This is a genomic window from Streptomyces sp. NPDC007164 (assembly GCF_040634135.1).
Lineage (GTDB): Bacteria > Actinomycetota > Actinomycetes > Streptomycetales > Streptomycetaceae > Streptomyces > Streptomyces sanglieri.
The window spans coordinates 1-57671 of record NZ_JBEYFB010000044.1 but is presented as its reverse complement, the minus strand read 5'-3'; the positions used below and the strand labels follow the sequence as shown (position 1 = coordinate 57671).

Here is a 57671-nt window from a genome sequence, read left to right as displayed (position 1 = left end):
GCCATCCGGGACAGGGCCGCCATCGGCTCGCCCTGGGATCCGGTGCAGACCAGCACGACCTCGTCGTCCGGCAGGTCGTCGAGGGTCTTGACGTCGACAACCAGGCCCGCGGGAACCCGCAGGTAGCCGAGGTCACGGGCGATGCCCATGTTGCGGACCATCGAGCGGCCGACGAAGGCGACCCTGCGGCCGTACTCGTGTGCCGCGTCGAGGATCTGCTGGATGCGGTGCACATGGCTGGCGAAGCTCGCCACGATGATGCGCTTCTGGGCGTTGGCGAAGACCGTGCGCAGGACGTTGGAGATGTCCCGCTCGGGCGGCACGAAGCCGGGGACCTCGGCGTTCGTCGAGTCGGAGAGGAGGAGGTCGATGCCTTCCTCGCTCAGCCGGGCGAAGGCGTGCAGGTCGGTGAGCCGGCCGTCCAGCGGGAGCTGGTCCATCTTGAAGTCGCCGGTCGCGACGGCCATGCCCGCGGGGGTGCGGATGGCGACCGCGAGGGCGTCCGGGATGGAGTGGTTGACCGCGATGAACTCGCAGTCGAACACGCCGATGCGCTCGCGCTGCCCCTCCGCCACTTCCAGGGTGTACGGACGGATGCGGTGCTCCTGGAGCTTCGCCTCGATCAGCGCGAGGGTGAGCTTGGAGCCGATGAGGGGGATGTCCGGCTTCAGGCGCAGCAGATACGGGACACCACCGATGTGGTCCTCGTGTCCGTGCGTGAGGACGATGCCCTCGATGTCGTCGAGACGGTCCCGGATCGTGGTGAAGTCCGGCAGGATCAGGTCGATCCCGGGCTGCTCCTCCTCGGGAAAGAGGACTCCGCAGTCGACGATGAGCAGGCGGCCGCCGTACTCGAATACCGTCATGTTGCGGCCGATTTCGCCGAGGCCGCCGAGCGGGGTGACCCGGAGGCCGCCCTTCGGGAGCTTCGGCGGGGTGCCGAGTTCGGGATGCGGATGACTCAAAAGACTCTCCTTACCACGCACGCCACGTACCGCTTGGGCACGTGGCGCGCATGTCATTCGTGCACTTGCTGTTGTCTGTTTTTTCGCTCTTGCGAGTGTTCTTCGCGTATTCAGTTGTGAAGTCTGTGATTACAGCTCTACCCCGCCGGCGGCGAGATCGATCTTGAGCTGGGCCGTTTCCTGCTCGGTGAGCTCGACCAGCGGGAGGCGCAGCGGGCCTGCGGGCAGCCCCTGGAGGGCCAGGGCGGCCTTGGTGGTGATCACACCCTGGGTGCGGAACATGCCGGTGAATACCGGCAGGAGCTTCTGGTGGATCTCCGTGGCCTTCTGGACGTCGCCGCCGGCATGCGCCTCGACGAGGGCGCGCAGGTCGGGGGTGACGACATGGCCGACGACGGAGACGAATCCGATGGCGCCGACCGAGAGCAGCGGCAGGTTGAGCATGTCGTCGCCGGAGTACCAGGCGAGGCCGGAGCGGGCGATGGCCCAGCTGGCGCGGCCGAGGTCGCCCTTGGCGTCCTTGTTGGCGACGATGCGCGGGTGCTCGGCAAGCCGTACCAGCGTCTCCGTGTCGATCGGCACACCGCTGCGGCCGGGGATGTCGTAGAGCATCACCGGCAGACCGGTGGCGTCCGCGATGGCCGTGAAGTGGCGGAAGAGGCCTTCCTGCGGCGGCTTGTTGTAGTACGGCGTCACCGCGAGGAGCCCGTGGGCGCCGGAGCGTTCGGCCGTACGGGCGAGCTCGATGCTGTGGCGGGTGTCATTGGTGCCGATGCCGGCCACGACGTGGGCCCGGTCTCCCACGGCTTCCAGTACCGCCCTCACGAGCTGGTCTTTCTCCGCGTCGCTGGTGGTCGGGGACTCGCCGGTGGTGCCGTTGACGACCAGGCCGTCATTGCCTGCGTCCACCAGGTGGGCGGCGAGCCGCTGGGCACCGTCGAGGTCGAGTGCGCCGTCCGCCGTGAAGGGCGTGACCATAGCGGTGAGGACCCGCCCGAAGGGGGTCTGCGGAGTGGAGATCGGAGCCATGGGTAACACGCTACTCGCTGCTCAGGACCCAATGCCCCCTCGGGGGGACAAGCGATAGGAGCCCGGCACTGCCTGCTCGGGGGTTCAAGCAGTGCCGGGTCCGTTTGATCAGCCTAGATGAACTTCACGAAACGCCGCAATACGGACACCGCTTACGGGGCTACTCGTCCGTTTTTGTTGAAGGCTGCATGGGTGAGCGGCATGAGGCGCGCCCAGTGCTCCTCCATCTGCTGGCCGACCATCTCGATCTCGCGCTGCGGGAAGGACGGCACCTTCGCCAGCTCGTGCTGGGTGCGCAGGCCGAGGAAGTGCATCAGCGAGCGGGCGTTGCACGTGGCGTACATCGAGGAGAAGAGGCCGACGGGGAGCACGGCGCGGGCGACCTCGCGGGCCACTCCGGCGGCGAGCATCTCCTGGTAGGCCTCGTACGCCTGGCGGTAGGAGTCCTCCATGACGCGGCCGGTGAGCTCCTGCTGGGCCTGGGTGCCCTCGACGAACTCGTACTTGCCGGGGCGGCCCTGCTGGACGAGCTTGCGGGAGGCGTCCGGGACATAGAAGACCGGCTCCAGCTCCCGGTAGCGGCCCGATTCCTCGTTGTACGACCAGCCGACGCGGTGGCGCATGAACTCGCGGAACACGAAGATCGGGGCGCTGATGAAGAAGGTCATCGAGTTGTGCTCGAACGGGCTGCCGTGGCGGTCACGCATCAGGTAGTTGATGAGTCCCTTGGAGCGCTCGGGGTCCTTGGTGACCTCCTCCAGGGACTGTTCGCCGGCCGTGGAGACGCGGGCCGCGAACAGGACGTCGGAGTCGCCCGCGGCGTGTTTCACCAGCTCAACGGTCACATCGCTGCGGAAGCTGGGCTTTGCGGGCTCGGGGGTCTCGGTCACCGGCGGGGTCCTTCCAGTTGCGTCGCTCGGGCGGCGCCCACTCTACGGGCCGCCACTGACAACCGGGCCGGAAGGGCCGTCCAGGGATTTCTTCGACGAATTCGGCGATTCGGGGCACCGATCAGGCCCGCCGTGCGTCTGACTCAATAGCAGCATCCGTAACAGAGTTCAAGGAGACCTTCCTCATGTTCCGCCGGCGTGAATCCGTCCCGTTCTCGTTCGTGGCCGAGAGCGACCGATTCCGCAGTAACGTCACACCCCCGCCCCGGCAGCGCGCCACCGTCTCCCAGCTGGCCGGCCGTTCCCTCGTCGGGCTGACCATGGTCGCCGGTCTCGTCGGGGCGCTGATCCTCGGTCTGCCCGCGCTGAGCCCCGCGCAGAGCCCCTCGCACGCCGAACAGACCGAGGCCGCCCACGGGCACTGACTCGTACGGGCCCCCTGGGGTGGTCGGGTCGGTGATCTCCTCGGTAGCCTCACCGGGCACAGCAATCGAGCGTGTTTGTGAGTGAGGATCATTCGTGCCCCTGCCCTTCCTGACGGCCGACCGCGCATTTGATGCGAGCGCCGAGGACATCGCGCTGCCGTTCGACGACCACGACAGCTGGCGGCGCCCGTACCGTCCCGGCCCCTGGCGGGTCGCGGCGGCGGCCTTCCTGCTGCTGCTCGCGTCCTTCGTGCTGCTCGCGGGAATGATCATCGCGTTCGCCGGGGCGGTGCCGGGTTCGGCCGTGTGTCTGGGCCTCGCCCTCGCGGTCATCCTCTGCGCGCTGCGGCTGCTGCGGGTCGGTGCCTGGGTCAGCCGGCACGGCGTGCGCCGGGTGAGCTTCTTCACCAGCGTCACCGTGCCGTGGAACCGGGTCGCCGACATCCGCACGGTGCAGCAGCCGGTGAAGTGGCTCGGGTTCCCCCGCACCGTCCAGGGGCAGGCGCTGATCCTGGTACGCCAGGGGGGCGAGCCGGTTCCGCCGCTGCTCACCGACAGCAACGCCGACTTCCTGACCCGGAGCGAGGCGTTCGACCGCGCCGCCGACACGGTGGAGGCGTGGGGGGACGAGTACCGGCGGGTCTGAGCCCCCGACAGCCGGCAGGACGCCCGGCCCGGCCCCTTCAGGGGGTGCTGGGCCGGGCGTCCTTCGTTCGTAGGGCGATCGCGCGCTGCATGGCCTTGCGGGCCCGCGGGGTGTCCCTGGCGTCCTGGTAGGCGACGGCGAGGCGGAACCAGCAGCGCCAGTCGTCCGGGGTGTCCTCGGTCTCCTCGCGGCGCCGGGCGAACACGGCGTCGGCCGAGTCGCGGTCGATCCGGCCGGACGGGGTGCGGACCAGTTCGTCGACCGGCAGGCCGCCCTCCGCGTCGAGCTCCGCGGCCAGCGCGTTCGCCCGCGACACGAACTGGGTGTTCTTCCAGAGGAACCAGATGCCGATCACCGGCAGGATCAGCACCGCGACCCCGAAGGTGACCGTCAGCAGCGTGCCGTGCCGGATGAGCAGTACGCCACGGCTGCCGACCAGGGCGAAGTAGAAGACCAGGACGGCAGCGGTGACGAAGTAGGTGATCTTTGCGCGCATGGCAGGCTCAGTCAGTTCAGGTCGAGGAAGTGTTCCAGGCCGAACGTGAGGCCGGGAGTGGTCACCACGCGGCGTACGCCGAGCAGGATGCCCGGCATGAAGCTGCTGTGGTGCAGGGAGTCGTGGCGGATGGTGAGCGTCTCGCCCTCGCCGCCGAGCAGCACTTCCTGGTGCGCGAGGAGACCGCGGAGCCGGATCGCGTGGACGGGGACTCCGTCCACGTCCGCGCCGCGGGCACCGTCCAGGGCCGTGGCGGTGGCGTCGGGCTGCGGGGCGCAGCCCGCCTTCCGGCGGGCGTCGGCGATCAGCTGGGCGGTGCGGGTGGCGGTGCCCGAGGGGGCGTCGACCTTGTTGGGGTGGTGCAGTTCGACGACCTCGACCGACTCGAAGTAGCGGGCTGCCTGCTCCGCGAACTTCATCGTGAGGACGGCGCCGATGGAGAAGTTGGGCGCGATGAGCACACCGGTCTCCGGGGAGCCGGAGAGCCAGGTGTTGAGCTGCGCGAGCCGTTCGTCGGACCAGCCCGTCGTACCGACGACGGCGTGGATGCCGTGCCGGACGCAGAAGTCCAGGTTGTCCATCACCGACGCGGGGGTGGTGAGCTCGACGACGGCCTGGGCGCCGGATTCCGTGAGGGTCTCCAGCCTGTCGCCGCGGCCCAGTGCGGCCACCAGCTCCATGTCGTCGGCGGCCTCGACGGCTCGTACCGCCTCGGATCCGATCCGGCCCTTGGCGCCGAGAACGGCCACGCGCAGCTTGCTCATTGCTCTGGTTCCTTAACGGTGGAGTTAGGAGACCGCTTCTTCGAGGCGGTCGGCCTGCTTGTCCTTGAGCGGGCCGATGACGGAGAGGGAGGGGCGGTGTCCGAGGACCTCGGCCGCGACCTCGCGCACGTCGTCGGGGGTGACCTGTGCCATCCGGGCGAGCATGTCATCGACCGACATCTGGTCGCCCCAGCACAGCTCGCTCTTGCCGATGCGGTTCATCAGCGCGCCGGTGTCCTCCAGGCCGAGGACGGTGGAGCCGGAGAGCTGCCCGATGGCGCGGCCGATCTCCTCGTCGGTCAGTCCTTCGGACGCCACCCGGTCGATCTCGTCCCGGCAGATCTTGAGGACGTCGTGGACCTGGCTGGGCCGGCAGCCCGCGTACACCCCGAAGAGTCCGCAGTCGGCGAAGCCCGAGGTGTACGAGTACACGCTGTAGGCGAGGCCGCGCTTCTCCCGTACCTCCTGGAAGAGGCGTGAGCTCATGCCGCCGCCGAGGGCGGTGCTGAGCACGCCCAGTGCCCAGCGGCGGTCGTCGGTGCGGGCCAGGCCGGGTACGCCGAGGACGACGTGGGCCTGCTCGGTCTTGCGGTTCAGCAGCTCGACCCGGCCCGCGGTGCGCAGGGTGCGCGATCCCTCGCGCGGGGCGACCGGGACGGCGTCGGTGCGGGACAGGGCGCCCGCCCGCTCGAACGCCCGGCGGACCTGGCGTACGACCGTGGCGTGGTCGATGTTGCCCGCGGCGGCGACGACCAGGTGCGTGGGGTCGTAGTGCTTCTTGTAGAAGCGGGTGATCCGGCCGCGGTCGAGCGCGTTGATGGTGTCGACGGTGCCGAGGACCGGGCGGCCGAGGGGGGTGTCGCCGAGCATGGTGTGCGCGAACAGGTCGTGCACGCAGTCGCCCGGGTCGTCCTCGGTCATCGCGATCTCTTCGAGGATGACGCCGCGCTCGGCGTCGACGTCCTCGGCGGTGATCAGCGAGCCGGTCAGCATGTCGCAGACGATGTCGATGGCCAGCGGCAGGTCGGTGTCGAGGACCCGCGCGTAGTAGCAGGTGTACTCCTTCGCCGTGAAGGCGTTCATCTCGCCGCCGACCGCGTCGATCGCGGCGGAGATGTCCAGGGCGCTGCGCTTGGCGGTGCCCTTGAAGAGGAGGTGTTCGAGGTAGTGCGTCGCGCCGTTCAGCGTGGGGGTCTCGTCGCGTGATCCGACGTTGGCCCAGATGCCGAAGGTGGCGGAGCGTACGGAGGGCAGGGTCTCGGTGACCACCCGGAGACCGCCGGGCAGGACGGTGCGGCGGACCGTACCGATGCCGTTGGTGCCCTTGAGAAGCGTTTGGGTACGGGCGACGGCCCGCGCCTTCGAGGAGGCGCGGGCCGTCGTCACGGAACTACGGGACGTCACTTGGCGGCGTCGTCCTTCTTCTCGTCCTCTTCACCCTCGATGACCGGGATCAGGGAGAGCTTGCCGCGGGAGTCGATCTCGGCGATCTCGACCTGCACCTTGGCACCCACACCGAGCACGTCCTCGACGTTCTCCACGCGCTTGCCACCGGCGAGCTTGCGGATCTGCGAGATGTGCAGCAGGCCGTCCTTGCCGGGCATCAGGGAGACGAAGGCACCGAAGGTGGTGGTCTTGACGACCGTACCCAGGTAGCGCTCGCCGACCTCCGGCATGGTCGGGTTGGCGATCGAGTTGATCGTGGCGCGGGCGGCCTCGGCGGCCGGTCCGTCGGCGGCACCGATGTAGATGGTGCCGTCGTCCTCGATCGTGATGTCGGCGCCGGTGTCCTCCTGGATCTGGTTGATCATCTTGCCCTTGGGGCCGATGACCTCACCGATCTTGTCCACCGGGATCTTGACGGTGATGATCCGCGGGGCGTTCGGGGACATCTCGTCCGGGACGTCGATGGCCTCGTTCATCACATCGAGGATGTGGAGGCGGGCGTCGCGGGCCTGCTTCAGCGCGGCGGCCAGGACCGAGGCGGGGATGCCGTCGAGCTTGGTGTCGAGCTGGAGCGCGGTGACGAACTGCTTCGTGCCGGCGACCTTGAAGTCCATGTCACCGAAGGCGTCCTCCGCACCGAGGATGTCGGTGAGGGCGACGTAGTGGGTCTTGCCGTCGATCTCCTGGGAGATCAGACCCATGGCGATGCCGGCGACGGCGGCCTTGAGGGGCACACCGGCGTTCAGCAGCGACATGGTGGAGGCGCAGACCGAGCCCATGGACGTCGAGCCGTTGGAGCCCAGCGCCTCGGAGACCTGGCGGATCGCGTAGGGGAACTCCTCGCGCGTCGGCAGCACCGGCACGATGGCGCGCTCGGCGAGCGCGCCGTGGCCGATCTCGCGGCGCTTGGGCGAGCCCACGCGGCCGGTCTCACCGACGGAGTACGGCGGGAAGTTGTAGTTGTGCATGTAGCGCTTGCGGGTCACCGGGGAGAGGGTGTCCAGCTGCTGCTCCATGCGGAGCATGTTGAGGGTGGTGACGCCCAGGATCTGGGTCTCGCCACGCTCGAACAGCGCGGAGCCGTGCACCCGTGGGATGGCCTCGACCTCGGCGGCGAGCGTACGGATGTCCGTGACGCCGCGGCCGTCGATGCGGACCTTGTCCTTGATGACGCGCTCGCGGACCAGCTTCTTGGTCAGCGCGCGGTACGCGGCGGAGATCTCCTTCTCGCGGCCTTCGAAGGCCGGGAGGAGCTTCTCGGCGGCGATCTCCTTGACGCGGTCCAGCTCGGCCTCGCGGTCCTGCTTGCCCGCGATGGTGAGCGCCTGGGCCAGCTCGGACGTCACGGCGGCGGCGAGCGCCTCGAAGACGTCGTCCTGGTAGTCCAGGAAGACCGGGAAGTCGCCGGTGGGCTTGGCGGCCTTGGCGGCGAGGTCCGACTGGGCCTTGCAGAGCGCCTTGATGAAGGGCTTCGCGGCTTCCAGACCGGCGGCGACGACCTCCTCGGTCGGGGCCTCGGCGCCGTCCTTGACGAGCTGGATGGTCTTCTCGGTGGCCTCGGCCTCGACCATCATGATCGCGACGTCGCCGTCCTCCAGGACGCGACCGGCGACGACCATGTCGAAGACGGCGTCCTCAAGCTCGGTGTGCGTCGGGAAGGCGACCCACTGGCCCTTGATCAGCGCGACACGGGTGCCGCCGACCGGGCCGGAGAAGGGCAGGCCGGCCAGCTGCGTGGAGCAGGAGGCGGCGTTGATCGCGACCACGTCGTACAGGTGGTCGGGGTTGAGCGCCATGATCGTCTCGACGATCTGGATCTCGTTGCGCAGGCCCTTCTTGAAGGAGGGGCGCAGCGGGCGGTCGATCAGGCGGCAGGTGAGGATCGCGTCCTCGGAGGGCCGGCCCTCACGACGGAAGAAGGAGCCGGGGATCTTGCCGGCGGCGTACTGCCGCTCCTCGACGTCCACCGTGAGGGGGAAGAAGTCGAGCTGGTCCTTGGGCTTCTTGGAAGCGGTGGTGGCCGACAGCACCATGGTGTCGTCGTCCAGGTACGCCACGGCGGAGCCGGCGGCCTGCTTGGCCAGGCGGCCCGTCTCGAAGCGGATGGTGCGGGTGCCGAAGGTTCCGTTGTCGATAACGGCCTCGGCGTAGTGGGTCTCGTTCTCCACTAGCGTTTTCTCCGATACATATCGTCTTCTCGCCCCCACGCCCGTGTGGCGGGGGACGTAGCGGAGAAGCCCTCCATCGGCGGGCCGGTCTTCGATCGAAGCACCCGGGTCGATGAGTCCGGGGGCCACTACCGAGGACCGGCGGCGGGGAGGTCTGCTTCTCGCTCGTCTGTCGGTCGTTCTCCGACCAGGTTACTGAGATTCGGTTCTGCTTGGCATTTCCGGCCGTACGGGCGGACCCGTCACGTCCGGTTCCTGCCGGCGCACGCACAATCGTACGTACAGCAAAGGGAGCGGCCCCCCTCAGTGGTGGGAACCGCTCCCTTCACGGCGAACTACTTGGCGCCGCCGGCCGCACCGCGGCGGATGCCGAGGCGGTCGACCAGGGCACGGAAGCGCTGGATGTCCTTCTTGGCCAGGTACTGAAGGAGGCGGCGACGCTGGCCGACCAGGATCAGCAGACCACGACGGGAGTGGTGGTCGTGCTTGTGCGTCTTGAGGTGCTCCGTCAGGTCCGAGATCCGGCGGGAGAGCATGGCGACCTGGACCTCGGGGGATCCGGTGTCACCCTCCTTCTGGGCGAACTCGGACATGATCTGCTTCTTCGTAGCGGCGTCGAGCGGCACGCGTACTCCTCTTGATGTTCGATGCGCCCACGAGTGCCCCTGGTCTTGATCGCAGGGGAGCTTCCATGACTCGGAGGCGAAGGTCCGATGAGCGCAGATCCCAGGATGATCCGGGAGCGCGTACACAAACGGCCGTCACACAGCGTACCAGTCCTGCGCAGCCGGTTCGGCCGGGCGGGTGCGCGGGGTCAGCTGGTGAGAGCGCGGATCGATCGGTAGAGGTCGAAGACGGCGAGGCACAGGGGGATCAGCGTCAGGAGCACACACGCTTCGGCGATCTCCAGGAAGCGCCCCCAGAACGGGGTCACCCCCTTGCGCGGCACGATCAGCCCGATGGCGGTGATCAGGGCGGCGGCGCCCGCGACGGCCGCGGCGAGCCAGATCGTACGGATGTCGAGCGCGGTGCTGTCCCCCATGGCGGCGTCGCGCAGCATGCCGACCGGCGGGTTGAGGGAGAGGCCGAGGCCCAGGAGCACGAGTGCGCCGAGCCCGGCCGCGAGCGCGCAGCCGACCTGGGCCGTGTAACGGAACAGGTGGGAGCGCATCAGCATGGCCACCCCGGTGGCGAGCGCCAGCAGCTGGCCCCAGATGTTGTCCGAGAACCCCAGGACGGCCGCGGCACCCACGGCCACCAGCGCGCATCCGCCGACCAGGCCGACGAGCAGTTCATGGCCGCGCCGCGCCTGGGCGGCGATGCGGTCGGCGTCGACCGGGCCCTGCGGGTCCGGCTCGGACGTCCCGTAGTCACCGGCGGTGGTACGGGGCGGCTCGAAGCCGATGGGGAGGCGGGCGAAACGGGTGGAGAGACCGGGCAGGAAGGCGAGGACGCCGACGGAGAGCGGCGCGCACACCGCGGCGGTCTCGGTGGGCTCCAGACCGGCGATGATCGCGACGAAGGTCACCAGTACGCCGACGGCGGCGGCGAACACGAACGCGACGAAGAGGCCGTCCCCGCCGGGGGCGGCGATCATGAGGATCACCGCGACCACCAGCACGGCGGCGCAGGCGAGCAGGAACTGGAGCCTGCCGATGCCCTGCCCCTCGGCGAGCAACAGCAGTCCGGCGCCGGAGACCGCGGCGTTCGCGAGCGCGCCGATCCCCAGGGCGGTGCACGATCCCCGGTCGTCGTACACACGGGCGCGTACGCAGGCGAGCGCGAGAGCGAGTACGGCGACGATCGCGGCGAGGGCGCCCGGCAGCCCGTGCATGTCGTGCCGGGGGCCGGAGTTCCACAGCACGAAGCCGAGCAGGACCAGCAGGAGCGACCCCGCGAAGAGCCCGGCACCGCGCATGAGGCTGTCGCCCCAGAGGGTGCGGTCGCGGGCGACGGCGGTGGCGACCGCGTCGGATACGTCGTCGAAGACCGCGGGCGGCAGCGACTCGGAGAAGGGGCGCAGGGACAGCAGCTCGCCGTCGAGGATGCGCTGGCCGGCCAGGGTGCGCCCGCTGTCGAGGACGGTGCCGTCGCGGCGTACCAGGTGATAGCCGACCGGTGCGCCCTGGGCCGGGCTCTGTCCCGACAGCCGGAGGATCTCCGGGTACAGGTCGGCGACGGGAATGTCCTCCGGCAGCGCCACGTCGACGCGGCTGTCGGGCGCGACGACCGTGACCCGGCAGAAGCCGGTTCCGTTGCCGGCCGGAACTCCGGGACCGGGCCGGCCTTGTCCGGTGGCCGCCGTTTGGGCCGTCATAGTCACCTGCTGCTCCCCCTCATCGTTCGCCTGAAACGACCGGGGATCGCGGACCTCACTGAAGGGCCGTCCCGTGCATCCCCGGCGGGCGCGGGACGACAACCACGGCGCCTCGCCGCGTTGCCGGAACGCCCGGTCGCATCCGCTGCTCGGGGCGTCCCCCCGCCTTGCGATGCACCGCATCCGAGGACGCACGCCGATCCACCGGGGCCACGGGACCGCCTTCGCGCCCCGAACGGCCGTTTCCTTGCGGTAGTTAGCGAATGCTTACACGCGTTGCGACACCCTACCGCTCTCGATGTCATTCCATACGCCAGTAGGATCCTCCCGCGGATGGAGCCCGTCGCCACGGGGGCGCCGATACGAACAGTTCTGTCCGGCAAGGGAATTGGTGAGCTGTGAGCCAGATTGTCGTCAAGCGCCCACCGCGGGCCCTGCCCTCCGAAGTGCCGGACGAGCAGGTGCAGTTGCAACCACCGCCCGAACTGCCCCGCGGTCAGCAGGAGGGGGTGATGATGCAGCTGCTGCCGATGCTCGGCATGGGTGGTTCGGTGGTCTTCTTCTTCATGACCCCGAACCCGATCATGCGGATCATGGGCATGATCATGATCGCCTCGACGGTCGCCATGGCCGTCGCGATGATGGTCCGCTTCCGGCGGGGGACCCAGGGACAGCTCGCCGACATGCGACGGGACTACCTGAAGTACCTGACGCAGACCAGACGTGCCGTGCTGAGTACGGCCCGGAAGCAGCGCGACGCGCAGTTCTATCTGCACCCGTCCCCGGACCAGCTGTGGGCGCTCGTCGCCGAGGGCAGCCGGGTCTGGGAGCGCCGCGTCGGTGACGCCGACTTCGCGCAGGTACGCATCGGCCTGGGCAGTCAGGAACTCGCCACTCCGCTCATCGCCCCCGACACCGCGCCGGTGGACGAGCTGGAGCCGCTGACCGCGGGGGCGATGCAGCAGTTCCTGACGACCCACAGCACGCTCGACGGCCTGCCCATGGCGGTCTCGCTGCGCGCCTTCTACCACCTGACGATCAGTGGCGAGGCGGAGTCCGTCCGTTCCACGGCCCGCGCCATGGTCGGTGCGCTCGCCTCGCTGCACTCCCCCGAGGACCTGGTCGTCGCCGTCGCGACGGACCGGGACGCCGCCCCGCGCTGGGAATGGGCGAAGTGGCTTCCGCACGTCCAGGCCCCGGACCTCGTCGACGGGGCCGGCGTCCGCCGGCTGATCACCACGAGCGTCGGGGAGCTGGAGGAGATGCTCGCGCCCCGGCTCGACGGCCGGCCGCGCTTCCAGCCCGACGGCCAGCCGCTCATGGACCAGCCCCATGTCGTCGTCGTGCTCGACGGTCAGTCCGTATCGCCGGTGTCCGCGCTCGCCGCGGCCGAGGGTCTTCAGGGCGTGACGGTCATCGAGGTCGTACCGGGCGAGGTCAACGGGGCACGCGGCGGCCTGTCCGTCGTGGTGCAGCCCCATCTGCTCCAGCTGGAGTCCGGGCACGGACTGGTCTACGACGGCGTTCCCGACCTGCTCGGTCATGAGGCCGCCGAAGCGCTGGCCCGGCAACTGGCGCCGCTCCACGTGGCCTCGGGCGGGGACGACGACGAACCACTTCTCGCCAATCTCGAATTCACCGATCTGCTGAACCTCGGTGACGCGGCCTCGATCGATGTCGCCCGGACCTGGCGGGCCCGCTCCCAGGCGGAGCGGCTGCGCGTCCCGATCGGGGTCGGCGAGGACGGCAGCCCCGTGATGCTGGACCTCAAGGAAGCGGCGCAGGAGGGGATGGGGCCGCACGGGCTGTGTGTCGGCGCCACCGGTTCCGGAAAGTCCGAGCTGCTGCGCACGCTCGTGCTCGGCCTTGCCGTCACCCACACCTCGGAGACGCTCAACTTCGTCCTGGCGGACTTCAAGGGCGGTGCCACCTTCGCCGGCATGGCGCAGATGCCCCATGTCGCGGCGGTGATCACCAACCTCGCGGACGATCTGACGCTGGTCGACCGCATGGGTGACTCCATCAGTGGTGAGCTCAACCGCCGGCAGGAGATGCTGCGCGACGCGGGCAACTACGCCAACATCCACGACTACGAGAAGGCGCGTGCCGCGGGCGCCCCGCTGCAGCCCATCCCCTCGCTCGTCCTGGTCATCGACGAGTTCAGCGAACTGCTCACCGCCAAGCCCGACTTCATCGAGATGTTCGTGCAGATCGGACGCATCGGCCGTTCGCTGGGCGTCCATCTGCTGCTGGCCTCGCAGCGCCTCGAAGAGGGGCGGCTGCGTGGTCTGGAGACCTATCTGTCGTACCGGATCGGCCTGCGCACGTTCTCGGCCGGCGAGTCCCGGGCGGCGCTGGGTGTGCCCGATGCCTACCACCTGCCCAACGTCCCCGGCTCCGGGTATCTGAAGTACGGCACGGACGAGATGGTGCGCTTCAAGGCGGCGTACGTCTCCGGGGTGTACCGCTCGGGCACCCAGTCGGCGGTACCCTCCGGCCCCTTGCCGATGGACCGCAGGCCGGTGGTGTTCACGGCGGCTCCGGTGCCGGTCCGGTACGTACAGCCGAGCCCGCAGACCGGTGCTTCCGTACCCGACGCGCGTACGTCGGAGGACGACGCCCTGGCCGACACGGTGCTCGATGTGATCGTGCGCCGGCTGGAGGGCCGGGGTGCATCCGCGCACCAGGTGTGGCTTCCTCCGCTGGACAACCCGCCGTCGCTGGACGAGCTCCTGCCGGGGCTCTCCGCAGTCGAGGGCCGTGGGCTGACCCAGCCCGGATTCGAGGGCGCGGGCCGCCTCGTCGTACCACTGGGTGTGGTCGACAAGCCGTACGAGCAGCGGCGCGACACCCTCTACCGGGACTTCTCCGGCGCGGCGGGCCACATGCAGATCACCGGTGGTCCGCAGTCCGGCAAGTCGACGCTGCTCCGCACACTCATCGCGGGCTTCGCGCTCACCCACACACCCCACGAGGTCCAGTTCTACGGACTCGACTTCGGTGGCGGCGGCATGGCCTCGGTCTCCGGTCTGCCGCACGTCGGCGGGATCGCCTCCCGGCTCGACCCCGAGCGGGTGCGGCGTACCGTCTCCGAGGTGTACGGAATCATGGCCCGGCGCGAGGAGTACTTCCGCAGCGCGGGTATCGACTCCATCGCCACCTTCCGCAGGCTGCGGGCGCGAGGCGACATCTCGGTCACGGACCAGCCGTGGGGCGACGTCTTCCTGATCATCGACGGCTGGGGCAACTTCCGTACGGACTACGAGGGTCTGGAGGCGGCAGCGGTGGACATCGCGGCGCGCGGCCTCGGGTACGGCATCCACCTGATCGTCACGGCGTCGCGTTCCATGGAGGTCCGGTCCAACCTCAAGGACCACCTGATGAACCGGCTCGAACTGCGGCTCGGCGACGTCATGGACTCCGAACTGGACCGCAAGGCCGCGGTCAACGTACCCGCCGGCGTGCCCGGCCGTGGTCTCACGCCGGAGAAGCTGCACTTCATGGCGGCGGTACCGCGGATCGACGGCATCAACTCCGACAGCGACCTCTCCGAGGCGACCGCGGCCATGAACCAGGAGGTCGCCCGGCACTGGACCGCGGCGCCCGCCCCGGCGGTCCGGCTGCTGCCCCGCGAACTCCCGGTGCGCGAACTGCCCCCGGGCCACGCGCATCCGGAGCGGGGCGTCGCGTTCGGCATCGACGAGAACAACCTGGCGCCGGTCTTCCTCGACTTCGAGCGCGACCCGTTCTTCCTGGTGTTCGGCGAGAGCGAGTCCGGCAAGTCGAACCTGCTGCGGCTGCTCATCAAGCAGCTGAGTGAGAGGTACGAGGGGAACACCTGCAAGTTCTTCGTCATCGACAACCGGCGAGCGCTCCTGGACGTCACCCCCGCGACGCACCTGGCGGAGTACGTGCCCATGTCCAACAACATGGAGCACCATGTGGACGCGCTGTACGACCTGATGAAGCGTCGTACGCCGTCGCCCGACGTCACGGCGCAGGAACTGCGCGAACGCAGCTGGTGGAGCGGCCCGACGGTGTACGTGGTCGTCGACGACTACGACCTGGTCTCCACCTCCAGCGGAAACCCACTGGCCAAGCTCACGGAGATGCTGCCGTTCTCCCGTGACGTCGGCGTCCGGTTCATCATCGCCCGCAGCACGGCGGGGGCCGGACGGGCCCTGTACGAGCCGTTCATGCAACGCATCCTGGAACTGGGCGCACAGGGCCTGATGCTCTCGGGCGACCCCATCGAGGGGGACATCCTCGGCAACGTCCGACCGCGGCCGATGCCTCCGGGGCGCGGGGTCTTCGCCACGCGGCGGCGGGGGAATCCGCTGGTGCAGACGGGGGTCATGGACGGGGAGCGGTAGGGGCGCCGCGGGCAGGGAACGCGGGGCGGGGCGGGGCGGCTCGTCCCGCCCCCTCATGCTCTCCGCGCTCTCCCCGTCGGGAACTGGGCGTGGCCTCGCGCGGCTGCCCCCTGGGCTGCGGTGATTCACCGGTCCGGCGTTCCCGCCATGCGGGAGGCGCAGTCCGACGACCGCACCATCGGTCGGCGGGACCAGCAGGATCGTCACGTCATGGTGACTGAGCGGCTGACGGGCGGACGTTAAGCTTCCGCCAAGTTCGATTGTCAGATCGATCTTCAAGTGAAAAATCGAATCCTCTCATCCAGCTCGGCGGAACAGGCAGCACGGGGGAAGGGGTCAGATGACCTGGGACGAATGGGAGCAGCTCAAGACAGCGGCTACCGAGAAGGGGTCCGCAGCGATGCAGCTGAATCGTGTGCCGGACGAAATCGGCGGCTCACCCGCCCCTGGAGGCGACCTGAAGGTCAATCAGCAGGACCTCGCGGCCGTCGGTGACGCCGCTTTCAAGCTCTTTGACAATCTGGGCAAATACGGCCGTGATGCCTGGTCCATCAGTCAGACGGCCGCAAAGGATCTGAGCACCCAGGGCTTCGCACTGGGAGGCGCGCTCGACCACGTACAGGAGCGCTGGGAGGAGCAGCTCAAGACCCTGCTGGACGCCTGCGCGCACATTTCCAACCACATGGATTTCACCAAGGGGGCACACGCGGGTGACGAGTACTACATCTACGGCGTCGTGAGCAGCATTTCGACGCTGGACGACGGTTTCACGGAGAGGACGCAGCGCTGATGGACTTCGAAGCGCTGCTCCATGGCAGCTTCAGCCAGCTCGGCCAGGCCATCACGGCCTGGAACGGGGTGGTCGGCAAACTCGAAACGCTGAAATCGGACGCACGGGACGATCTGAAGGCGAAGGCGGACAAAGCCAACTGGGCCGGTCTGAATGCCACGGTCTCTCGTGAATTCATCACCAAGACAGCGGGTGAATTCTCTGACGCCCACACTCAGGCGAAGACCATCCACGACATCCTCAAGGACACCTACGGCGAGCTGGTGAGCTACAAGGAGCAGCTGGATCAGGCCTTGGAGCGGGGTCGCAAGAGGAATCTCACGGTGACCCAGACCGGCGGTGGCGGCTTCACCGTGACGATGCTCATCCACCCGGACCGCGCCGCCAAGGGCCACGACGTTCCGGACCACTCCCCGCAGGACGCGGAGCAGCTGCGGGACGATGTGCAGCGCATCCTGAACCGGGCGACGGAAAGCGACACAACCGCTGCGACCGTCCTGCGCGCCATCGTCGACCAGGCCGAGGTCGGCTTCTCCGGCGCCTCGTACAGTGACCGTGACACCGCGATCGAAGCCGTGCGCAAGGCGGAGGAAGCAGCCAAGCTGATCAAGGAGAAGGGCGACGAGATGTCGCCGGAGGAGTTCCAGAAGCTGAACGGTCTGCTCAGCTCGTTCAAGAACGACCCGTTGTTCCAAGAGGAGTTCGCCACCCAGCTGGGCCCGAAGGCGACGTTGGAGTTCTGGGCGGACCTTTCAAGCCCGGACAGCCCCAATGACCTGACCCGCACGCAGCTCAACCAGCTCGGTGACTTCCAGAAGAACCTGGGCGATGTCCTGGGTGGCGCCACCCAGTCGGACAGCCCTGCCATGCGGCAGTGGGAGAGCAACATGGTGAAGCTCGCGGGCGAGCGGTACTCCACCCGCCAGGGTGACGTCTGGGGCTTCCAGATCATGAGCAACCTCATGCGAACGGGCGACTACGACGATCAGTTCCTCAACAAGTACGGCGACTCACTGGTCGCCAAGGAGAAGGAGATGAGGCTGCCGGACCACTACTGGAACCAGCCTCCGAAGCCGAAGCTGAACTTCATCGGTGACGAGGAGTTCGGCCGGGATCCGATGACGGGCTTCCTCACGGCACTCTCCAACAGCCCGGACGCCTCGACGGACTTCTTCAACTCGAAGGAGCCGCAGGACAACGCGCAGTGGGTACTGAAGGACCGCCCGTACTTCGACGATTCACCGCTGCACGACGGTCAGAACGAGGGCAAGAACGCGGCCGGCAAGGCCATGTTCGCGGCGGTGTCGGGCGTGTCCGACCCGAAGGCCCCCGCTGCGGAGTTCCTGGCGCACTCGCCGGAGCAGCGGGAGGCCATGAAGCGCACCCTCGGAATCCTCTCCAGCATGGGCAACGACTTCCCGTCCGAGCTGCGCAACGACATGGCGCTGGCCATGGGCAACCACGGCGACTGGGTGCACCAGTCGATGAGCGATCCCGTGTCACGGCACGAGCTCGACTCTGGACAGCTGATGGAGGTCAGCAAGCAAATCTCGCGGAACAGGGACGCTTACGGGGAGCTCGCCAGGCAGATGCATGGAGCGGTCCTGGCCGACATCTACACGGAGAAGGCGCATCCGGAAGACAGCCTGGACCGCGCCGGCCGCACCGTCGGCTTCCTGGAGGAGGCCCGCTACCAGGCCACCAACGACGAGAAGGGCGAGAAGCTCGCCGACGCCTCGTGGAAGAAAGCTGGGAGGTATCACGTCATCGGCGGCCTCGTCACACCGTTGCATCCGGCCGGTGATGCCGCCCAACGCATTGTGGACATAGTCACGTCAAAGATGCTCGAGGACGAGCAGAACAAGATCAGCAGTCAAGCGACCGCAGACCACCAGGAGACGTACACCCGGCGCACCACGGAGCTCCAGAGGGTCGCGGACATCTGGTATGAGGAGAACGCGGAGTGGGCCGAGGATCCGGCCCACGAGGGCTACTCGAAAGACCACGGCATCTACAAACAGATCGGGGAAGCCGCCAACGACGGCAACAAGAAGGCGGAAGGAGTGGCGGGCATCCAATGACTGGGAAGACATCACGGCGCCTCACCTCCTCAGCTCTGGCCTGCTGCCTCGCGCTGTCACTCGGCGCGTGCAGCGGGGGACGCGAGTACACCGTTCCGAAGGAGGCGTGCGGCGTCCCAGTCAGCGAAAAGGCGCTCGACCCGTTCCTCGTGGACGGGAAGGAGCTCAAGGTCCTGGGCACGCCCGTGGCCACGGGCGTGGGCAACTGCGCCATCTGGGTTGACGAATGGCTCGTGGTCAACCTCCGGCTCGAGAAGGTCGACAAGCTCTACGACCCGATGGACGAGTCGGAGGAGTTTCGCTTCGAGAACCGGGCGAAGATGGTAGACCTGCCGTTCAACGGGCTGGGCGCGGTGGGTGACTTCAACGCCATGGTCAGCACGCAGTGCGCGGCCCCCGATGCCAAGTACGCCATCGTGTATGTCGAGGTCAGTCTCAAGTCCACCGGCGATGTCACCCAGCGGCGCGATCACATCGAGTCCTTCGCCGTCGATGTCGTGCCGAAGGTGAAGAAAGCGCTCGGCTGCACGGTCTGACACCCACGGCCCACGGCCCGCTCCCCAGCGCGGCGACGACGAGCTCGGCCGCGGTGTCCCCGGCCAAAGTCTGGCCGGGGCGCTCGGCGGCGAGGTCGCGGCCTGCCTGATCCGGGAGACATCCCAGTATCAACCTGTCCAGATCAGAGAACTTCGACTTTCCCCCTGCGCTAGGCGCTGGCTACCCGGTCAGCTTTGATCAACGCGAGCAGCGCGGACAGGCCGACGCTGCCGGTGGCGAGTATGACGTTTGGCTCGTCACTCTCTCGCAGCCGGAACGTGCCATCAGACGCTCTGGCGACATTGATGCAGTTCGCGCCCTCGGTGCTGTATGAGGACTTCTGCCAGTTGTACTCGGACATGAAAAGGCCTCTCAGAGACTTCTCGCAATTTTATGGACGAAGTCACGGCTCTGCGCAGGGCTGAGCGCGCAGCTCTCCATGCGGTCCAGGACAGATCTGTAGCGCGCAAGCTGCGCCTCAGCTTCGAGGAAATCACAGCCGTGATCGGAATCCAGCACAACGGTGTCCAGCTGTGGCACCTGCCCCGCGACGTAGGTGATCGGCTGCCCAGCAGCAGGGAAATCCTGGCGCTCGAAGGGAATCACTCGGACTGTCACGTTGTCCTGCTCCATCATCGCGGTCATGTGAAGCAACTGCGCCCGAGTGATCTCATCTCCACCAAAGCGCATACGTAGCGCTGCTTCATGAACGACGGCGGTGTAGGGCAGTGCGACCTCCCGGAAGAGCACCGCTTGGCGCTTGACTCGGAAAGAAGCGCGATGCTCGATCTCATCGGGTCGCAACTGCGGAACGCTCTGCCTGAATACTGCTCGAGCGTGCTCCAGCGTCTGCACCAGTCCTGGCATGGAGACGACTACCCCCACACGCATCGAGGTCGCCCAGTGCTCACACTCGGCTACCTCGATCAGTCCCGCAGGCAACAGCTCGCGGTACTCGTCCCACCAGCCGCGCTCTCGGCCGCCTGTCATCTCTGCCATGGCATCCACCAGAGCGACGTCATCGCATGAGTAGCTGTTCGCCATGGCACGCACTCGCTCAGCGCTCACCGCATAACGCCCGGCTTCGATCATGCTCATTCTCGCCTGTTGCACACCGACGCGGGCCGCAGCCATCGTCGATGTGAGACCAGCCCGCTCTCGCAGCTTGCGCAGTTCGGCTGCCAGGCGCCGCTGTCGGAGCGTCGGAGGCATCACCCGAGCCACCCGAACCCACCTCCATTCACACTGGCGTTCCATCCGTCACTCACACGACGGGACATCTAAACTCTCCCTCCAAAAGGGATATATCTATCCCCGCGCGAGCTACGTTATCAATGCACCTCAACTCCTCTCGTCGACAGGAGACTTCACATGACTAACGTATCTCTGCCTTCCTCTCCCACTGACCCGCCCGACCGCTTCGCCCACGAGATCCGCGCCCTCGTCGAAGCCACCGCACCCCGCCTCTTCGCCGTGGTCGAGCAGTTCGAAACCGACGGCGGCGAGCCTGACGCCCGGGTCGCTGCGTGGGGGCTCGCGCACGACGACGGAAGCGCCCAGGTCACCGCTGTGGACGGCGGGTTCCGGATGTCGCTGCGTACACCCGACCGTGCGACCCAGCTGATTTCCCTGCGCCCGGGAAGCATCGGATGCCTGGTGTGGCCGGAGCCAACTAGCCGGACTACGCCTGCGAGTTGACGTAGATCAACTCTCCCACCCCGTACCTGCTGGGCCCCCGGAACGGGGATGGCTCTGCTCTAGGGTGCAACGACGGCGCCCCTGCCTCGCGGCAGAGGCGCTGTGGTGTGCTCGGCTTGGTGGACGGGACATAGATCAGGGTGGGCACCTCCCGTGCGTGCCCACCCTGATCTGTGATCTGCCGAGTTCTACTCGAAGTTGGCTCGCGCCCGCTTGTCGCCTGCGTGGTAGGAACCACCGGCCTCACGCACCTTGCGCGAGATCTCGCTCAGGGCATTGTGAATTCCCCTGGCGTCGTCGTCCCAGCCTTTCTGAGCGGTGTCGTAGGCGCTCTTGGCCTCGCCCACCCAGAGCTCGGACACGTTGGCGATCATCCGCTTGATGGCCGCCAGGTCCTCCTGGAGCTGCTTGCTCTGCCGGTCGATGGCGCCGGCTGCGAGATCCAGGCTCGCGTAAGTGACAACCATCGTGCCGTCGTTGTTGCCCGACATGCGGTCCTCCCGTGTTATCTAGGTTTGGTATTAAGGCCTCGTACGTGGAACGTGCGCGGGTCAGAAGTTGTTGAGGTTCGAGGTCCTGGCCTCTGCGCCGGCGTCGCCCGAGTAACCGCCGACGACGTCGACGCCCTGGAGAGCCTGCCTGATCTCGTCCTCGGTGTTGTCCTTGATGGTGCGCGCCGCCTTGATGGCCTCCTGGAAGTTGAGCAACCGATGGGCAATGCTGACCATCTTCCGGTTGACCTCCTCCTGCTTCGTGTTGAAGGCGCCGGCGCCGATGCCCTTCCAGTGACCTTCCAGGCTGTCGATCGTCCCCTGGAGCACCTTCAGCTGGCCCTTCACCGAGTCGAATCGCGTGGAGAGCTCGCCCTCCAGCTTGAGGAGTGCGGCATCTGAGAGCTTCTGATCAGCCATGATCTCGGCTTCCTTCCTGATGTTCTTGTTCGTCCCGGCTTTGCTCGCCGGTGGGTACGGGTGCAGAACGTACGGTTGGTCAGGTCGTGCGGCGCTTACGAATGAGCGCGAAGGCTCCGCCGCCCAGCACGACGACCGCGGCCGCTCCGCCGATGATCAGTCCGAGCGAACTGCCGTCGTCCTTCTCATTGCTGGAGCCTGCCACGACGGCGCCATCAGCCGTTTCCTTCTTCTGGGGCTGTGACGAGCCTGGTGCGGAGGCGGCTGGGGAGGCCGAGGAGCCGGACGTCTTTTCCTTGGTGAGGGGGCTGATGTCCGGGGCGCCGGGGTTTCCCTTGCCCTTGAGGATGTTGACGGCCGGACGGATAATGCCGTGGCCGAGGTAGTTGCTGAGAGTGCCCTTCTTCCAGTCGCCTCGTCCAGCCGTATCGAAGAGGACGTTGAGCACCTGGTTGGCCGTCCAGTCGGGGTGGGCGGACCAGATCAGGGCGGCGGAGGCTGATGCGATGGCGGTGGCTGCGCTGGTGCCGCCGTTGCCATCGCAGTAGCCTCGGAAGTTTTCGTCACACCAATACGGGATGTCATCTGCGGGAGCGGCGATATCTACGCTACTCCCGTGCTGAGAGTACGCGGAGGCCTTGCCAGCGCTGTCAGTTGCGGCGACGCCAACCACCTGCGGATACGAGGCGGGAAATTGCTCCTTGTTGCCCTTCTCAGCGTTGTTTCCAACTCCTGCGAAGAATAGCTTTCCCTTGCTTTCCGCGTATTTAACTGCTACTCGCTCTTCCCGCCCCGGGAAATCGCTCGCAAAAGACATGCTGATGATCTGCGCATCACTGTCCGCTGCGGCCCGGATGGCGTCTGCAGTGTCGTGAGCGTTCACCGATTTCTTATTCTGGAGATCTGTATTGGTGATTCGCATCGGGATGATCTTCGCACCCGGAGCGAGGCCTTTCAGGCCCCCGCCCTTACCCGTTCCGGCGATCAACTCAGCCATGGTGGTGCCATGCCCGTTGTAGTCGTCGTACTCGTCACCGTCGGTACCTGTAGCGTCCAATCCCTTCAGAACCTGGCCCTTCAGGGACGGAGTCGATGGGTTGACCCCGGTGTCGATGACAGCAACCTTGATGCCTTCGCCCGTGGTGACCTTCCACATCTCCTCCGCACGCATGGCGCTGAGGTACCACTGCTTCGATTGCACGTCTGCGGCCGCCGCAGAGGGGGTAACCCCCGCAAATCCCACGCTCCAAGCACCAACCACGGCCATCGTGCCGAGCAGACGTCCTCGCAATCCGACAGACATACGGCGCTTCCGGGTCTGGCTCATTCCTGCTGCCATCCTGACTTCCGAACCTTCCCTGTACCTACTCGATCACCGGGGGTGCAGCTCCACGCCGTCCGGCCTCCCACGTCTCTCTGTCTTCCACCAGGTAGTCCGGGCGCGGGGCGCCGCCGTCCCGGTCCTCGTCGTCGGAGTCCCGTCGCCCAGCGGGACCACGTACGAGGCCCGCGCCTCCAGCCGTGAAGCCCCTCGAACCCGAGCCGGATCCGGCAGCGCTACGAGGCGTACCCACAACGCCCTTCGAGCTGGGAGTCCCACGCCCGCCAGGTCGAGTCGCAGCGTTGGTTCCGCCGGCTCCGATCACCGTTCCGCGCGGAGCACCGCGAGTGCCGCCAGCCGAGTCTGTGCCCGGAGCGGTGCGTTGTGGGGTCCCACCCACGATGGCCCTGGCGCGCCCAGTACGCGGGCCAGGGGACTTGGAGGTATTTGCAGGACCACCTGCCATGGGCCTGCCTCCAGTCACGCTGGTCCGACCAGCAGCGGGCGGCTGACTCCCGCCTCCACCAGGGCGTCCAGACGTGCCTGAGCCCGGGCCACCGCCAATGGGAGCCGGACGCCCGACCGGAACTCCAGTGCGCCCAGTCGCCGTAGGCCCGCTGCTCGTGGGTCCGCTCCTTCCGGGCTGCCCAATTGTTCTGGGCAGCCCGGTTGGTGGCGTGGAACGTCGCGAGCCACCTGCCACAGGGTTCACAAACTCATTCACCACGGGCGGATTCGGGCCTGTACTCGGGCCCGTAGGATTTGCGGTCGGCGGCGCGGGGGACGTGTCGGGAACTGTCACGGGGGCCGGTGGCGCCTTCACACTGTCGATCTCCGTCGAAGTGCTTGTGTCGGGCGCGGGTGCAGTTCCGAGTGACTCGATTGCCGCTCGATTGCTTGTGACGCCTGAGGTGCCGCCATCAGCCGTGGCAGTACGCTCTGAGTGGCCCTGTGTCGTACTGACACCCATTCGCTCGGAACCTGCCGATGAGCCCGCCGAGTTGGAATTTTCCCGGACGTCGCCCTGCGGCTTCGGCATCGCGACATCAAGCTTCTTTTCGAACCGCGGCGGCGCCTGCGCCGCCAGCGTCTCCTCCGACACCGCGTAGTACGAAGCCAGCCGGTTCGCCTGGTTGATGGCCTCTTGGCGGTCCTTCTCGACCTTCAGCGCCGCGGCGTACTCCGGATTGCCCTCGACCCGCTTCGGAGTCTCGATCTCGTCGACTGGCTTGCGTACCAAGCGGCTGTCGCGCGGCGGCAAGGACTTGCGCACCGAGGCGAGGCCGGTGCCCGCGACCGTGATCTGGATTCCGGTGGTCTCCGCGAAATCGCCCAGCTTCAGGGCGTGGGCGACCAGACCCGTACCCCAGTCGCGGAAGGCAGTTCCGGACTCGCCCTCCCAGTCGACGTCCTTGATGAAATCGCCCAGTTCGTTCGCGGCCTTGGCGATGGCTCTCCTCGCCGTCAGGAGTGCCTCACCCGCGTGTTCGAGGTGCTCCGGATTGGAGTTCTCGATCAGGTCGATCATCGCGTTGAGGTCGAAGCCCTCGAACGAAGTCCGTCCCGAGTTGCCCGAACCCCCGAAGGGGAACAGGTCCATGACGTCCTGGACCTGCCGGTTGACGTCAGTGACGATCAACTGGTTCTGGACACGCTGCTGATCCTGGGCCCGCTGTTCCTTGGGGGTCAGTTCCGGCTGCTTGTCGTCGCTCATCAGCTGTCCCCCAGGTCGTCGTAGGCCGAGCCGGTCCTGCTGTCGGAGCGCGGCTGCTCAGGCTTCTCGGTCTTCTCCGCCTGCGCCTTCTCCTGCTCCTTGTCCAAGCGCGCCTGGATCTCGTAGAACCGGCGCCGCACGTCGTCGTCCACGTTCTCGAAGCCGACGGCCGCCGCGTGCACGCCCAGGCTCAAGTACTCGATCTGGTCTCCGAGCGACTTGGAGAGCGAGACGAGCGCCTCGTGGACGCGGTTGTACTGCGTGTACAGCCCGTCCGCCTCCGCGAAGCACGCGTTCTGGCCGCTCAGTGCGGCGCGTGACACCGTCTGCGCCGCGATCTTCGATTTGCCGGCGGCCGACCCTTCAAGGTCGGCGAGCAACGCGTTGACACGACTTTGGAACTTCTCCAGCGCGCCAACACCACGCCGGAGGTCGCCTGGACCGGCCACGATCCTGCCCTCCCCGTTTCCCCGATTCCCCGTTTGCTCGGACTGTCACTCGTTGCTTTCGCACTCACGTGAACAAGTCCGAGCTCATTCCAAACCCTAGTCACTGGCTACGACAGGGCCAACCTTCTTATCCATCACGTGACTTCCGCGGATCGATTCCCGGCCGAGAACCGCCTGGACCGCCTGGACCGCCGACGGGCATCGCGCACGGCCACGGCGACGCCCGCTATCGCGGCGACCAGCACCGCCCCGCCCACCACCACATAGGTCGCCAGGCGTGCGTTGCGTTCGTCCGCCGTTTCGCCCAAGTGAAGTTCGGCCGGCGTCGGCGCTTCGCCCTTGCTCACGCCCTCGTGCGCCGCCGGGCGCTCGATGGGCTTGTCGTCCTCCGTCAGGGCACGCACCGGGTCGACGACGCCCCAGCCCACCAGGTGGTCGTGGCCCGCCACCGAGCGTTCCGCCGTCTGCTCGATCTGGGCGACGATCTGTTCCTGCGTCCAGTCCTGGTGCTTCGCCTTGATGAGGGCGGCGACTCCCGCTACGTAGGGGGCCGAGAAGCTGGTGCCGTTGTCGGCGCAGTGTCCGCCGTCGGGGACCGTCGAGATCATGTCCACGCCGGGGGCGGCCACGCCCACGAAATCGCCGGACTGGGAGAAGGCCGCCCGCTCGTTGTTGCGGTCCGACGCGGCCACGGCCAGGACACCGTCGAACGAGGCCGGGTAGGTCTTCTTGACGTTGCCGCCGAGCCCGTCGTTGCCTGCGGAGGCGACGATCACGATGTCCTTGGCCAGGGCGGCGTCCACGGCCTTCTGCAGAATGCTCTCGGGCCTCACCGCGTTGGCCGTGTCCTGGGAGATGTTGATGACGTCCGCGCGGGCGGTGCCGACTGCGTAGTTGATGGCGTCGGCCAGCGTTTCGGCTGTTCCGTGGCCCTCGGCGTCGTTCTGCTGGAGCGGGATGATCGTCGCGTCGGGAGCCAGACCGGTGAAGCCGGTGCCCTTCACCTCCCGTGCGGCGATGATTCCGGCGACCTTGGTGCCGTGCCCGACTCTGTCGGTGGTGCCGTTCTCGTTGCCGCGCTCGATCTTGTTGCCGTTGTCGTCCTTGATGTCCTTCTTCAGGAAATTGCGGCCGCTCTTGGTGTCCACGGCCCCCTTGAGCTGAGGGTTCTTGATGTCCACGCCCGTGTCGATGACCGCCACCCGTACCCCCTTGCCGGTGGACTGCTTCCACAACTCGTCCATCAGGACGCGCTGCAACGACCAGGGGCGGCCCGCGTACATCTTCGAGGGGAAGGTGCACTGGGTGGAGTCGTCCGCCGCCGCGGGCAGCACCGGCAGTGTGACGATGAGGACGGCGGTGGCGGCTGCGGCCGCCAGCGGACGTCGGTACGGACGCGAAGAGGGGTGAGTCGTCATGTGGATACGCCCCTCAGGAACCCTGCGGCTGGCGGGCCGCGCCCGTCGACAGGCGTGGTCCCGTGGGCAGGAACGAGGACCAGGCGGCCGGGACGGGAGCGGGCACGACGTCCTTGTATCCGAGCCGGTTCTGCGCCTGTTGTGCCTCCTGCTGCCGCTGCGCCCGCTCCTCCTTCGTGCCCGATTCACCGATGCCGGAGTCGCCCTGCTCGCTGTCGCCGTTGGACTGCATGGCATAGCGCAGACCGGTGTCGGTGACCAGGAAGAGCGGGCCGGAGTCGGCGCTGGACCCCTTGAACTGCCGGAAGAGCTGCCCGGATCCGGGGGTGACGTAGGCGCTGCTGGAGCCGGTGGGGAGCGTTGCGGGGAAGCTCGTGCCGACCCATGTGCTGAGCGTGGTGGCGCCGTTCTTCGTGTCGACACCGCGCAGGACGTTGCACACGGTGTTGCGGCGGCCGGCCTTGGGGCTCGCGAAGTTGACGGGCTTCGGCTCGCTCCTGGGCCAGTCGAAGTTCTGCCCGAACCCCTTGCCGGGCACGAACGCTCCCGCGCTGACGGACCTCGCCTTGCCGTCCTGGCCGAGCTTGACCAGATCCCGCCTGCTGAGCAGGAGCTTCGCGACGAAGTCCGACACGGGGGCGACCCGGCCGGGCAGCACCACGTACTTCTGGGTCCGGGTGCCGGAGGTCGCCGCGAGAACCATGCCCACCTTGTTCGCCTCGTGCGGCAGCTCCCCCTGGATGCCCGCGTCGGCGCCGGGGACTCCGCTGAGGGGCGGGAAGTCGACCGCGTCCCCGGTGTGCAGGGTGGCCAGCCACGCGGCGGAGACCCGCTGCGGGGTGCGGCGGTTGTCGAGCAGGGCGCGCAGCAGCAGTTCGTCCTTCTTCACCTTGTACGCCTTGCCCTCGGCGTCCACGATGTAGCGGGTTCTGTCCGGCCCCGGTCCCTCGACGTACATCAGCTCACCGCCGTGCAGCCGGCCCGCGCCCTCGGTCTTCTTCCGGTCGCGCTCCGCGAAGACGAACGCCGCCTTCAGGATGGCCCTGCCGCCCTCGCCGGGCCGCTCGCAGACGGCCCACCGCTTCTTCGCCCCGGCTTCACTCCCGTCCGGCAGCCGGTCGGGGGCGTACGGGATGCCGAGCGTGGCGCCGTGCGGGATCTTGCCGTTGTCGAGCACGGATTCGTCGACGTTGATGACCCGGCCCTTGTCCGGGTCGAGCAGGAGCTTGGCGGAGGACATGTTCAGCACCGGGTGGAGCTGCGTCTTGCCGTCGGTCTTCAACACCACATAACGCGTGGTGGATTTACTGGCGATGATGACGTTCTCGTAGGGGGTGTCCCACTTCTGGGGTGCTACGGGCTTGAACATCCCCCAGGCTCCGAACACCGCGATGATCACGACGCCGACGATCGTGCCGGGCACCACCGCACGCAGGGGGCGCGGCGCGCCCTCCTCCGAACCGCTCGGGTTGGGTTGCAGGAACTGTGCGATCAACCTCCGCTTCGCGAAGGTGTAGGCGTTGAGTTCGTCCCGCCGTGATGCCATCTGTCCGCTGCCCCTTTTCCCCAGTGAGCGACCAGGTTCCCACACGCACCGTGGTCCACTGTCGCCGACTGGGCACCCCGCTACGCCTGTTGGCAGTTGGCCGTCACTGCTCAGGTAGGGTGATCGCCCGGTCAACACCCGTGAAAAAACTGTACATACGGACACAAGGGGGCAACGCGGCGATGGGTGCAGCGACGCGCGAACGCACGGGGCGGTCTACCCATCGAGCGTCCGGCACTTCACGACGGCAACGTGGCAACGAGCCGGCCGCCGCCGCTCCCGCCGCTCCGGTGAGCGCACCCGCGAGGACGACTCTGCGGTCGGTCTCGCGGACCGGCCGCCCCGCCGGCCTGCTGCGGCAGATGGTGCTCGTCGAGGCGGCCCTGGCGGTCGCCGCGGTGGGCGTCGTGCTCGGCGGTCCCTGGCTGGTGCCCACGGTCTCGGTCGCCTGTCTGCTGGTACTGCTCGCGGTGGTACGTCGCCGGGGCCGGGCCGTGCAGGACTGGCTGTCGACGACGCTCGCGCTCCGCGACCGCAGGCGAACGGCCATGGCGTCCGACGCTGACACGGAGCCGCAGCTGGCGCCGGTGGCGGAAGGCGTGCCGGGCTTCGCTCCGTACATCTATGTCGACCGGGACCGTCGCACGGTGGGCATGGTCGGGGACGGTACGTTCCTGACGGCTGTCGTACGGGTGGAGGCCAGCGGTGAATCGCTGCGCCAGGCGCGCGGTGCGCGGGCGCTCCCGTTGTCCCTCCTGGGTGACGCTCTTTCGGTGGACGACATCGTGCTGGAGTCCGCGCAGCTCGTGCAGCAGGTACGCCCCGCTCCGGCCCAGCACCTGCCGCAGCAGTCGGCGGCCCGGCTCTCCTACGGCCCGCTCCAGGAGCAGATCGGAGCGCCCGCGCTGCGGATGACCTGGGTGGCCGTGAAGCTGGATCCGGAGCTGTGCCGGGAGGCGGTCGAGGCGCGCGGGGGCGGCATCGGCGGGGCTCAGCGTTGCCTGGTCCGGGTCGCGGACCATGTGGCGAGCCGGATCACCGGGGCCGGATTCCGGGCCGTGGTGCTGGACCAGGAGGAGCTGCATTCCGCCGTGGCCACATCCGCCTGCGCCAATCCCATGCTCTCGGCCCGTGCCGGACGCCCGGACGCCCCGGCACAGCGGCGGACGACGGAAACGACGAGGGTCTGGCGGTGCGACGACCGTTGGCACACCGCGTACGCGGTGGACCGCTGGCCCGAGTTGGGCCGAGCGGCGACCCCGCTCCCGCGCCTCGTCTCGCTGCTGACCTCGGTTCCCGCGTATGCGACGACCTTCAGCCTGACGGTGCGGCCCGGTTCGCACCAGGGCGAGGTGTCGGTGTCCGGCCATGTGCGGATCACGGGCGGCTCCGATACGGAACTGGTCGGAGTACGAAGGACGTTGGAGCAAGCCGCACGGCACGCCAAGGTCGGCCTGGTGCGGCTGGACCGCGAGCAGCTGCCGGGCGTGCTGGCGACGCTCCCGCTGGGAGGCGCACAGTGACGAATCGCATCGGACCGAGGCGGGGACTGCGCGGCCCGCGCCACGCGGGACACACTCTGGCCGCCGAACACCTCGGCGCGCTGTCGTTGCCGGTCGGGGACGACGGTGTGATCATCGGCACCGATGCCGAGGGGCACCCGCAGTTGATCGGGTTCCACCGCCCGGCACCGTACGACGTCCTGCTGATCGGCGGCCTGTGGACGGCGCAGGTGCTGGCGCTGCGCGCGGCGGCCACCGGGGCACGGGTGGCGGTCGAGACCGGGCGTACCCAGGCGTGGGCGACGCTGGCGCAGGCCGCGGGCGCCGGTCTTGAGTGCGTCTCCCTCCATGACGTGGGACGGGTTCCGCCGTCCGGAGCGACCGTGGGCAGTCCCGTGGTGGTCGTGCGGGACTGCGGGATGCGCCCGCCCCGCGGCCGGGTGGTGTCCTCGCCCTGGCAGTCGGTGCTGACACTGCTGCCCTATCTGAGCCCGGTGGCGCCCCGGTTGATGCGGTCGTCGACGCTCGTGGGTGTCCAGCGGGTCTCGCCCGCCGAGGCGGAGCAGACCGGCCGGATCCTGGGGCTCGCCCGGGCCGAGATCGAGGCCCTGCCCACCCTGGCGGACGGTGTCACGCTCTGGGTGGCGGGCGGCGAGCGCCACTGGGTGATGACGAACGCGACGGACATAGAGACCGGACTGCTCGGCACCGCTCGCCGGATGGACTGAACTCTTCCGTTCGCGACCCTGGACCTTCCGCTTCCGGGAGGATGGCGGGGAACGACACGGCACGATCGAAGGGACGCCGGCATGGGCACCCAGCAGGAAAAGGACGAGCTCTACGCTCTCGACATCTCGGATGTGGAGTGGCTGAGCGCACCGGGGACCGAGAACGTCGAGGAACGGGTCGAGATCGCGCATCTGCCGGGTGGTGCGGTCGCCATGCGCTCGTCGCTGGACCCGGAGACCGTGCTGCGGTACACGGAGGCCGAGTGGCGCGCTTTCGTACTGGGTGCGCGGGACGGTGAGTTCGACCTCAAGTAGGCAACGGTCCGGTGAAAGGGTGACTGTCCGAACTGGGTGGTCGCCCTTTCGTCGCGCCTGGATATATTCACAATCGACCGCTTTGGCCTGTGTGCTCCGCCGCACTCGGAGCACTTGAGGGCGGCGCGTGACCTACTGGACAGTTTCTGCCGTGCGATACGGCCTGCCGCAGTGAGCCCGATGACGATTAGGGTGGGTCGGGGCGCAGCGGAAGAACCCGAGGGCAAGCGATGCGCGTCCCAAGGGGGAGAGCCGGGCGGATCAGACAACGGGAACGGTCGCCCCCACCCACCACGGCACAAGGGTGCTCGACCACACCAGGAGGCAAAGTGAACGGCGATCGGGACGAGATCCGCGGGGGCTGGAACAAGCCCGTCGACGAGTCGTCCGACGCGGAGCCCGCCGAGATGACGGGTGAGTTCACCATCGACTACACCCCGCCCGCCTGGTACACGCAGAACGCGCCGGGGGAATCGTCGGGCGGTGCCGGTACGCATCTGGCGCCTCCGCCGCCGAGCGGAGCACCGCTTTCCGTGCCCGCGCCGTCCCCCGGGAGCGGTTTCGACTCCGACTGGACACCGGCGCCGCCCGCGCCCATTCCCGCGCCGCCCACGCCCGCCGCCCCCATTCCGGCGCCGGTTGCTGCCCACTCGCCGACGGGTGACGCCGCGCCTGCCCCCGCGGGCGGGACGGGCGATTCCGGCGGTGCGCCGGACCCGTTCGGGAGCGGCGACGTGGAGAGCGGCTCGACGATGCGCTTCTCGCCGGCCTCGCTGAAGCGGCAGATCGCGGAGATCGAGGGGCGTTCGGCGGAGGAGGCCGGGGACGGAAGCGATGCCGGGGACGAGTCCCGGGCCGCCTCGGGGTCGAGTGTCGCCGAAGCCGCTGCCAATGCCGGTGCCGGTTCCGCTGTCGATGCCGGTGGTGACGGTGCTGGTGACGGCGGTTCGAGTACGGGCGGGGCGCCTGCTTCCAGCGCTGCGCGGACCCCCGACGCGTCCGCCGAGGAGCCCGATGGCGCTGCCGCCCCGGACTCCGGTGCGGACCCGGCCGATGCCCCGGCGGACGGGCCGCAGGACTCCGCGCCCGCCCCCGCCCCCTCCGACGTTGTCGCTGTCGCTGTCGCGGATGCGGCGCCCCAGGACGTACCGCCCGCCGACGCACCGCAGGGTGCCGTCGCGCCCGTCGCGCCGAGCCCCTGGACCCCGGCGCCGCCGCAGGGCGGTCTGCCGCCGCTGCCGCCCGCCTTCCAGCCCGCCGCGCCGCAGCCCACCGCGCCCCAGCCGGCCCAGCAGTGGCCCGCTCCGGGCCCGGCCGGCCAGGCGCCCGGCGGCTACGGATTCCCGCAGGGCCAGGCGCCGCAGCAGCCGCAGGCACCGATGCCGCCGCAGGGCGGTTACGGATTCCCTCAGCAGCCCGCCCCCCCGGCTCAGCAGACCGCGCCGCAGGGCGGCTACGGATTCCCGCAGGCGTCACAGCAGCCGCAGGCCCCGCACCAGCCGCAGCCGCAGCCGCAGCCGCAGCCCCAGGCATCTCAGCCGCCGTACGCACCGCATGCACCCCAGCCTCAGCAGGCCGCCCAGGTGCCCCAGCCCGCTCAGCCGGCCCAGGGTGCTCAGTGGCCCGCGCAGCCGGGCGCGCCCCTGCCGCCGCAGGCCCCGCAGGGCGCCCTGCCGCCGGCCCAGCCCGCGCCCCACCTCCCCGCGCAGGTCACCCCGCAGCAGCCGGCCCAGCCCCAGGCTCCGCAGCAGCCGCAGCCCCAACACCCGCAGCAGGGGCAGGCCGTGGATCCCCGCACCGGTGGTGCCTGGCCGACCCCGGTCACGCACGATCAGCGCGAGCGTTCCGTGCCCGGCGCCCCGCTCGGGTACACGGCGGCCGTGGAGCTCTCCTCCGACCGGCTGGTCCGGGGCAAGCAGAAGGCGAAGAGCAGCCGCAATCCGTCCGGCGCTTCCCGCTTCAAGCTGGGCGGCAAGAAGGAGGAGGCGGAGCGGCAGCGCAAGCTGGAGCTGATCCGTACGCCGGTGCTGTCCTGCTACCGGATCGCGGTGATCAGCCTCAAGGGCGGCGTCGGCAAGACCACGACGACCACCGCCCTCGGCTCGACCCTGGCCACCGAGCGGCAGGACAAGATCCTCGCCATCGACGCCAACCCGGACGCGGGCACCCTCGGCCGCCGGGTGCGCCGCGAGACCGGTGCCACCATCCGTGACCTGGTCCAGGCGATCCCGTACCTCAACTCGTACATGGACATCCGCCGGTTCACCTCGCAGGCGCCCTCCGGTCTGGAGATCATCGCCAACGACGTGGACCCGGCGGTCTCCACGACGTTCAACGACGAGGACTACCGGCGCGCGATCGACGTGCTGGGCAAGCAGTACCCGATCATCCTCACCGACTCGGGCACCGGCCTGCTCTACAGCGCGATGCGTGGGGTGCTGGACCTCGCCGACCAGCTGATCATCATCTCCACGCCGTCGGTCGACGGCGCGTCCAGCGCGTCCACCACGCTGGACTGGCTCTCCGCACACGGGTACGCGGAGCTCGTGCAGCGTTCCATCACCGTCATCTCCGGGGTCCGCGAGACCGGCAAGATGATCAAGGTCGACGACATCGTGCAGCACTTCGAGACGCGTTGCCGGGGCGTGGTCGTCGTGCCGTTCGACGAGCACCTGTCGGCCGGTGCCGAGGTCGACCTCGACATGATGCGTCCCAAGACCCGCGAGGCGTACTTCAACCTCTCCGCGATGGTCGCCGAGGACTTCTCCCGTGCCCAGCAGCAGCAGGGGCTCTGGACCTCGAACGGCTCCACCCCGCCGCCGCAGTACGCCCCGCCGATGCCCGGCCAGCAGCAGTACGCCCCCCAGCAGCCGCAGCCGCAGGGGTACCCGCAGCAGCATCAGCCGTACGGCGGTCAGCAGCCCCCGCAGCCGTACCCGCCGCAGCCCGGCCCCGCCGGACCGCAGCAGAACGGCTGGCAGCAGGGTCAGCCCGGCCAGCCGGTTCCGCCCGAGCTGCAAGGTCCCGTCCCGCCCGCCGGATGGCCGCAGCAGCCGCCGCCAGCGCCTCAGCAGTAAGGCATCAGAGGTCTGAACCAATGAGGGCCCGCACCGTCTCCACGGTGCGGGCCCTCTGCACATTCCCGCAGCCCACACGCCGTTTCGATGACCGTTGACGCAGCTCGACCACCGCTGATAAACCTTCGCTTCACCAGCTGGCGAACCACAGATCAACCCGCCTTCTCCGTGCGAGTCATGACGTGAGGTCCCTGACCATGGTCGAAAGAGTTCCACCACGCTCCGCCAAGCCACGCTCACGTCTGCGTGTTCTCCTGGCCTCCGGTGCCGCCGCGCTGGCGCTGGCCGCCGGATCCGTCGTCCCGGGCATGCCGCTCGGTGCCGCGCCGCAGCAGGCGCAGGCCGCCGACAGCGGAAAGTCGACACTGACCGTCGCCGTCGCACAGAGCGTCGACTCCCTGAGCCCGTTCCTGGCCCAGAAGCTGATGAGCACCAGCATCACGCGGCTCATGTACGACTTCCTCACCAACTACGACCCCAAGGACAACCACGCGATCCCCGGCCTCGCCACCAAGTGGGAGCCGTCCGCGGACAAGCTGACCTGGACGTACACCATCCGCCCCGACTCCAAGTGGTCGGACGGACAGCAGACCACCGCCGAGGACGCGGCCTGGACGTTCAACAAGATGATGACCGACGAGGCCGCCGCGCAGGCCAACGGCAACTTCGTCGCGAACTTCAAGAAGGTGACGGCTCCCAGCCCCACGCAGCTGGTCATCGAGCTGAAGGAGCCGCAGGCCACCATGGCGGCACTCGATGTGCCGATAGTGCCGAAGCACGTCTGGGAGAAGGTCGGTGACTTCTCCAAGTTCAACAACGACAAGGCGTTCCCGATCGTCGGCAACGGGCCGTTCGTCGTGACCGACTACAAGGTCGACCAGTACGTGAAGCTCAAGGCCAACAAGGACTTCTGGCGCGGCAAGCCGAAGTTCGACGAGCTGGTCTTCAAGACGTACAAGGACCAGGACGCCGCTGTCGCCGCGCTGCGCAAGGGGGAGGTCTCCTTCGTCGCCGGTTCCCCCGCGCTGACGCCCGCTCAGGCCGCCTCGCTCAAGGGCGAGAAGAACATCAAGATCAACGAGGGCCCGGGCCGCCGCTTCTTCGCGCTGGCCACCAACCCGGGCGCGCAGACCGAGGACGGCAAGAAGTTCGGCAACGGCAACAAGGCCCTTCTCGACCAGAAGGTGCGCCAGGCCCTCTTCCTGTCCATCGACCGCAAGACCATCATCGACAAGGTCTTCCAGGGGCACGCCGTCGAGGGCCAGGGCTACATCCCGCCGCGCTTCTCCGCGTACCACTGGCAGCCGACCGCCGAGCAGAGCCTCGCGTACGACCCGGCCAAGGCGGCCAAGCTGCTCGACGAGGCGGGCTACAGGCTCAAGGGCGACCAGCGGGTCGGCAAGGACGGCAAGCCGCTCGACCTGCGCATCCTCTGCCACGCCACGGACCCCAACGACAAGGCGATCGGCAAGTACCTCAAGGAGTGGTGGGGCAAGCTCGGCATCGGCCTGAAGGTCGACTGCCTCGACAACGTCTCGGTGCCCTGGTACGCGGGTGAGTACGACCTCGCCTTCGACGGCTGGTCCGTCAACCCGGACCCCGACTTCGTGCTCGGCATCCACACCTGTGCCGCGCTGCCGGCCAAGGCGAAGGACAGCGCCACCACCGACAACTTCATCTGCGACAAGAAGTACGACGAGCTGTACAAGAAGCAGCTCGCCGAGTACGACCCGGCCAAGCGCACCGGAATCGTCAATGAGATGCAGTCGTGGCTGTACGACTCCGGGTACATGAGCGTCATCGCGTACCCGAACGCGGTCGAGGCGTACCGCACCGACCAGATCAAGTCGATCACCACCATGCCCGAGGCGGCCGGCAACATCTACGGCCAGGACGGGTACTGGAGCTGGTGGTCTGCGGCTCCCGCTTCCGGCGGCAGTTCGGACAGCTCCGGCGGGTCGGGCTCGACCGGCGTCGTCATCGGCATCATCGTGGTGGTCGTGGTACTCGCCGGTGGCGGGTTGTTCATCGCGAAGCGGCGCCGCAACACGGCGGACGACCGCGAGTAATCACTCGGACAGGTCGAGAGGGGCCGGCCGGGGAGCACTCGCGTCGTCGGCCGGCCCCTCCACGTGCAGCACGAGTAACGAGAGTTCCCCATGACAGCTGACAGCACTCCGGCGCTCGTGCAGATCGCGGACGCGGACACCGAAGGCCCGGCTCCGGCCGGACCGCCGGCCGCCCGCGGTCCACGGGCGCGCAACACCAAGGCCTATCTCCAATACGTGGCGGCCAAGATCGCGGGAGCAGCGGTCTCGCTGTTCGCGGTCCTGGTCACCAGCTTCTTCCTGTTCCGGCTCATTCCCAGCGACCCGGTGAAGCAGATGACGGGCGGCCGGCCCGTATCTGCCGAACAACTCGCGTCGCTGCGGCGTCAGTTCGGACTCGACCAGCCGATGTGGCAGCAGTTCACGACGTATGTCGGCGACGCCCTCACGGGCGATTTCGGCACCTCGTTCCAGTTCCACGCGCCGGTCATAGACAAGATCATCGAGGCGCTTCCGGCGACCCTGCTCCTCACCGGCACGTCGTACGTCCTGTACACCGCGCTCGGCATCTGGCTCGGCACCCGTACCGCCTGGCGAAACGGTTCCGCAAGCGACCGCTTCAACACCGCGTTCGCGCTCACGCTCTACTCGGTGCCGTCGTTCTGGCTGGGCCTGCTCCTGATCATCGTCTTCTCGGTGGGCATCGGCCCGATCCCCGGGATGTTCCCGACGGGCGGGCTGGAGTCGGGCAACGAGACCGGCTTCGCCTACATCCTCGACGTGGCGCACCATCTGGTCCTGCCGGTGATCACACTGGTCGCGGTCGGATACGCGCAGACTCTCCTGGTGATGCGTTCCTCGCTGCTCGACGAGATGGGCAGCGACTATCTGACGACGGCCCGCGCGAAGGGACTGCGGGACGACGTCGTGCGCCGCAAGCACGCCGTGCCGAACGCGATGCTGCCGACCTTCACCCTGATGTTCGTGAACCTCGGGCATGTGGTCGCCGGACAGATCCTGGTCGAGACGGTGTTCTCCTGGCCGGGCCTCGGCGGCCTCTTCTACCAGGCGCTCAGCGTGCCCGATCTCCCGCTCGTACAGGGGCTGTTCTTCGTCTTCGCCACCGCGGTGATCCTGGCGAACACCCTTGCCGATGTGCTCTATCCGCTGCTCGATCCCCGGGTGGGCCGATGACGACCGAATCCATGCCCACGCCCACGCCCACGAAGGCGGAGGCCGCGCAGAATCCGCGTGCGCTGGCCCGCGCGCGCAAGCGCCGGTCCATGGCCCGCTTCTGGCGGGAGTACCGGAGCCACCGCAGCGGGCTGTGGGGTCTGGCCGCGCTCGTCCTGATCGCGCTGGTCGCCCTGTTCGCGCCGCAGCTCGTCGGCTCCGACTCGCAGAGCGTCACCGGCGCCCCGGGCGGCGCGCTGGAGTCACCGAGCGGTGAATTCCCCCTGGGAACCGACCAGTTCGGGCGCAGCGTGCTGGCACTGCTGGTGTGGGGCACCCGGGTCTCGTTGACGGTCGGCCTGCTCGCGGCGTTCCTGTGCGTCGCCATCGGTACGGTCGTCGGCATCGTCGCGGGCCATTTCCACGGCTGGTACTCGACGGTCCTGATGCGGATCACCGACTGGTTCCTGGTGATGCCGACCCTGGTCCTCGCGATCGCGCTCGCCACGGTGATGGACCGCTCGATGTGGACGGTCATCATCGCGATCGGGGTGACCACCTGGCCGACCACGGCCCGGCTGGTCCGGGCCCAGACGCTCGCCGTGGAGTCGCGCCCGTACATCGAACGCGCCCGTGCGCTGGGCGGCGGCCACGGGCACATCATGGTCCGGCACGTGCTGCCGAACGTGATGCCGCTGGTGCTCGCGCAGACCACGCTGGTGATCTCCAGCGCGATCCTCACCGAGGCCACCCTGGCCTTCCTCGGCCTCAGCGACCCGACCACCACCTCGTGGGGCGGCATGCTCCAGGACGCCCGTGAGGCGGGCGCGGTGAGCGCGGGCGACTGGTGGTACCTGGCACCGCCCGGCATCGCCATCGCCCTGGTGGCGCTGGCGTTCACGCTGTGCGGCCGTGCCATCGAGTCCGTCCTCAATCCCAAGCTGGGGGTGGCCCGTTGAGCACGACGAGCATCCTGAAGACACCGCTGCTCGACGTACGGGGCCTCACGGTGACGTACGCCGGCGGAGCACAGGCCGTCCGTGGCGTGAACCTCTCCGTCGACGCCGGGCAGAAGCTCGGCATCGCCGGTGAGTCGGGCTGCGGGAAGTCGACGCTGGCGCTCGCGCTGCTGCGGCTGCTGCCCGCCGGTACGAAGGTGTCCGGCCGGATCCTGCTGAACGGCGAGGACGTCCTCGCCATGAAGTGGGGCCAGGTCCGGGCGGTGCGCTGGGCGGGGGCGTCGATCGTCTTCCAGGGCGCGATGCACTCGCTCAACGCGGTGCATCGCATCGGGGACCAGATTGCCGAACCGATCCTGCTGCACCGCAAGGCGACCCGGGTCGCGGCGGCGAAGCGGGCGGGCGAGCTGCTGGAGCAGGTGGGGCTGCCCGCCGCCCGCGCCTCCGCCTACCCGCACGAGCTCTCCGGCGGGCAGCGGCAGCGCGTGATGATCGCGATGGCGCTCGCCTGCGACCCGGGGCTGATCATCGCGGACGAGCCGACCACGGCCCTCGATGTGATGATCCAGGCCCAGATCCTGCGGCTGATCGAGCAGCTGGTGTCCGAGCAGGACCTCGGCCTGATCATGATCAGCCATGACCTCGCGGTGCTCTCGGACACCTGCGACCGGCTCGCGGTGATGTACGCGGGCCGGGTCGTCGAGGAGGGCCCGGCGTCCGAGGTCTACGAGAACGCGCACCACCCGTACGGCAAGGCCCTGTCCGGCGCGTTTCCGCGCATCGGCGACCCGGCCTCCCGGTTCGCGCCCCGCGGGCTGCCCGGCGATCCGCCGGACCCGTCGGCGCTGCCCGGCGGCTGCACCTTCCACCCGCGCTGCCCGGTGGCCCTGGACTCCTGCGCGAGCGAGGACCAGGAGCTGCGCGACGCGGGCCCGCAGCGGCGGGCCGCCTGTGTGCTGGTGGGGCCGGGGGCGGCCGCGGTGCCGGCCCTGCCCGGCGCCGAGGAAGCAAGGAGCACACCATGACACCCACCACTACTCCCCTGCTCAGTGCCCAGGGGCTGCATGTCACCTTCCCCGGCCGGCGCGGGGCCGCCCCGGCGCGCGCCGTGGACAGCGTCGACCTGGACATCCGGCCCGGCGAGATCGTCGCGCTGGTCGGCGAGTCCGGCTGCGGCAAGACGACGCTGGCCCGTTCGCTGCTGGGCCTGGTCCCGCCGACGTCCGGGCAGGTCACCTTCGGCGGCAAGCCGCTCGACTACGCGAGCCGGGCGCTGAAGAGGTACCGCAAGCGGGTCCAGCTGGTACTCCAGGACCCCAGTGGTTCGCTCAATCCGAGACACACGGTGTACGACGCCGTCGCCGAGGGCCTGCGGATCCACGGGTACGCGGGGGACGAGCGGGCGGCGGTCGCCGGGGCGCTGTCGCGGGCGGGGCTGCGGCCGCCCGAGCGGTTCTTCCTGCGGTATCCGCACGAGCTGTCCGGCGGTCAGCGCCAGCGGGTCGTGATCGCGGGCGCGCTGGTGCTGGAGCCGGAGCTGATCGTGGCCGACGAGCCGGTGGCCTCGCTGGACGCCTCGGTGCGCGGCGAGATCCTGGCGCTGCTGCTGCGGCTGCGCGACGAGCTGGGCCTGTCCGCGCTGGTGGTCACGCACGATCTCGGCCTGGCGTGGAACATCGCGGACCGGGTCGCGGTGATGTACCTGGGGCGGATCGTGGAGACCGGCAAGGTCGAGGAGATCCTGACGGCCCCTCGGCATCCGTACACCCAGGCACTGTTGTCGGTGCTTCCGGAGTCCGGGGCCGAACCGGTGATCCTGACCGGTGAGCCGCCGGACCCGTCCAGGGTGCCGTCCGGCTGCCGGTTCCACGCCCGCTGCCAGGTGCTGGCCTCGGGCGAGGCGGAACGGGCGGGCGTCGCGGACGACTGCCGTACGAAGGATCTGCCGGTGCTCGCGGGCGGCGGCGAGACCCAGGTGGCGTGCCACTGGGCGATCGCGGCCGCGAAGGCACCGGCGTAGGCCGGGATCACCACGCGGGGCCGGGACCGTCGAGGAGACGACGGTCCCGGCCCCGCGTGGTCCCGTACGGGAAGGGGTTCAGCCGCGCTCGTACGCGGAGACCAGCTCGCTGCACCGCTTCACATCGGCGGCCATCGCCACGAGCAGCTCGTCGATCGAGTCGAACTTCAGCATCCCGCGCACATACGCGAGGAAGTCCACCGAGACATGGAGCCCGTACAGGTCGAGGCCGACGCGGTCGATCGCGTACGCCTCCACCGTCCGCTCCGTGGCGTCGAACTGCGGGTTGGTGCCGACCGAGATCGCGGCGGGCATCGCCTCGCCGTTCACGTTCAGCCAGCCCGCGTAGACGCCGTCGGCGGGGACCGCGGTGTGCGGCAGGGTCTCCACGTTGGCCGTGGGGAAGCCGAGCTCACGGCCGCGCTGCGCGCCGCGGACCACGATGCCCTCGACCCGGTGCGGGCGGCCCAGGATCTCGGCTGCGCCCGCGACGTCGCCCTCGGCCACCAGTCGCCGGGTGAGGGTGGAGGAGAACGGCTCGCCGCCGCCCGCCTCGCCCCTCACACGGAGGTCGATGACCTCGACGCGGTAGTCGTAGGTCTCGCCGAACTCGGTGAGCAGCTGTACGTTGCCGGCCGCCCGGTGGCCGAAGCGGAAGTTCGGACCTTCGATGACCAGTTGCGCGTGCAGCTTGTCGACGAGCACCTTCACGATGAAGTCGGCCGGTGCCAGCTTCGAGAACTCGGTGGTGAACGGCAGGATGAGCACCGCGTCCACCCCGAGCTCCGCCATCAGCTCGGCGCGCCGGTGGTGCGGGGCGAGCAGCGGCGGGTGGCTGCCGGGCCGTACGACCTCGCTGGGGTGCGGGTCGAAGGTCACCACGACCGAGGGCACGCCCAGCTCGCGGGCGCGCTCCACGGCCCGGCCGATGATCAGCTGGTGTCCGCGGTGCACCCCGTCGTAGGAGCCGATGGTGACGACGCTGCGTCCCCAGTCCTGGGGGATGTCCTCCAAGCCACGCCAGCGCTGCACTCTGACCGCTCCTCGCCCGAACCTGTGTACGTGGGTTTGTCTCTTACGCAGGTCTAAGACTGCCATGCTCACGCCGCGCGGCCTGCATCGGCATCGCCTTCGGGCTTCCCAGCGCCTCCACCATCCGCCGCGCGCCGGGGCCGACGAGCGCCGCCCATTCCGGTGGCGCGTCGGCCAGCCACCCGGTGACCAGGGTGGCGAATCCGGGCACGTCACGGGCGAGCTCGACCAGTCGGCGGTCGAAGCGGACCGCGCCCTCGGGGGTGCGGACCAGCAGCGTCCCGGTGCGGTGGACCAGGGCGCGGGTGCGGGCCGGGGCTCGGGTGCCGGAGCCGGCCGCGGCGGCCCGCAGCAGCGCGTCGAGCACGACCGGATCCCGGTGGGCGTCCTGCTCGAAGTCCAGCAGAACCTCCAGCAGCTGTTCCCGCAGCGGCCCGGAGGCGGGGCTTCCGGGCGCGGCGAGCACCCCGGCGAGTGCGCCGCGTACCGGCGGCGGAACGGGGCGGTCCCGCAGCAGCCCGGTCACCAGGGGCAGCAGCAGGGCGCGGGCGGCGGGGCCGCGCTCCAGTCTCCGATCGAGGTACGAGGCCGCGTGCACGGCGTCGTCGGGGTGGCTGTCGATGTAGGCGCGCACCAGTCCGGCGGTGTGCAGGGCGAGCGCGGGGGCGTCGATCCCGGCCAGGGCGCACAGTGCCTCGCCCGCCCCGTCGTCGGGCCGGGTGAGCCGTTCCCGGTACGCGGCGAGCACCTGCTCCGGGTGGGAGGGCAGGGCGACGGCTAGCGCCTCGGCGGACGGTGCGGGCCCGCCCGCGACGAAGGCCCGGAGCGCCTGCGGAAGGCAGCGGTCCCTGGTCTCCGGATCCTGTACGAGGAGGGTGAGCGCGGCCCCGTGCAGGGCGGTGTCGGCCGGTCTGGCCAGCAGGGCGAGGACCGATCCGCGCAGCAGCGCGCGGTCGGCGTCGAGGGTGGCGTGGGCGGCGGTGACCAGGGCGTACGAGGCGGCTGCGGCGCGGTGGGCGCTCCGGTCCTCGTCGTGGGCCCAGCGGTGGACGGCCCGGCAGAGCGCGGAGGGCTCGTCCTCGGCCAGCGCGCCGAGCAGCTCCTCGGCCCTGGGGTGGGGGGTCGCGACGAGTGCGTCGGTGAGCTCGTCGAGGGCCAGGTCCCGGCGGGCGTAGAGGAGCGCCTGGGCGGCGGCCGCCACGGTCGGCCGGAGCGCGTCCCCGTCCCCGGCGGGCAGCGGCCGCTCGTCGGTGAACCAGTCGCAGAGCAGTGGCTGCACGGTGCGGGGCCGGTCCACGAGCCGTCTCGCCACGGCGTCCAGGAACCGCTCACCGCCGTCGCCGTCGGGGCACGTGCCGCGGGCCCGGTCTCCGTCGCCGCGCGCTTCGCCGCGGTGCGGGCCGTCGGCGGGGACGAGCCGCCGGAACAGGTCGATCCGGTCCTTCTCGGAGAGCCTGAGCCGCCGCCAGAACCACGGCCCGAACGCGGCGTACGTCCCCGGTCCTCCCGGCCCGCCGGAGGCCGCCCGGCGTACCACCCGCCCGGCCAGGAGCCGCAGCACGCCCAGATACGGACGGGCGTCGGGCACCCGGAGCAGGGTCTCGGAGAGCAGCCGGACCGCCCACCAGCGGGCGTCGTGCCCCGGCGCCCAGGCACCGCCGGGGGCGGCCTCCCGGACCGTGGCGGCGTCCGCCGCGGGATCCGTCCGCGCCGACAGCCGGTCCAGTGCCTCGATAAGATCGGCCAGCTGGTGGGAGAGCACGGCGGGGCCCTTCCGGCGGCCCAGGAGCAGCAGCGCCTGGATCACCGGGCCGATGCGGTGGCGGGGTACGGGCAAGGTGCGCGGCCCGGTCGCCGCCGCTCCCGGCAGGGCCGCGCGGCCCGTCCCCGGCTGCCGGGGACGCGGGACACGGCGTTCGTCGGCCGCCGCCCCCGGCCGCCTGTTCCGCTCCTCCTGCGCGTGCCACCGGTGCACCAGGGCGTGCAGCGCCGCATCCACGTCCAGGTGGGCGCCCTGCACCCAGTCCCCCAGCTCCTCGTGCGCGAAGCGGTATCCGGCACCCGCCGGGACGAGCAGGCCCTCGGTGAGGACGGCCGACGCCCAGCCCGTGCGCCAGGGGAAGACCTCCTCGAAGGCCTCCCGGCCCAGCTCCCCCTGTCCGGGGCCCAGACAGCGCCGCGCCGCCTCGTGGACCTGCCCCGCCACCCGCGCGGCCAGCCTGCGGACGGCGCCGCCCCGCAGCGCCGGGCCGGACGCCGCCGCGATCCGGACCGCGACGCGCAGACACATCAGGTCCAGGTGAGCGGCGAAGACCTCCTCGGTGTCGGGCTGCCCGGCGACGTCCCCGGGCAGTGCGGCGCGCACCTCCGCGAGCAGGCGCAGGGTGAGCGGGTGCCGGTCGTGGCCGGGTGCAAGTGCTCCGGGCGGGACGGCGTACCGCTCGGCGGCCCGTGCCGCCTGGCCCGCGGTGAGGTCGCCGAGGCGGACCGCCGGCGGCAGCCGCCCGGCCGGCCGGGCGGGGCGGTGCAGCGCGCCGGCCGGGCAGAGCGCCCCGGTGCTCTCCCAGTACTCGGGTCCGCAGGCGACGACCAGCCGCGCCCCGTTGTCCCGCAGCCATTCGACGGTGGCGGCGGTCCACCGGGCCGACTCGTGGGCCAGCGCGGGCGGCATCTCCTCGGGGCCGTCCAGCAGCACGAGCAGCGGGCTCCCGGACTCCTCGGCCAGCCGGGCCACCCGCTCGGGGCCGGCGGTCGACATGTCGCCCCCGGCTCCGGCGGCGGTCACGATGCGTCCGGCCCGGCGCAGCGTACGGGCGACGGCGTCGGCCACCGAGGTGTCGTCGGCCAGCAGATCGGCGCCGCGCAGCCAGAGGGTGGGGGCGGGCACCGGGCCACGTGCCCGGCGTGCGGTGAGCGCGGCGAGTTCGGTGGTGCGGCCGGTGCCCGGTGCTCCGACGAGGGCGAGGACGACGACGGGGCCGTCCGGCGCGGACGAAGGCCGGTCCGGGTCCGCGAACGCGGCGAACTCCGCGCTGATGTCCGGGCGTTCGACCGGATCGGACGGGGCGTCGGGGCCGCCCGCCGAGCCGAGCGAGGTCGCGGTGAGGTGCAGGGCGCCCGCGAGATTCAGGTCGCGTCCGTACCCGGGAACGCTCGTCGCGTTGCGCCGCAGCAGCTCGTCGAACGGGCCGCCGGTGCCCGCCGCGCGGAGCTGCACGGCGAACCCCGCGCCCTCGTGCCCGGCGCGCAGCGCGCCGCCCAGCACGGCGACGACCGCGCCGCTGGCCGGGTCGACGACGGGCCCGCCCACGGCCGTACCGCCGAGCCGCAGCGCGTCCCTGCCGTCCGTGCCGAGCGCCAGTTCCAGGGCCGCTCCGATCGGGTGGCAGCGGCCGTTCGCGGTGTATGTCACGGGGGTGGTGCCGAGTACCCGGGCCTCGCGCCAGCCGTGCGCGGCGATCGTCACGTACGTACCGGCGTCGATCCGGTCCCGCAGGGCGATCGGGGCGGGCTCCACGCCCAGCCCGGCGGGGCCCCCGGGGTGCAGCAGGGCGAGGTCCAGCTCCGGCAGCGCGGTGATGTCGCCGGCCTCGACGGTGCGGCTGCGGCCGCCCGCTCCGTGCAGGACGAGCCGAGTGGCGCCGTCGACGGCCTCGTGGCTGGTCAGTACCGTGCCCCGGTCGTCCGCGACGAACCCGCTCCCCCGCGGCCGACCGGCCGAATCGCAGATACGTACCAGCGCTGCCCGGTCCCCGCTTGCCATGGTCCGACGTTAGGTCCGATGATCGCCGCCTGCGCCGCTCGTTGTAAAAGCGCCCCCGAATACACCCCTGATTCACTCCGAGCGCCTGCCCATTGGGGTGAATTGCCGGCGTCCGGTGGACAGAACATGTGGGGGACCGTGGAGCGGGCGCAGGGATCTGCCCCGCCCGCTCCACGATGAGGTCTCCGGTCAGGCGAAGACGGCGAGGCTCTTGGCCTTGCCCTTCTGCTCCTCCACCAGGACCAGGAAGCGCCCGTCGGGCCCGAAGACGCCGACCGGTCCCGGCGGGAAGGCCGGCATGTCCAGCCGTACGCCGTTCAGCAGCAGCTTGGCGCGCTTCTCGTCCACGTCCCAGCGGGGGAACGCCGAGGCGGCGGCCTCGGCCACCGGCATCACGGTCAGCTCCTCCTGGTGCTGGTCGAGCGTCCGCGCCGCGTCCAGTCCGTAGGGCCCGACCCGGGTGCGGCGCAGCGCGGTCAGATGACCGCCCACGCCGAGTCCGGCGCCCAGATCCCGGGCGATCGCGCGGATGTACGTACCCGAGGAGCAGACGACCGAGACGACCAGGTCGACGACCGGTGTGCCGTCCTCGGCGACGTCCTGGCGTACGTCGTAGACGTTGAAGGACGAGATTGTCACCGGCCGGGCCGGGATCTCGAACTCCTCGCCGCCGCGCACCCGCGCGTAGGACCGCTTGCCGTCGATCTTGATGGCGCTGACCTTGGACGGCACCTGCATGATCGGTCCGGTCAGGGCCGCGACGCCGGCGTCGATGCCGTCCCGGGTCACCCCGGAGGCGTCGGTGGACGAGGTGATCTCGCCCTCCGCGTCGTCCGTGACGGTGTTCTGGCCGAGCCGGATCGTGCCGAGGTACTCCTTCTCGGTCAGTGCGAGATGGCCCAGCAGCTTGGTGGCCTTCTCGACACCGAGCACGAGAACACCCGTCGCCATCGGGTCCAGGGTGCCGGCGTGGCCGACCCGGCGGGTGCGGGCGATGCCGCGCATCTTGGCGACGACGTCGTGCGAAGTGAAGCCGGACGGCTTGTCGACGATGACAAGGCCGTCCGGCGTTTTCTGCGGTGTCATTCGGAGGCGGTGTCCTCGTCGTTCTCGTCATCCGCCTTGCGGTACGGGTCGGCACCACCGGCGTACGTGGCGCCCGAGGACGCCTCGCGCACCCGTGCGTCCGAGGCACGCGCCCGGTCGAGGAGGTCCTCGATGGCCTTGGCGTTGCCCGGCAGGGCGTCCGCCACGAAGGCCAGCGTGGGCGTGAACTTCGTCCCCGCCGCCGCTCCGACCGCAGACCGCAGGATGCCCTTGGCGCTCTCCAGACCGGCCGCGGCGCTCGCCCGCTCCTCGTCGTCGCCGTAGACCGTGTAGAAGACCGTGGCCTCCCGCAGGTCACCGGTGACCCGGGTGTCCGTGATCGTCACGTGCGTACCCAGACGCGGGTCCTTGATACCGCGCTGCAGTTTCTCGGCGACCACCTCCTGGATGAGGTCCGCCAGCTTTTTCGCCCGCGCGTTGTCGGCCACTGGTCCGTCTCCTTCTTCGCCTTGCTCAATCGTCTTCGTCGCTGTGCAGCCGCCGCCGTACGGACAGCAGCTCCACTTCCGGCCGTGCGGCCACCAGTCGCTCGCACCGGTCCAGAACATCTGTGAGGTGTCCGGTGTCCCCGGAGACCACGGCAAGGCCGATCTCGGCCCTGCGATGGAGATCCTGACCGCCCACCTCCGCCGCGCTCACCGCGTATTTCCGCTGGAGCTCGGCGACGATCGGACGGACGACGGAGCGCTTCTCCTTCAACGACCGTACGTCGCCGAGAAGCAGATCGAAGGACAGTGTCCCCACATACATGTATGTCCGGATGTCCCGCCGGTTCGGGTTCGCGCCCTGCCGGTGCTTGGCAGGGACACCAGAACCGTACACGGAACGGCCGGGGCCGATCGACGGAAATACGACCCGTCGACCGGCCCCGACTGTTGAGGAGAGATCCGGGGGTTTCCCCCCCGGGATTCCCCGTTGATCAGCCTCGCGGCTTCTCGCGCATCTCGTACGTCGCAATGACGTCGTCGATCTTGATGTCGTTGAAGTTTCCGAGGTTGATACCGCCCTCGAAGCCTTCGCGGATCTCGGTGACGTCGTCCTTGAAGCGGCGCAGACCGGAGATGTTGAGGTTCTCCGCGATGACCTTGCCATCGCGCAGCAGGCGCGCCTTGGTGTTGCGCTTGACCTCGCCGGAGCGGACCAGCACACCGGCGATGTTGCCCAGCTTGGACGAGCGGAAGATCTCGCGGATCTCCGCCGTACCGAGCTCGACCTCTTCGTACTCCGGCTTGAGCATGCCCTTGAGGGCCGCCTCGATCTCCTCGATGGCCTGGTAGATCACCGAGTAGTAGCGGACGTCGACACCCTCGCGCTCCGCCATCTGCTGGGCACGCCCGGCAGCGCGGACGTTGAAGCCGATGACGATGGCGTCGGAGCCGGTCGCCAGGTCGATGTCCGACTCGGTGACCGCACCCACACCGCGGTGCAGGACCCGGATGTCGACCTCGTCGCCGACGTCGAGCTGGAGCAGCGAGGACTCGAGAGCCTCCACCGAACCGGACGCGTCGCCCTTGATGATGAGGTTGAGCTCCTGGACCAGACCGGCCTTGAGCGCCTCGTCCAGGTTCTCCAGGGAGAACCGGACACCCTTGCGGGCGAAGTTGGCGTTGCGCTCACGGGCGGCACGCTTCTCGGCGATCTGACGGGCCGTACGGTCCTCGTCGACCACCAGGAAGTTGTCGCCGGCACCCGGGACGTTGGTGAGACCGAGCACGAGGACGGGGGTCGACGGACCCGCTTCCTCGACGTTGTTGCCGTTGTCGTCGAGCATCGCCCGGACGCGGCCGTACGCGTCGCCGACCACCATCGTGTCGCCGATGCGCAGCGTTCCGCGCTGGACGAGGACGGTGGAGACGGCACCGCGGCCGCGGTCGAGGTGGGACTCGATCGCAATACCCTGCGCGTCCTGCTCCGGGTTGGCCCGCAGGTCGAGCGAGGCGTCGGCGGTGAGGACGACGGCCTCCAGGAGGGACTCGATGTTGAGGCCCTGCTTGGCGGAGATGTCGACGAACATCGTGTCGCCGCCGTACTCCTCGGCCACCAGACCGAACTCGGTGAGCTGACCGCGCACCTTGGTCGGGTCCGCGCCCTCGACGTCGATCTTGTTGACCGCGACCACGATCGGCACGTCGGCCGCCTTGGCGTGGTTCAGCGCCTCGATCGTCTGGGGCATCACACCGTCGTTCGCCGCCACCACGAGGATCGCGATGTCGGTGGACTTCGCACCACGGGCACGCATGGCGGTGAACGCCTCGTGACCCGGGGTGTCGATGAAGGTGATGCGGCGGTCCTCACCGTTGACCTCGGAGGAGACCTGGTACGCACCGATGTGCTGCGTGATGCCGCCGGCCTCGCCCGCAACGACGTTCGTCTTGCGGATCGCGTCCAGCAGTCGGGTCTTACCGTGGTCGACGTGACCCATGACGGTCACGACCGGCGGACGCGAGACCAGGGCCTCTTCGCCGCCCTCGTCCTCACCGAACTCGATGTCGAAGGACTCGAGCAGCTCGCGGTCCTCCTCCTCGGGGCTGACGATCTCAAGGACGAAGTTCATCTCGTCCGCGAGGAGCTTCAGCGTCTCGTCGGAGACGGACTGCGTGGCAGTGACCATCTCGCCGAGGTTCATCATCACGCCGACGAGCGACGCCGGGTTGGCGTTGATCTTCTCGGCGAAGTCGGTCAGCGAGGCACCGCGCGACAGGCGGACGGACTGTCCGTTGCCGCGAGGCAGCATGACGCCGCCCACCGACGGGGCCTGCATGGCCTCGTACTCCTGGCGCCTCTGCCGCTTCGACTTGCGACCACGACGCGCGGGACCGCCGGGACGGCCGAACGCACCCTGTGTGCCACCACGGCCACCGGGGCCGCCGGGACGTCCACCGAAGCCGGGACGACCGCCGAAGCCGCCGCCACCGCCGGGACGGCCCGCACCGCCACCGCCGCCGCCACCGGGACGACCGGCGAAACCGCCGCCACCGCCACCGGGACCGGCCGGACGGCCCGCGAAGCCACCGCCGCCGGGACGGCCTGCGCCGCCACCGCCGCCGGGACGACCGCCGCCGCCGCCGGGACCACGGCCACCGCCGGGGCCACCACCGGGACGCGGGCCGGCAGCGGGACGCTGCGGCATCATGCCCGGGTTCGGACGGTTACCACCCGGGGCACCGCCCGGACGGGGAGCCTGCGGACGGGGCATGCCGCCCGGGGTCGGACGGGCGCCGCCCTGGCCCTGGGGCCGCGGAGCGCCACCGGGGCCGCCCTGCGGACGCGGGGCGCCCGGACGGTCCTGGCCGCCACCGGGACGCGGGGCGCCGCCGGGACGGGGCGCCTGCGGACGGGCCATGCCCGTCGAGCCACCGGAGGTGAAGGGGTTGTTGCCCGGACGGGGACCGGCCGGACGGTTGCCGCCGGGGCGCGGGGCACCCTGGCCGGCGGGACGCGCGGGGCGGTCGCCGCCGCGCTCGCCACCGCGGCCGCCGTCGCGCTGGCCACCGTCACGCTGACCGCCGGCCGGGGCCGGACGGGCGGGACGGGGCCCGGGGGTGGCACCCGCGGGACGCGGGGCCTGCTGCGGGGCAGCCGGCTGGGCCGGAGCCGGAGCCGAGAACTCGGCGGCGGGCACCGGGGTCACCGGAGCGGGCTTCGGCGCGGGCTTCGGGCCCGGACGCGGGCCGGCAGACGGCGCGGAAGGCGCTGCGGGGGTGCTGCTCGCCGGGGCGGCGGGGGCCGGCTTGGGAGCCGGGGCGCCGGGCTTCGGGGCAGCGGGACGTGCCGCGGCGGCCGGGGAGGGCGCCGCGGGCTTTGCGGGCGTCGCCTTGCGGGGCGCGCCAGGCTTTGCAGCGGACTTGCCGGCGTTGCCGCCGGGCCCCTGCAGTGCGTCAGTCAACTTGCGTACAACCGGCGCCTCGATCGTCGAGGACGCCGAACGGACGAATTCACCGAGTTCTTGGAGCTTGGCCATGACGACCTTGCTCTCGACGCCGAACTCCTTGGCGAGTTCGTATACCCGGACCTTAGCCACTTCGCTCCTTTTAGGTCCGGGTTACCGCCGGACCGTCGCTACTTCATGGGCGTACTCATCGCGTACTCATCGAGTGCTCATCGCAATCTCGACCTACTTCCAACTCGCGAGGTACCTGACCGCACGGGGACCCGTGCCGTTCATTTCTTACTGTGTCACCCGCTCGACGAACCGCTGCACTGCGGCGGGGTCGAACGGCCCCTTGGCCTTGAAGGCCCGGGGGAAGGCCCGGCGGCGAACCGCCAGGTCCAGACAGACGGAGGCGGGGTGTACATATGCACCCCGGCCGGGCAGCGTACCGCGAGGATCGGGGACGCAGGCGTCCCCGTCCGCGACGATGCGCAGCAGCTCGCTCTTGGCCGCCCGCTCCCGGCATCCCACACAGGTTCGCTCAGGGCAAGCACGGGCGTGCGTCCGGCCAGACACGGCTAAGTCTACCTCCCCGCACCGACCTCACCCCTTTGGGGCAAAAATCGAACGGATGTTGTCGTGATCTCAGCGGCATTGCCACCGAGAAATATTCCCGACGGCGCCGGTTCAGCGCCGCTCGGACCGCTCGCGGGCCCGTTCGGCGCGCTCCCGGTCGGCGACGTCGCGCTCGGCGTCGGTCTCGGTGTCCGGACGGATGTCGATGCGCCAGCCGGTGAGACGGGCGGCGAGGCGGGCGTTCTGCCCCTCCTTGCCGATCGCCAGCGACAGCTGGTAGTCCGGCACGGTGACCCGGGCGGACCGGGCGCCGAGGTCGACGACCTCGACCTCGCTCACCCGTGCGGGCGACAGCGCGTTGGCCACCATCTCGGCCGGGTCGTCCGACCAGTCCACGATGTCGATCTTCTCGCCGTGCAGCTCGGCCATGACATTGCGCACCCGGCCGCCCATCGGGCCGATGCAGGCGCCCTTGGCGTTCAGCCCGGAACGGGTCGAACGGACCGCGATCTTGGTGCGGTGACCGGCCTCGCGGGCGATGGCGCAGATCTCGACGGAACCGTCGGCGATCTCCGGAACCTCCAGCGCGAAGAGCTTCTTCACCAGGTTGGGGTGGGTCCGCGACAGCGTCACGGACGGACCCCGGACGCCCTTGGCGACCCGTACGACGTAGGTGCGCAGCCGCAGGCCGTGGGTGTACTCCTCGCCCGGCACCTGCTCCTGCACCGGCAGGATCGCCTCCAGCTTGCCGATGTCGACCAGGACGTTCTTCGGGTCCTTGCCCTGCTGGACGACGCCGGTGACCACATCGCCCTCGTGGCCCGCGTACTCGCCGAACGTCCGGTCGTCCTCGGCGTCGCGCAGCCGCTGCAGGATGACCTGCTTGGCGGTGGTCGCGGCGATCCGGCCGAACCCGGACGGGGTGTCGTCGAACTCCTTGGGCTCCTGGCCCTCTTCCAGGTCGGCCGGGTCCTCCTTCGCCCACACCGTCACGTGGCCGCGCTCGTCGAGCTTCACTCGCGCGCGGCGGTGGCTTCCGTCAGTACGGTGGTAGGCGATGAGGAGGGCCGACTCGATCGCCTCGACGAGCACGTCGAAGGGGATCTCCTTGTCCTGTGCCAAGCCCTTCAAGAGCTTCACATCGATGTCCACGGCTACGCCTCCTCTTCCTTCTTGTCCTTGCGGCTGAATTCGATCTCCACGCGCGCCTTGGCGATCTCGTCGAAGGCGACCCGGCGGGACGTGGGCCTGCGGCCCTTGACGCCCGGCACTTCGAGGTCGAGGCCTTCTTCGTCCACGGCGAGGATGCGGGCCACCAGCTCGCCGCCCTCGCGCAGGTGGAGCTTGGCCAGGCGGCCCGTGGCACGTACGTAGTGGCGGTGCTCCGTCAGCGGACGGTCGGCACCGGGGGACGTGACTTCGAGGTTGTACTCGCCGTCGCCCATCACATCGGTCTCGTCGAGCTTCTCGGAGATCGCGCGGCTCAGGTCGGCGCAGGCGTCCAGCTCGACGCCCTCTTCGGAGTCCACGACGATCCGCAGTACGCGGCGGCGGCCGACCCGGGACACCTCGATCTCTTCGAGATCCAGCTGTTCGGCGCTGACGAGCGGTTCGAGCAGCCCGCGCAGCCTCTCGCTCTGGGTGGTGCTCATCCGGGTGACTCCTCGGCCGCGTGTGCTGTTGTGGGGATCGTCGCGTGTCAGGTCAAAGGGTATCCGGTCCCGAGGGGTGTTGCCGTCCGCCGGCTCCCCGGCCGCGGGTACGCTCGCCTGCGGTGATCACTTCAGGACAGATCCAGTCAAGTCAGGGCCAGGACACCAGGCCCGAAGGAGAACAAGTGCGGCGCACGGGGACGACGCGCAGAGGTGTGTTCGGCGCGACGGGAGCGATCGCCCTGGGGGCGGTGCTGGCCGGCTGCGGTGACGGGCCCGAACGCGAGAAGGATTCCGGCGGGTCCGGGGCGGCGACCGCGGCCGAGCAGGCCTCGGCGGCACGGGCCGAGAAGAAGGTCCGGGCGGCGGCCGCCCGGACCAGTCTGGAACTGCTCGGCGGGTACGAGCACGTGGCCAGGGCCCATCCGGCGACCGCCGCGGGGCTCGCGCCGCTGCGGGACGCCGTACGCGCCCACGCGAAGGCACTGGCTCCCGGCGGCGCGCAGGCGCTCGCCTTCACGCGGTCGCGCGCGACCGACGCCGGGTCCGCCGTCAGGGAGCTGGCCGCTGCGGAGCGCCGTGCCGCGGACGCGCGTCTGGCGGCCCTGATGGAGGCCCCGCCGGAGCTGGCCCGGCTGCTGGCGTCGATCGCGGCGGCGGGCGCGGCCCACGCCTATCTGCTGACCGAACTGGCCAAGGAGACCTCGTCATGAGCGCCGGGACACGGAAGGCCGCACAGGCGGCCCTGGCCGCCGAACACGCGGCGGTGTACGGGTACGGGGTGGTCGGCGGCCGGGTCGGCGAGGGCCGCCGGGCCGAGGCGACGGCGGCCCACCACGCGCACCGGGCCCGGCGCGACGCGCTGGCGCGGACCGTGCGCGGGCTGGGCGGTGTGCCGGTGGCGGCGCAGGCCGCGTACGCTCTGCCGTTCGCCGTGCCGGACCCGGCCGCGGCGGTGCGGCTGGCGGCCGTGCTGGAGGACCGGGTCGCGGGCGTGTACTCCGATCTCGTACGGGCCGCCGAGGGGCCGCTCAGGCGGGAGGCCGCCGACGCGCTGCGGGAGGCCGCGGTGCGCTCGGTCCGCTGGCGGGGCGGCGGCGTAGCCTTTCCCGGGCTCGCGGAACGGGCCTCCGAAGGCACCGGCGCGAAGGCCGGGGCCGCCGCGAAGGCGGACAGCGCCGCGAAGAGCGGGGCCGGTGGGACGAACGGGTCCGGTGGGACGCACTGAAAGAGCTCTGAAAGGGAACAAGGCACGTATGGGTTTCGAACCGCCGCAGCGTCTGGTGCGGGCGCTGGGCGAGTCGTACGGGGACGAAGGCGCCGCCGACTGGCTCGCGCGGCTTCCCGCACTGACCGAGGAAGCGCTGTCCGCCACCGGGCCGGACATCACCGTGGAGCGGGTCGCCGCCCCGGGCGGCCGCAGCAGTCTGGTCCTGCTGGTGACCTGTGCCGACGGCACCCCGGCCGCGCTGAAGATCGCGCCGCCCGGGGCCGAGCCCGAGCTGGAGCGGGCGGCGCTGGCCCACTGGAACGGCTGGGGCGCGGTGCAGCTCGTCGCCGCCGGACCCGGCGCACTGCTGCTGGAGCGGCTGCACCCCGAGGTGTCGCTGCGCTCGCTGCCCGAGGCGAAGGCGCTGCTGGAGGCGGCGGGGACGGTGCGCCGGCTGTGGGTCGAGCCGCCGGCCGGGCACGGTTTCGAGACGGTCGCCGAACGGACCGGGAGCCGGGTCGGGCCGATGCGGGCGAGCGCTGCGGCCGACCCGGGCCTGGAGCCGCTGGTCTCCGCGGCGCTCGCGGCGCGCGCGGAGCTGGTCGCCCACTCCCCCGAACTCCTGCTGCTGCACGGCAACTTCCGGCAGAGCAAGGTGCTGGCCGGGGAGCGGGTGCCGTGGCTGACGGTCGGCCCGGAGCCGCTGGTCGGTGAGCGTGCCTACGATCTGGCGCGGCTGGTGCGCGACCGTGTCGAGGATCTGATCGCCTCGCCCGGCGGCGCGGTGACGGCCCGCCGCCGGGTCAAGAAGCTGGCCGATTCGCTGGACGTGGACCGGGAGCGGCTGCACGGCTGGACACTGTTCCGTGCGGTGGAGTCGGGCACCCGGGCGCTGGCGGCCGGCCGCCGCCAGGAGGGCGAGCTGACGCTGGAGTTCGCGAGCTGGCTGTGAGACGACGGAAGGCCGCAGGCCCCCGCGCATCGCGCGGGGGCCTGCGGCCTTCCGTGGCTGTCAGGCGGTGAGGCGGGCGATCGCCTCGTCGACGGTGAGCTCCTCGCGCTCGCCGGTGCGGCGGTCCTTCAGCTCCAGGACGCCCTCGGCCGAGCGGCGGCCGGCGACCAGGATCTTCGGCACACCGATGAGCTCGGAGTCGGTGAACTTGACGCCGGGCGAGACGCCCGGACGGTCGTCGACCAGGACGCGCAGGCCCGCGGCGTTCAGCTTCTCGGAGACGTCGAGCGCCAGCTCGGTCTGGAGCGCCTTGCCCGCCGCGACGACGTGCACATCGGCCGGGGCGATCTCGCGGGGCCAGCACAGGCCCTTGTCGTCGGCGGTCTGCTCGGCGAGCGCGGCGACGGCGCGGGAGACGCCGATGCCGTACGAGCCCATGGTGACGCGGACGGGCTTGCCCTGCTGGCCGAGGACGTCGAGCGAGAAGATGTCGGCGTACTTGCGGCCGAGCTGGAAGATGTGGCCGATCTCGATGGCGCGGTCCACGCGGAGACCGCTGCCGCAGTTGGGGCAGGGGTCGCCCGCCTCGACGACGACGACGTCGAGGTAGTCGTCGACCTCGAAGTCACGGCCCGCGACGACGTTCCTCGCGTGCTTGCCCTCCTTGTTGGCACCCGTGATCCAGGCGGTGCCGGCGGCGATGCGCGGGTCGGCGATGTAGCGGACCTTCTCCAGACCCTGCGGGCCGACGTAGCCGCGTACCAGGTCCTCGCGGCCCTCGAAGTCCTCGGCGGTGACCAGTTCCACGACGGCGGGCGCGAGGTGCTCGCCGAGCTTGCCGAGGTCGACCTCGCGGTCTCCGGGCACGCCCACGGCCACGATCTCGCCGTCGACCTTGACCAGCAGGTTCTTCAGGGTCGCGGAGGCCTCGACGCCCAGGTGTGCGGCAAGGGTCTCGATGGTCGGGGTGTCGGGGGTGTCCAGCTCCTCGACGGGGCCGTGCGCGGAGCCGTCCGCGGCGACCGCCTTGAAGGTGACGGCCTCGGTGTTGGCGGCGTAGTCGCAGTTCGGGCAGTCGACGAAGGTGTCCTCGCCGGCGGGCGCGGGCGCCAGGAACTCCTCGGAGGCGGAGCCGCCCATGGCGCCGGAGACGGCGGAGACGATCCGGTGATCGAGGCCGAGGCGCTCGAAGATCCGGATGTAGGCGGCGCGGTGCAGCTGGTACGCCTCGGCGAGACCCTCGTCGGTGGTGTCGAAGGAGTACGAGTCCTTCATCTGGAACTCGCGGCCGCGCAGCACACCGGCGCGGGGGCGGGCCTCGTCGCGGTACTTGGTCTGGATCTGGTAGAGGATCACGGGCAGGTCCTTGTAGGACGAGCACATGTCCTTGACGACCTGGGTGAAGATCTCCTCGTGGGTGGGGCCGAGGAGGTAGTCGGCGCCCTTGCGGTCCTTGAGCCGGAACAGCAGGTCGCCGTACTCGTCGTAGCGGCCGCTCGCCTCGTACGCCTCCTTGGGCAGCAGCGCGGGCAGCAGCACCTCCTGGCCGCCGATGGCGTCCATCTCCTCGCGCACGACGCGGGTGATGTTCTCCAGGACCTTCTTGCCGAGCGGCAGCCAGGTCCAGATTCCGGCCGCGGTGCGACGTACGTATCCGGCCCGGACGAGCAGCTTGTGGTTGAGCGTCTCGGCGTCGGCCGGGTCGTCGCGCAGTGTCTTGATCATCAATCGGGACATGCGCTGGACCTGGGCCATGATGAACTCCTGCTCGGAAGGGTGATGTGCAGGAGGTTAGCCGGGCGGTGCGGGTGGGCGGAAATCCATTGTCCGAGGTAACGAGAGGGCCTAGCCCTTGCGACGCAAGGGGAGCGGGGCTCCCATCACCGCATAGGGCTTGGGAGCGCTGGGGAAGAGCACCTGCCGGGCCAGGTCCTGGTAGCCGAGACTGCGATACAGGCCACGTGCCGGGCTCTCGGTGTCGATGGCCGAGAGGATCGACCGGGGCTGGTCGACCGCGTCGGTGATGGTGGTGATCAGCGCGCGTCCGATGCCCCGGTTCTGGAACTCCGGCAGGACGTGCAGTTCGGTGATGACGAACGAGTCGTCGAGCCAGTGCACGCTGCCGGTGGCGCGGAGGTACGGCTCGACGACGGTGGACCACCACTGGCCGCGCTCGTTCGGCATCCCGTAGACGAAGCCGACGAGCCGTCCGCCGGGGGTGGTGGCGCCGAGGGCGCGGGCGTGGGGGTGGTCGAGGTGTCTGAGGACGATGTGGCGCCGTACCTCGACCTCTTCGGGCCCCAGGCCGAAGGCGAGGGCCTGTACGGCGAGCGCCTCGTCCACGCGCGCGGCGAGGTCGACCGGCCCGATCCGGACGCTGGGAGTGCGGGGGCCGCCCCCGGAAACTGCTGCCATGCGCCGACCCTACTGGCCCCGGTGGGCAACGGGGTACGGATGGGTGGCCGTCGGCCACCGGCCGGTCAGAACAGCACGCTCATGAACGCGCCGGTCTCCTTGAAGCCGACCCGGGCGTAGGACCGGCGCGCGGGGGTGTTGTAGTCGTTCACGTAGAGGCTGACGACGGGGGCGACGTCGGCGAGCGCGTAGCGCAGGACCGCCGCCATGCCGGTTTCGGAGAGGCCGCGGCCGCGGTGTTCGGGGGCGACCCAGACGCCCTGGATCTGGCAGGCCTGCGGGGTCGCGGCGCCGATCTCCGCCTTGAAGACGACCTTGCCGTCGTCGATCCGGGCGAACGAGCGGCCGGCTCCGATGAGTTCGGCGACGCGGGCCTGGTAGAGGAGTCCGCCGTCGCCCGCGAGCGGGGAGATGCCGACCTCCTCGGTGAACATCGCCACGCAGGCCGGCATCAGGACGTCCATCTCGTCCTTGCGGATCCGGCGGACCAGGGGGTCGGGGGTCACTTCGGCGGACGGGCTCTCGGTGACCATCAGCGGCTGATGGGCCCGGACCTCGCGGGCCGGTCCCCAGCCGGGTTCGAGCAGCCGCCACAGCCGGGCGGTGGGTTCGGCGGGGCCGACGATCGAGGAGCAGCGGCGGCCGGCCCGGCGGGCGCGGTCGGCGAAGGCCCGGACGGCTTCGGGGGTGGCGCAGATGGGGACGAGGTTGGCGCCCGAGTAGCAGAGCGAGCGGAGCCGTCCGTCGGCGTACCAGCCCCACATCTCGCCGCCGAGGCGCCAGGGGTCGAGGCCTGCGATCTGGACCCGGGACGTCACGAAGGCGTTGGCGACGGGCTCGCTCTCCAGGATGGCGAGAGCGGCTCCGAGGTCGCTGGGTTCGAGGACCCGGGTGGTGGTCTGCGTCAACACGAGGGGGCCTCACCATACGGTCTGCTGATTTCCGCACTTTAACCGAAGCGGATCGTCCGTGCCGCCCGTGCCTGTGAACAGGGGCTGGGGCAGGCCGTGAGGTCGCTCACGGCAGCGCCCCGCCGGACGGGGTTCGTCGGGCGGGGCGCTGTGGTGCGGGGTATCGGGTTCAGCTGACGGAGACCTCGGGCTCGCCGGAGGCGATGCCGTCCTTCTCCATCTGCTCGGCGATCTTCAGGGCTTCCTCGATGAGCGTCTCGACGATCTTCGACTCGGGCACGGTCTTGATGACCTCGCCCTTCACGAAGATCTGACCCTTGCCATTGCCCGACGCCACACCCAGATCGGCCTCACGGGCCTCACCGGGACCATTGAC

Annotated in this window: 50 protein-coding genes (1 of these 50 running past the window's edge); 20 read left to right on the top strand and 30 right to left on the bottom strand. The window is 70.0% G+C overall.

Annotated features, from left to right (window positions below; translation table 11 throughout):
• The 3 genes from ABZ622_RS34165 to thyX form a co-directional block, all read right to left on the bottom strand.
• Positions 1–965, bottom strand: the 5' portion of a protein-coding gene (locus tag ABZ622_RS34165) for a ribonuclease J (RefSeq protein ID WP_360549963.1). The gene continues 721 nt to the left of window position 1, outside the view; only the first 965 of its 1686 coding nucleotides appear in the window; the start codon lies at positions 963–965; its stop codon lies beyond the left edge, outside the window.
• A 129-nt stretch (positions 966–1094) separates the two neighbouring features.
• On the bottom strand, positions 1095–1994 hold the full coding sequence (gene dapA, locus ABZ622_RS34160; protein WP_124716048.1) for a 4-hydroxy-tetrahydrodipicolinate synthase: 900 nt from the start codon (positions 1992–1994) through the stop codon (positions 1095–1097).
• A 152-nt stretch (positions 1995–2146) separates the two neighbouring features.
• A complete protein-coding gene (gene thyX / locus ABZ622_RS34155; protein ID WP_124716049.1) occupies positions 2147–2884 on the bottom strand; it encodes an FAD-dependent thymidylate synthase in 738 nt (245 codons plus the stop codon).
• A gap of 185 nt (positions 2885–3069) precedes the next feature.
• On the opposite strand from thyX, the gene ABZ622_RS34150 reads away from it, so the two are divergent.
• Together ABZ622_RS34150 and ABZ622_RS34145 are read left to right on the top strand one after the other, a co-directional pair.
• A complete protein-coding gene (locus tag ABZ622_RS34150; protein ID WP_360549961.1) occupies positions 3070–3309 on the top strand; it encodes a hypothetical protein in 240 nt (79 codons plus the stop codon).
• A gap of 94 nt (positions 3310–3403) precedes the next feature.
• Positions 3404–3955 (top strand): hypothetical protein, encoded by a 552-nt coding sequence (locus ABZ622_RS34145; protein WP_360549959.1) that lies wholly within the window; start codon positions 3404–3406, stop codon positions 3953–3955.
• Positions 3956–3992: 37 nt separating this feature from the next.
• Here ABZ622_RS34145 and ABZ622_RS34140 read toward each other — a convergent pair whose 3' ends face one another.
• The 6 genes from ABZ622_RS34140 to eccD form a co-directional block, all read right to left on the bottom strand.
• Positions 3993–4451: a tetratricopeptide repeat protein gene (locus ABZ622_RS34140; protein WP_360549957.1), complete on the bottom strand. Its 459-nt coding sequence runs from the start codon at positions 4449–4451 to the stop codon at positions 3993–3995.
• Positions 4452–4462: 11 nt separating this feature from the next.
• Positions 4463–5215, bottom strand: a complete 753-nt coding sequence (dapB, locus tag ABZ622_RS34135) for a 4-hydroxy-tetrahydrodipicolinate reductase (RefSeq protein ID WP_360549955.1) — start codon at positions 5213–5215, stop codon at positions 4463–4465.
• A 24-nt stretch (positions 5216–5239) separates the two neighbouring features.
• Positions 5240–6619: a pitrilysin family protein gene (locus ABZ622_RS34130; RefSeq protein ID WP_266911463.1), complete on the bottom strand. Its 1380-nt coding sequence runs from the start codon at positions 6617–6619 to the stop codon at positions 5240–5242.
• Positions 6616–8829 carry a polyribonucleotide nucleotidyltransferase gene (locus ABZ622_RS34125; protein ID WP_266688264.1) on the bottom strand — a complete coding sequence of 738 codons (2214 nt, stop codon included), beginning with the start codon at positions 8827–8829 and terminating at the stop codon, positions 6616–6618. The genes ABZ622_RS34130 and ABZ622_RS34125 overlap by 4 nt, the downstream gene beginning before the upstream one ends.
• A gap of 335 nt (positions 8830–9164) precedes the next feature.
• A complete protein-coding gene (gene rpsO / locus ABZ622_RS34120; RefSeq protein ID WP_003965855.1) occupies positions 9165–9455 on the bottom strand; it encodes a 30S ribosomal protein S15 in 291 nt (96 codons plus the stop codon).
• A 188-nt stretch (positions 9456–9643) separates the two neighbouring features.
• Positions 9644–11146, bottom strand: a complete 1503-nt coding sequence (gene eccD / locus ABZ622_RS34115; RefSeq protein WP_360549967.1) for a type VII secretion integral membrane protein EccD — start codon at positions 11144–11146, stop codon at positions 9644–9646.
• A gap of 398 nt (positions 11147–11544) precedes the next feature.
• Here eccD and eccCa point away from each other — a divergent pair, with 398 nt between their 5' ends.
• The 4 genes from eccCa (at position 11545) to ABZ622_RS34095 (ending at position 18926) form a co-directional block, all read left to right on the top strand.
• Positions 11545–15519 (top strand): type VII secretion protein EccCa, encoded by a 3975-nt coding sequence (gene eccCa / locus ABZ622_RS34110; protein ID WP_360549953.1) that lies wholly within the window; start codon positions 11545–11547, stop codon positions 15517–15519.
• Positions 15520–15859: 340 nt separating this feature from the next.
• On the top strand, positions 15860–16309 hold the full coding sequence (locus tag ABZ622_RS34105; protein WP_360549951.1) for a hypothetical protein: 450 nt from the start codon (positions 15860–15862) through the stop codon (positions 16307–16309).
• Entirely contained in the window at positions 16309–18390 is a 2082-nt protein-coding gene (locus ABZ622_RS34100; RefSeq protein ID WP_360549949.1) for a hypothetical protein, read from the top strand. Before ABZ622_RS34105 ends, ABZ622_RS34100 begins: the two co-directional genes overlap by 1 nt.
• Positions 18387–18926: a hypothetical protein gene (locus tag ABZ622_RS34095; protein WP_360549947.1), complete on the top strand. Its 540-nt coding sequence runs from the start codon at positions 18387–18389 to the stop codon at positions 18924–18926. The genes ABZ622_RS34100 and ABZ622_RS34095 overlap by 4 nt, the downstream gene beginning before the upstream one ends.
• Positions 18927–19096: 170 nt before the next feature.
• Here ABZ622_RS34095 and ABZ622_RS34090 read toward each other — a convergent pair whose 3' ends face one another.
• A complete protein-coding gene (locus tag ABZ622_RS34090) occupies positions 19097–19288 on the bottom strand; it encodes a DUF397 domain-containing protein (protein WP_360549945.1) in 192 nt (63 codons plus the stop codon).
• 11 nt (positions 19289–19299) lie between these two features.
• Positions 19300–20139: a helix-turn-helix transcriptional regulator gene (locus ABZ622_RS34085; protein WP_360549943.1), complete on the bottom strand. Its 840-nt coding sequence runs from the start codon at positions 20137–20139 to the stop codon at positions 19300–19302.
• A 159-nt stretch (positions 20140–20298) separates the two neighbouring features.
• Here ABZ622_RS34085 and ABZ622_RS34080 point away from each other — a divergent pair, with 159 nt between their 5' ends.
• Positions 20299–20625: a hypothetical protein gene (locus ABZ622_RS34080; RefSeq protein ID WP_360549941.1), complete on the top strand. Its 327-nt coding sequence runs from the start codon at positions 20299–20301 to the stop codon at positions 20623–20625.
• Between the two features lie 188 nt (positions 20626–20813).
• On the opposite strand, the gene ABZ622_RS34075 is transcribed toward ABZ622_RS34080, so the two are convergent.
• The 3 genes from ABZ622_RS34075 to ABZ622_RS34065 all read right to left on the bottom strand — a co-directional run bounded on the left by ABZ622_RS34075 (position 20814) and on the right by ABZ622_RS34065 (position 22875).
• Entirely contained in the window at positions 20814–21116 is a 303-nt protein-coding gene (locus tag ABZ622_RS34075; RefSeq protein WP_360549939.1) for a WXG100 family type VII secretion target, read from the bottom strand.
• Between the two features lie 60 nt (positions 21117–21176).
• Positions 21177–21536, bottom strand: coding sequence for a WXG100 family type VII secretion target (locus tag ABZ622_RS34070; protein WP_266490231.1), 360 nt, complete (start codon positions 21534–21536; stop codon positions 21177–21179).
• Positions 21537–21615: 79 nt separating this feature from the next.
• Positions 21616–22875 carry a S8 family serine peptidase gene (locus ABZ622_RS34065; RefSeq protein WP_360549936.1) on the bottom strand — a complete coding sequence of 420 codons (1260 nt, stop codon included), beginning with the start codon at positions 22873–22875 and terminating at the stop codon, positions 21616–21618.
• Positions 22876–24001: 1126 nt separating this feature from the next.
• Between ABZ622_RS34065 and ABZ622_RS34060 the strand changes: the two genes are divergently transcribed.
• Positions 24002–24595: a hypothetical protein gene (locus ABZ622_RS34060; RefSeq protein ID WP_360549934.1), complete on the top strand. Its 594-nt coding sequence runs from the start codon at positions 24002–24004 to the stop codon at positions 24593–24595.
• On the opposite strand, the gene ABZ622_RS34055 is transcribed toward ABZ622_RS34060, so the two are convergent.
• The 3 genes from ABZ622_RS34055 to eccB all read right to left on the bottom strand — a co-directional run bounded on the left by ABZ622_RS34055 (position 24571) and on the right by eccB (position 27984).
• Positions 24571–25023 (bottom strand): hypothetical protein, encoded by a 453-nt coding sequence (locus ABZ622_RS34055; protein WP_360549965.1) that lies wholly within the window; start codon positions 25021–25023, stop codon positions 24571–24573. The genes ABZ622_RS34060 and ABZ622_RS34055 overlap by 25 nt on opposite strands.
• Positions 25024–25154: 131 nt before the next feature.
• Positions 25155–26438: a type VII secretion-associated serine protease mycosin gene (mycP, locus tag ABZ622_RS34050; RefSeq protein ID WP_360549932.1), complete on the bottom strand. Its 1284-nt coding sequence runs from the start codon at positions 26436–26438 to the stop codon at positions 25155–25157.
• 13 nt (positions 26439–26451) lie between these two features.
• Positions 26452–27984: a type VII secretion protein EccB gene (gene eccB, locus ABZ622_RS34045; RefSeq protein ID WP_360549930.1), complete on the bottom strand. Its 1533-nt coding sequence runs from the start codon at positions 27982–27984 to the stop codon at positions 26452–26454.
• Positions 27985–28166: 182 nt separating this feature from the next.
• On the opposite strand from eccB, the gene eccE reads away from it, so the two are divergent.
• The 9 genes from eccE (at position 28167) to ABZ622_RS34000 (ending at position 39806) form a co-directional block, all read left to right on the top strand.
• Complete coding sequence (eccE, locus tag ABZ622_RS34040; RefSeq protein WP_360549928.1) at positions 28167–29507, top strand: type VII secretion protein EccE; 1341 nt, start codon at positions 28167–28169, stop codon at positions 29505–29507.
• Positions 29504–30214 (top strand): hypothetical protein, encoded by a 711-nt coding sequence (locus ABZ622_RS34035; RefSeq protein ID WP_360549926.1) that lies wholly within the window; start codon positions 29504–29506, stop codon positions 30212–30214. Before eccE ends, ABZ622_RS34035 begins: the two co-directional genes overlap by 4 nt.
• A gap of 81 nt (positions 30215–30295) precedes the next feature.
• The gene (locus ABZ622_RS34030) at positions 30296–30529 is read left to right on the top strand and encodes a DUF397 domain-containing protein (RefSeq protein ID WP_124274972.1); all 234 of its coding nucleotides are present in this window, start codon (positions 30296–30298) and stop codon (positions 30527–30529) included.
• A gap of 329 nt (positions 30530–30858) precedes the next feature.
• Positions 30859–33606 carry an SCO5717 family growth-regulating ATPase gene (locus tag ABZ622_RS34025; RefSeq protein ID WP_360549924.1) on the top strand — a complete coding sequence of 916 codons (2748 nt, stop codon included), beginning with the start codon at positions 30859–30861 and terminating at the stop codon, positions 33604–33606.
• Positions 33607–33803: 197 nt separating this feature from the next.
• Positions 33804–35675, top strand: coding sequence for an ABC transporter substrate-binding protein (locus ABZ622_RS34020; protein ID WP_360549922.1), 1872 nt, complete (start codon positions 33804–33806; stop codon positions 35673–35675).
• 90 nt (positions 35676–35765) lie between these two features.
• The gene (locus ABZ622_RS34015) at positions 35766–36848 is read left to right on the top strand and encodes an ABC transporter permease (RefSeq protein ID WP_360549920.1); all 1083 of its coding nucleotides are present in this window, start codon (positions 35766–35768) and stop codon (positions 36846–36848) included.
• The gene (locus ABZ622_RS34010; protein WP_360549918.1) at positions 36845–37786 is read left to right on the top strand and encodes an ABC transporter permease; all 942 of its coding nucleotides are present in this window, start codon (positions 36845–36847) and stop codon (positions 37784–37786) included. The genes ABZ622_RS34015 and ABZ622_RS34010 overlap by 4 nt, the downstream gene beginning before the upstream one ends.
• Complete coding sequence (locus ABZ622_RS34005) at positions 37783–38811, top strand: ABC transporter ATP-binding protein (RefSeq protein ID WP_360549916.1); 1029 nt, start codon at positions 37783–37785, stop codon at positions 38809–38811. The genes ABZ622_RS34010 and ABZ622_RS34005 overlap by 4 nt, the downstream gene beginning before the upstream one ends.
• A complete protein-coding gene (locus ABZ622_RS34000) occupies positions 38808–39806 on the top strand; it encodes an ABC transporter ATP-binding protein (RefSeq protein ID WP_360549914.1) in 999 nt (332 codons plus the stop codon). Before ABZ622_RS34005 ends, ABZ622_RS34000 begins: the two co-directional genes overlap by 4 nt.
• 78 nt (positions 39807–39884) lie before the next feature.
• Here the strand turns inward: ABZ622_RS34000 and ABZ622_RS33995 are convergent, their stop codons facing one another.
• The 9 genes from ABZ622_RS33995 to rimP form a co-directional block, all read right to left on the bottom strand.
• Positions 39885–40838, bottom strand: coding sequence for a bifunctional riboflavin kinase/FAD synthetase (locus ABZ622_RS33995; RefSeq protein WP_360549912.1), 954 nt, complete (start codon positions 40836–40838; stop codon positions 39885–39887).
• 43 nt (positions 40839–40881) lie between these two features.
• Positions 40882–44601, bottom strand: coding sequence for a serine protease (locus tag ABZ622_RS33990; protein ID WP_360549910.1), 3720 nt, complete (start codon positions 44599–44601; stop codon positions 40882–40884).
• 189 nt (positions 44602–44790) lie between these two features.
• Positions 44791–45687 carry a tRNA pseudouridine(55) synthase TruB gene (gene truB, locus ABZ622_RS33985; protein WP_266911508.1) on the bottom strand — a complete coding sequence of 299 codons (897 nt, stop codon included), beginning with the start codon at positions 45685–45687 and terminating at the stop codon, positions 44791–44793.
• Positions 45684–46136: a 30S ribosome-binding factor RbfA gene (gene rbfA, locus ABZ622_RS33980; RefSeq protein ID WP_124716079.1), complete on the bottom strand. Its 453-nt coding sequence runs from the start codon at positions 46134–46136 to the stop codon at positions 45684–45686. The genes truB and rbfA overlap by 4 nt, the downstream gene beginning before the upstream one ends.
• A gap of 25 nt (positions 46137–46161) precedes the next feature.
• Positions 46162–46458: a DUF503 domain-containing protein gene (locus ABZ622_RS33975; RefSeq protein WP_072489324.1), complete on the bottom strand. Its 297-nt coding sequence runs from the start codon at positions 46456–46458 to the stop codon at positions 46162–46164.
• 169 nt (positions 46459–46627) lie between these two features.
• Entirely contained in the window at positions 46628–49729 is a 3102-nt protein-coding gene (gene infB, locus ABZ622_RS33970; protein ID WP_360549907.1) for a translation initiation factor IF-2, read from the bottom strand.
• 147 nt (positions 49730–49876) lie between these two features.
• Positions 49877–50155, bottom strand: coding sequence for a YlxR family protein (locus ABZ622_RS33965; protein ID WP_360549905.1), 279 nt, complete (start codon positions 50153–50155; stop codon positions 49877–49879).
• 111 nt (positions 50156–50266) lie between these two features.
• The gene (gene nusA / locus ABZ622_RS33960) at positions 50267–51307 is read right to left on the bottom strand and encodes a transcription termination factor NusA (RefSeq protein WP_072489327.1); all 1041 of its coding nucleotides are present in this window, start codon (positions 51305–51307) and stop codon (positions 50267–50269) included.
• A gap of 2 nt (positions 51308–51309) precedes the next feature.
• The gene (gene rimP, locus ABZ622_RS33955; protein WP_360549902.1) at positions 51310–51807 is read right to left on the bottom strand and encodes a ribosome maturation factor RimP; all 498 of its coding nucleotides are present in this window, start codon (positions 51805–51807) and stop codon (positions 51310–51312) included.
• Positions 51808–51992: 185 nt separating this feature from the next.
• Between rimP and ABZ622_RS33950 the strand changes: the two genes are divergently transcribed.
• Genes ABZ622_RS33950 through ABZ622_RS33940 form a run of 3 tightly spaced genes read left to right on the top strand, consistent with a single transcriptional unit; the run spans position 51993 to position 53969 of the window.
• Positions 51993–52520 carry a hypothetical protein gene (locus ABZ622_RS33950; protein WP_360549900.1) on the top strand — a complete coding sequence of 176 codons (528 nt, stop codon included), beginning with the start codon at positions 51993–51995 and terminating at the stop codon, positions 52518–52520.
• Positions 52517–53035, top strand: a complete 519-nt coding sequence (locus ABZ622_RS33945) for a DUF4439 domain-containing protein (protein WP_360549898.1) — start codon at positions 52517–52519, stop codon at positions 53033–53035. Before ABZ622_RS33950 ends, ABZ622_RS33945 begins: the two co-directional genes overlap by 4 nt.
• Before the next feature lie 28 nt (positions 53036–53063).
• Positions 53064–53969, top strand: a complete 906-nt coding sequence (locus ABZ622_RS33940) for an aminoglycoside phosphotransferase family protein (protein WP_360549896.1) — start codon at positions 53064–53066, stop codon at positions 53967–53969.
• 60 nt (positions 53970–54029) lie between these two features.
• Here ABZ622_RS33940 and ABZ622_RS33935 read toward each other — a convergent pair whose 3' ends face one another.
• The 4 genes from ABZ622_RS33935 to ABZ622_RS33920 form a co-directional block, all read right to left on the bottom strand.
• The gene (locus ABZ622_RS33935) at positions 54030–55724 is read right to left on the bottom strand and encodes a proline--tRNA ligase (protein ID WP_259934767.1); all 1695 of its coding nucleotides are present in this window, start codon (positions 55722–55724) and stop codon (positions 54030–54032) included.
• Positions 55725–55814: 90 nt separating this feature from the next.
• Complete coding sequence (locus tag ABZ622_RS33930; protein WP_360549894.1) at positions 55815–56384, bottom strand: GNAT family N-acetyltransferase; 570 nt, start codon at positions 56382–56384, stop codon at positions 55815–55817.
• A gap of 65 nt (positions 56385–56449) precedes the next feature.
• Positions 56450–57295 (bottom strand): GNAT family N-acetyltransferase, encoded by an 846-nt coding sequence (locus ABZ622_RS33925; RefSeq protein WP_266911526.1) that lies wholly within the window; start codon positions 57293–57295, stop codon positions 56450–56452.
• 169 nt (positions 57296–57464) lie between these two features.
• The coding region (locus ABZ622_RS33920; protein ID WP_360549891.1) for a flavodoxin-dependent (E)-4-hydroxy-3-methylbut-2-enyl-diphosphate synthase at positions 57465–57671 on the bottom strand (207 nt) is incomplete at its 5' end.

Coding starts and splice junctions, on each gene's coding strand:
- dapA (WP_124716048.1), bottom strand. CDS start 1,994: ATGGCTCCGATCTCCACTCCGCAGACCCCCTTCGGGCGGGTCCTCACC.
- ABZ622_RS34150 (WP_360549961.1), top strand. CDS start 3,070: ATGTTCCGCCGGCGTGAATCCGTCCCGTTCTCGTTCGTGGCCGAGAGC.
- ABZ622_RS34140 (WP_360549957.1), bottom strand. CDS start 4,451: ATGCGCGCAAAGATCACCTACTTCGTCACCGCTGCCGTCCTGGTCTTC.
- dapB (WP_360549955.1), bottom strand. CDS start 5,215: ATGAGCAAGCTGCGCGTGGCCGTTCTCGGCGCCAAGGGCCGGATCGGA.
- eccD (WP_360549967.1), bottom strand. CDS start 11,146: ATGACGGCCCAAACGGCGGCCACCGGACAAGGCCGGCCCGGTCCCGGA.
- ABZ622_RS34105 (WP_360549951.1), top strand. CDS start 15,860: ATGACCTGGGACGAATGGGAGCAGCTCAAGACAGCGGCTACCGAGAAG.
- ABZ622_RS34100 (WP_360549949.1), top strand. CDS start 16,309: ATGGACTTCGAAGCGCTGCTCCATGGCAGCTTCAGCCAGCTCGGCCAG.
- ABZ622_RS34095 (WP_360549947.1), top strand. CDS start 18,387: ATGACTGGGAAGACATCACGGCGCCTCACCTCCTCAGCTCTGGCCTGC.
- ABZ622_RS34090 (WP_360549945.1), bottom strand. CDS start 19,288: ATGTCCGAGTACAACTGGCAGAAGTCCTCATACAGCACCGAGGGCGCG.
- ABZ622_RS34085 (WP_360549943.1), bottom strand. CDS start 20,139: ATGCCTCCGACGCTCCGACAGCGGCGCCTGGCAGCCGAACTGCGCAAG.
- ABZ622_RS34080 (WP_360549941.1), top strand. CDS start 20,299: ATGACTAACGTATCTCTGCCTTCCTCTCCCACTGACCCGCCCGACCGC.
- ABZ622_RS34075 (WP_360549939.1), bottom strand. CDS start 21,116: ATGTCGGGCAACAACGACGGCACGATGGTTGTCACTTACGCGAGCCTG.
- ABZ622_RS34070 (WP_266490231.1), bottom strand. CDS start 21,536: ATGGCTGATCAGAAGCTCTCAGATGCCGCACTCCTCAAGCTGGAGGGC.
- ABZ622_RS34065 (WP_360549936.1), bottom strand. CDS start 22,875: ATGGCAGCAGGAATGAGCCAGACCCGGAAGCGCCGTATGTCTGTCGGA.
- mycP (WP_360549932.1), bottom strand. CDS start 26,438: ATGACGACTCACCCCTCTTCGCGTCCGTACCGACGTCCGCTGGCGGCC.
- eccB (WP_360549930.1), bottom strand. CDS start 27,984: ATGGCATCACGGCGGGACGAACTCAACGCCTACACCTTCGCGAAGCGG.
- eccE (WP_360549928.1), top strand. CDS start 28,167: ATGGGTGCAGCGACGCGCGAACGCACGGGGCGGTCTACCCATCGAGCG.
- ABZ622_RS34030 (WP_124274972.1), top strand. CDS start 30,296: ATGGGCACCCAGCAGGAAAAGGACGAGCTCTACGCTCTCGACATCTCG.
- ABZ622_RS34020 (WP_360549922.1), top strand. CDS start 33,804: ATGGTCGAAAGAGTTCCACCACGCTCCGCCAAGCCACGCTCACGTCTG.
- ABZ622_RS34015 (WP_360549920.1), top strand. CDS start 35,766: ATGACAGCTGACAGCACTCCGGCGCTCGTGCAGATCGCGGACGCGGAC.
- ABZ622_RS34010 (WP_360549918.1), top strand. CDS start 36,845: ATGACGACCGAATCCATGCCCACGCCCACGCCCACGAAGGCGGAGGCC.
- ABZ622_RS34000 (WP_360549914.1), top strand. CDS start 38,808: ATGACACCCACCACTACTCCCCTGCTCAGTGCCCAGGGGCTGCATGTC.
- ABZ622_RS33990 (WP_360549910.1), bottom strand. CDS start 44,601: ATGGCAAGCGGGGACCGGGCAGCGCTGGTACGTATCTGCGATTCGGCC.
- truB (WP_266911508.1), bottom strand. CDS start 45,687: ATGACACCGCAGAAAACGCCGGACGGCCTTGTCATCGTCGACAAGCCG.
- ABZ622_RS33975 (WP_072489324.1), bottom strand. CDS start 46,458: ATGTATGTGGGGACACTGTCCTTCGATCTGCTTCTCGGCGACGTACGG.
- rimP (WP_360549902.1), bottom strand. CDS start 51,807: ATGAGCACCACCCAGAGCGAGAGGCTGCGCGGGCTGCTCGAACCGCTC.
- ABZ622_RS33945 (WP_360549898.1), top strand. CDS start 52,517: ATGAGCGCCGGGACACGGAAGGCCGCACAGGCGGCCCTGGCCGCCGAA.
- ABZ622_RS33940 (WP_360549896.1), top strand. CDS start 53,064: ATGGGTTTCGAACCGCCGCAGCGTCTGGTGCGGGCGCTGGGCGAGTCG.
- ABZ622_RS33935 (WP_259934767.1), bottom strand. CDS start 55,724: ATGGCCCAGGTCCAGCGCATGTCCCGATTGATGATCAAGACACTGCGC.
- ABZ622_RS33930 (WP_360549894.1), bottom strand. CDS start 56,384: ATGGCAGCAGTTTCCGGGGGCGGCCCCCGCACTCCCAGCGTCCGGATC.